46 protein-coding genes, 1 other RNA gene and 1 pseudogene (2 of these 48 only partly in view) are annotated in these 57,671 nt (G+C 46.6%); 23 read left to right on the plus strand and 25 right to left on the minus strand.

From position 1 onward, the window contains the following. A protein-coding gene (locus ON05_RS19635; RefSeq protein WP_010473588.1) for a PleD family two-component system response regulator crosses the window boundary here: on the plus strand, nt 1-365 show its 3' end. It extends 742 nt beyond the left edge of the window; 365 of the gene's 1,107 nt are visible here — the last part of the coding sequence; the start codon falls outside the window, past its left edge; its stop codon occupies nt 363-365. A gap of 5 nt (nt 366-370) precedes the next feature. On the opposite strand, the gene ON05_RS19640 is transcribed toward ON05_RS19635, so the two are convergent. After that, entirely contained in the window at nt 371-1,498 is a 1,128-nt protein-coding gene (locus ON05_RS19640) for a class I SAM-dependent RNA methyltransferase (protein ID WP_010473587.1), read from the minus strand. Nucleotides 1,499-1,696: 198 nt separating this feature from the next. Here ON05_RS19640 and ON05_RS19645 point away from each other — a divergent pair, with 198 nt between their 5' ends. Then, nucleotides 1,697-3,037: a dihydrolipoamide acetyltransferase family protein gene (locus ON05_RS19645; RefSeq protein WP_010473586.1), complete on the plus strand. Its 1,341-nt coding sequence runs from the start codon at nt 1,697-1,699 to the stop codon at nt 3,035-3,037. 108 nt (nt 3,038-3,145) lie between these two features. Here the strand turns inward: ON05_RS19645 and ON05_RS19650 are convergent, their stop codons facing one another. Further along, the gene (locus tag ON05_RS19650; RefSeq protein ID WP_010473585.1) at nt 3,146-4,399 is read right to left on the minus strand and encodes an FIST N-terminal domain-containing protein; all 1,254 of its coding nucleotides are present in this window, start codon (nt 4,397-4,399) and stop codon (nt 3,146-3,148) included. A gap of 256 nt (nt 4,400-4,655) precedes the next feature. Here ON05_RS19650 and sufU point away from each other — a divergent pair, with 256 nt between their 5' ends. The 7 genes from sufU (at nt 4,656) to era (ending at nt 11,271) form a co-directional block, all read left to right on the plus strand. Beyond that, the gene (sufU, locus tag ON05_RS19655; RefSeq protein WP_010473583.1) at nt 4,656-5,135 is read left to right on the plus strand and encodes a Fe-S cluster assembly sulfur transfer protein SufU; all 480 of its coding nucleotides are present in this window, start codon (nt 4,656-4,658) and stop codon (nt 5,133-5,135) included. Further along, entirely contained in the window at nt 5,135-5,674 is a 540-nt protein-coding gene (locus ON05_RS19660) for a Ycf51 family protein (protein ID WP_010473582.1), read from the plus strand. Before sufU ends, ON05_RS19660 begins: the two co-directional genes overlap by 1 nt. Nucleotides 5,675-5,753: 79 nt before the next feature. Next, nucleotides 5,754-6,917, plus strand: coding sequence for an iron-containing alcohol dehydrogenase family protein (locus ON05_RS19665; protein ID WP_029315205.1), 1,164 nt, complete (start codon nt 5,754-5,756; stop codon nt 6,915-6,917). Beyond that, a complete protein-coding gene (locus tag ON05_RS19670; RefSeq protein ID WP_010473580.1) occupies nt 6,914-8,125 on the plus strand; it encodes an aspartate aminotransferase in 1,212 nt (403 codons plus the stop codon). Before ON05_RS19665 ends, ON05_RS19670 begins: the two co-directional genes overlap by 4 nt. Nucleotides 8,126-8,203: 78 nt before the next feature. Next, the gene (locus ON05_RS19675; RefSeq protein ID WP_010473576.1) at nt 8,204-9,538 is read left to right on the plus strand and encodes a TrkH family potassium uptake protein; all 1,335 of its coding nucleotides are present in this window, start codon (nt 8,204-8,206) and stop codon (nt 9,536-9,538) included. 42 nt (nt 9,539-9,580) lie between these two features. Further along, nucleotides 9,581-10,276, plus strand: coding sequence for a TrkA family potassium uptake protein (locus tag ON05_RS19680; protein WP_010473575.1), 696 nt, complete (start codon nt 9,581-9,583; stop codon nt 10,274-10,276). A 47-nt stretch (nt 10,277-10,323) separates the two neighbouring features. Next, entirely contained in the window at nt 10,324-11,271 is a 948-nt protein-coding gene (gene era, locus ON05_RS19685; RefSeq protein ID WP_010473573.1) for a GTPase Era, read from the plus strand. Nucleotides 11,272-11,312: 41 nt separating this feature from the next. Here the strand turns inward: era and ON05_RS19690 are convergent, their stop codons facing one another. From ON05_RS19690 to ON05_RS19700, 3 genes are all read right to left on the minus strand, one after another. Continuing rightward, nucleotides 11,313-11,561, minus strand: coding sequence for a Ycf34 family protein (locus ON05_RS19690; RefSeq protein WP_010473572.1), 249 nt, complete (start codon nt 11,559-11,561; stop codon nt 11,313-11,315). A gap of 69 nt (nt 11,562-11,630) precedes the next feature. Further along, nucleotides 11,631-12,905, minus strand: coding sequence for a dihydroorotase (locus tag ON05_RS19695; protein WP_010473570.1), 1,275 nt, complete (start codon nt 12,903-12,905; stop codon nt 11,631-11,633). 50 nt (nt 12,906-12,955) lie between these two features. Continuing rightward, the gene (locus ON05_RS19700) at nt 12,956-14,290 is read right to left on the minus strand and encodes a histidine phosphatase family protein (RefSeq protein WP_010473564.1); all 1,335 of its coding nucleotides are present in this window, start codon (nt 14,288-14,290) and stop codon (nt 12,956-12,958) included. Nucleotides 14,291-14,545: 255 nt separating this feature from the next. Here ON05_RS19700 and ON05_RS19705 point away from each other — a divergent pair, with 255 nt between their 5' ends. Then, on the plus strand, nt 14,546-16,177 hold the full coding sequence (locus ON05_RS19705; protein WP_010473563.1) for a CPBP family intramembrane glutamic endopeptidase: 1,632 nt from the start codon (nt 14,546-14,548) through the stop codon (nt 16,175-16,177). 37 nt (nt 16,178-16,214) lie between these two features. Here the strand turns inward: ON05_RS19705 and ON05_RS19710 are convergent, their stop codons facing one another. Further along, nucleotides 16,215-16,529 (minus strand): Mo-dependent nitrogenase C-terminal domain-containing protein, encoded by a 315-nt coding sequence (locus ON05_RS19710; protein WP_010473562.1) that lies wholly within the window; start codon nt 16,527-16,529, stop codon nt 16,215-16,217. Between the two features lie 1,162 nt (nt 16,530-17,691). On the opposite strand from ON05_RS19710, the gene ON05_RS19715 reads away from it, so the two are divergent. The 3 genes from ON05_RS19715 to ON05_RS19725 all read left to right on the plus strand — a co-directional run bounded on the left by ON05_RS19715 (nt 17,692) and on the right by ON05_RS19725 (nt 19,860). Beyond that, the gene (locus ON05_RS19715) at nt 17,692-18,009 is read left to right on the plus strand and encodes a DUF2605 domain-containing protein (protein WP_010473561.1); all 318 of its coding nucleotides are present in this window, start codon (nt 17,692-17,694) and stop codon (nt 18,007-18,009) included. A gap of 121 nt (nt 18,010-18,130) precedes the next feature. After that, entirely contained in the window at nt 18,131-18,430 is a 300-nt protein-coding gene (locus ON05_RS19720; RefSeq protein WP_010473559.1) for a DUF2973 domain-containing protein, read from the plus strand. An 86-nt stretch (nt 18,431-18,516) separates the two neighbouring features. Further along, complete coding sequence (locus ON05_RS19725; RefSeq protein WP_010473557.1) at nt 18,517-19,860, plus strand: GTPase family protein; 1,344 nt, start codon at nt 18,517-18,519, stop codon at nt 19,858-19,860. Nucleotides 19,861-19,917: 57 nt separating this feature from the next. On the opposite strand, the gene hisD is transcribed toward ON05_RS19725, so the two are convergent. Beyond that, entirely contained in the window at nt 19,918-21,213 is a 1,296-nt protein-coding gene (hisD, locus tag ON05_RS19730; RefSeq protein ID WP_010473556.1) for a histidinol dehydrogenase, read from the minus strand. Nucleotides 21,214-21,472: 259 nt separating this feature from the next. Here hisD and rpsT point away from each other — a divergent pair, with 259 nt between their 5' ends. The 6 genes from rpsT to ON05_RS19760 all read left to right on the plus strand — a co-directional run bounded on the left by rpsT (nt 21,473) and on the right by ON05_RS19760 (nt 32,950). After that, nucleotides 21,473-21,757, plus strand: a complete 285-nt coding sequence (gene rpsT / locus ON05_RS19735) for a 30S ribosomal protein S20 (protein WP_010473554.1) — start codon at nt 21,473-21,475, stop codon at nt 21,755-21,757. An 86-nt stretch (nt 21,758-21,843) separates the two neighbouring features. After that, nucleotides 21,844-22,638 carry a TatD family hydrolase gene (locus ON05_RS19740; protein ID WP_262562004.1) on the plus strand — a complete coding sequence of 265 codons (795 nt, stop codon included), beginning with the start codon at nt 21,844-21,846 and terminating at the stop codon, nt 22,636-22,638. Between the two features lie 79 nt (nt 22,639-22,717). Further along, nucleotides 22,718-26,017: a DNA-directed RNA polymerase subunit beta gene (gene rpoB, locus ON05_RS19745; RefSeq protein WP_262562005.1), complete on the plus strand. Its 3,300-nt coding sequence runs from the start codon at nt 22,718-22,720 to the stop codon at nt 26,015-26,017. Between the two features lie 93 nt (nt 26,018-26,110). Beyond that, nucleotides 26,111-27,982: a DNA-directed RNA polymerase subunit gamma gene (locus ON05_RS19750; RefSeq protein WP_010473550.1), complete on the plus strand. Its 1,872-nt coding sequence runs from the start codon at nt 26,111-26,113 to the stop codon at nt 27,980-27,982. A gap of 16 nt (nt 27,983-27,998) precedes the next feature. Then, a complete protein-coding gene (locus ON05_RS19755) occupies nt 27,999-31,991 on the plus strand; it encodes a DNA-directed RNA polymerase subunit beta' (RefSeq protein ID WP_010473548.1) in 3,993 nt (1,330 codons plus the stop codon). A gap of 107 nt (nt 31,992-32,098) precedes the next feature. Continuing rightward, a complete protein-coding gene (locus tag ON05_RS19760; protein WP_010473547.1) occupies nt 32,099-32,950 on the plus strand; it encodes an alpha/beta fold hydrolase in 852 nt (283 codons plus the stop codon). Between the two features lie 138 nt (nt 32,951-33,088). Here the strand turns inward: ON05_RS19760 and ON05_RS38630 are convergent. The 5 genes and pseudogenes from ON05_RS38630 to ON05_RS19800 form a co-directional block, all read right to left on the minus strand. Beyond that, nucleotides 33,089-34,476 (minus strand): annotated as a pseudogene (locus ON05_RS38630) (ISKra4 family transposase). 734 nt (nt 34,477-35,210) lie between these two features. Then, nucleotides 35,211-36,593 carry an MATE family efflux transporter gene (locus ON05_RS19785; protein WP_010469544.1) on the minus strand — a complete coding sequence of 461 codons (1,383 nt, stop codon included), beginning with the start codon at nt 36,591-36,593 and terminating at the stop codon, nt 35,211-35,213. Nucleotides 36,594-36,775: 182 nt separating this feature from the next. Beyond that, nucleotides 36,776-37,963 (minus strand): hypothetical protein, encoded by a 1,188-nt coding sequence (locus ON05_RS19790; protein WP_010469545.1) that lies wholly within the window; start codon nt 37,961-37,963, stop codon nt 36,776-36,778. Nucleotides 37,964-38,146: 183 nt separating this feature from the next. After that, nucleotides 38,147-38,317 (minus strand): photosystem II assembly protein Psb34, encoded by a 171-nt coding sequence (gene psb34 / locus ON05_RS19795; RefSeq protein ID WP_010469546.1) that lies wholly within the window; start codon nt 38,315-38,317, stop codon nt 38,147-38,149. 203 nt (nt 38,318-38,520) lie between these two features. After that, on the minus strand, nt 38,521-39,348 hold the full coding sequence (locus tag ON05_RS19800; protein ID WP_010469547.1) for a thiazole synthase: 828 nt from the start codon (nt 39,346-39,348) through the stop codon (nt 38,521-38,523). A gap of 160 nt (nt 39,349-39,508) precedes the next feature. Between ON05_RS19800 and ON05_RS19805 the strand changes: the two genes are divergently transcribed. Together ON05_RS19805 and ON05_RS19810 are read left to right on the plus strand one after the other, a co-directional pair. Then, nucleotides 39,509-40,171 (plus strand): sigma-70 family RNA polymerase sigma factor, encoded by a 663-nt coding sequence (locus tag ON05_RS19805; RefSeq protein WP_010469549.1) that lies wholly within the window; start codon nt 39,509-39,511, stop codon nt 40,169-40,171. A 254-nt stretch (nt 40,172-40,425) separates the two neighbouring features. Continuing rightward, a complete protein-coding gene (locus tag ON05_RS19810; protein ID WP_010469552.1) occupies nt 40,426-40,917 on the plus strand; it encodes an anti-sigma factor in 492 nt (163 codons plus the stop codon). Here the strand turns inward: ON05_RS19810 and ON05_RS19815 are convergent, their stop codons facing one another. From ON05_RS19815 to ON05_RS19835, 5 genes are all read right to left on the minus strand, one after another. After that, complete coding sequence (locus ON05_RS19815) at nt 40,918-41,805, minus strand: 4-hydroxybenzoate solanesyltransferase (RefSeq protein ID WP_010469554.1); 888 nt, start codon at nt 41,803-41,805, stop codon at nt 40,918-40,920. A 118-nt stretch (nt 41,806-41,923) separates the two neighbouring features. Next, nucleotides 41,924-42,442, minus strand: coding sequence for a hypothetical protein (locus tag ON05_RS19820; RefSeq protein WP_010469556.1), 519 nt, complete (start codon nt 42,440-42,442; stop codon nt 41,924-41,926). Nucleotides 42,443-42,577: 135 nt separating this feature from the next. Further along, nucleotides 42,578-43,627, minus strand: coding sequence for a hypothetical protein (locus tag ON05_RS19825; protein ID WP_010469559.1), 1,050 nt, complete (start codon nt 43,625-43,627; stop codon nt 42,578-42,580). Between the two features lie 221 nt (nt 43,628-43,848). Next, nucleotides 43,849-44,445, minus strand: a complete 597-nt coding sequence (locus tag ON05_RS19830; protein ID WP_010469561.1) for a hypothetical protein — start codon at nt 44,443-44,445, stop codon at nt 43,849-43,851. Between the two features lie 117 nt (nt 44,446-44,562). Then, a complete protein-coding gene (locus tag ON05_RS19835; RefSeq protein WP_010469563.1) occupies nt 44,563-44,874 on the minus strand; it encodes a DUF6439 family protein in 312 nt (103 codons plus the stop codon). A gap of 129 nt (nt 44,875-45,003) precedes the next feature. On the opposite strand from ON05_RS19835, the gene ssrS reads away from it, so the two are divergent. Together ssrS and ON05_RS19845 are read left to right on the plus strand one after the other, a co-directional pair. Then, nucleotides 45,004-45,186: non-coding RNA, 6S RNA (gene ssrS / locus ON05_RS19840), on the plus strand. A 1,587-nt stretch (nt 45,187-46,773) separates the two neighbouring features. Next, nucleotides 46,774-47,826, plus strand: coding sequence for a transposase (locus ON05_RS19845; RefSeq protein WP_262562011.1), 1,053 nt, complete (start codon nt 46,774-46,776; stop codon nt 47,824-47,826). Nucleotides 47,827-47,988: 162 nt separating this feature from the next. On the opposite strand, the gene ON05_RS19850 is transcribed toward ON05_RS19845, so the two are convergent. The 8 genes from ON05_RS19850 to ON05_RS19885 all read right to left on the minus strand — a co-directional run. Then, nucleotides 47,989-48,747 carry a glycosyltransferase family 2 protein gene (locus ON05_RS19850; RefSeq protein WP_010476788.1) on the minus strand — a complete coding sequence of 253 codons (759 nt, stop codon included), beginning with the start codon at nt 48,745-48,747 and terminating at the stop codon, nt 47,989-47,991. A 4-nt stretch (nt 48,748-48,751) separates the two neighbouring features. After that, the gene (locus tag ON05_RS19855) at nt 48,752-50,020 is read right to left on the minus strand and encodes an O-antigen polymerase (protein WP_029315427.1); all 1,269 of its coding nucleotides are present in this window, start codon (nt 50,018-50,020) and stop codon (nt 48,752-48,754) included. 150 nt (nt 50,021-50,170) lie between these two features. Beyond that, on the minus strand, nt 50,171-51,382 hold the full coding sequence (locus tag ON05_RS19860; RefSeq protein WP_175307249.1) for a lipopolysaccharide biosynthesis protein: 1,212 nt from the start codon (nt 51,380-51,382) through the stop codon (nt 50,171-50,173). Between the two features lie 919 nt (nt 51,383-52,301). Further along, on the minus strand, nt 52,302-53,159 hold the full coding sequence (locus ON05_RS19865) for a class I SAM-dependent methyltransferase (RefSeq protein ID WP_010476791.1): 858 nt from the start codon (nt 53,157-53,159) through the stop codon (nt 52,302-52,304). Nucleotides 53,160-53,188: 29 nt separating this feature from the next. Then, nucleotides 53,189-54,721 (minus strand): hypothetical protein, encoded by a 1,533-nt coding sequence (locus ON05_RS19870; RefSeq protein ID WP_175307250.1) that lies wholly within the window; start codon nt 54,719-54,721, stop codon nt 53,189-53,191. Between the two features lie 776 nt (nt 54,722-55,497). After that, complete coding sequence (locus ON05_RS19875; RefSeq protein ID WP_010476793.1) at nt 55,498-56,187, minus strand: PIG-L deacetylase family protein; 690 nt, start codon at nt 56,185-56,187, stop codon at nt 55,498-55,500. A 129-nt stretch (nt 56,188-56,316) separates the two neighbouring features. Further along, a complete protein-coding gene (locus tag ON05_RS19880) occupies nt 56,317-57,036 on the minus strand; it encodes a TylF/MycF/NovP-related O-methyltransferase (protein WP_010476795.1) in 720 nt (239 codons plus the stop codon). 92 nt (nt 57,037-57,128) lie between these two features. Then, nucleotides 57,129-57,671, minus strand: partial view of a 3'(2'),5'-bisphosphate nucleotidase CysQ gene (locus ON05_RS19885; RefSeq protein WP_175307251.1) — the 3' portion only. 225 nt of this gene lie beyond the right edge of the window; only the last 543 of its 768 coding nucleotides appear in the window; its start codon lies off the right edge, out of view; it ends in the stop codon at nt 57,129-57,131.

Genomic DNA, 57,671 nt, shown 5'->3' on the forward strand with positions numbered 1-57,671 from the left:
GAGTTATCAAGGGTTGTGTCAGGCGTCCCGCTGATCTACCGTCTCGATATGGGGGGGAAGAATTTGCAGTAATTTTGCCGAATACCACGTTATCAGGAGCAATTCATGTTGCTGAAAATATTCGGTTGTCTGTACAAAGACTCATGATTCCCCATAAAAACTCGGCAAATGGTCCCTATGTCTCTCTCAGTTTGGGGGTGGCCAGTGTCATTCCTGATATCCAGGCAATGGAATCAGAAACTCCCTTGCTGTTGGCCGCAGACCAAGCGCTATACAAAGCCAAGGCTGAAGGCAGAAATCGTGTGTGTGTCGATCAAACCTTGTCAACGATAGAAAGCGAACAACTCATCGTCGATTCTGTGTAAACCCTCTAATACAGCTCATATTTCAAGAATTGACAGGCAATGGAGCCATTGTTGATCGCCGTGCGCTGGCAAGATTTGAGGCCAATCGATTGAGATAAGGCTTTATTCCCACTTAAAACAAAGGCGGTCCAGCCTTTGAAGCGTTGTTTGAGGATTTGACCCAATTGACGATAGAAATCCCCCAGTTCCCGAGGATTCCCTAAGCGCTCGCCATAGGGCGGGTTGCAGATGAGGATGCCGCTATCGGTGGGCGGTTCAACATCCTGTAAGTTGATAGCTTCAAACCAGATATAGTCTGCGACATGGCAATTTTGGGCATTGAGCTGGGCTTGGTCAATCACCTCGGGATTTTGGTCACTGCCCCAAATGGGCATGGGCAGTTGTGAGCATTGTTGTTCTCTCGCCTTAGTTTGTAAAGATGCCCATAGCGCCGCATCAAAATCTGGCCAGGTTTGAAAGCCAAATCTCTGCCGAAAAGCACCCGGTGCAATTCTGAGACCCTGTAAGCAGGCTTCCAAAGGTAGGGTGCCGGAGCCACAGAGGGGATCCATAAAGGCTAAATCGGATTGCCAGCCCGATAAGCGAATCAGAGCAGCCGCCAAGGATTCTTTTAAGGGAGCAGCCCCTACCGCTGGACGATAACCCCGTCGATGGAGGCTGCTGCCGGAACTATCCAGGCTAACCACACAGCGACCTTGATGGAGGTGAACGTTGATCCGCACGTCTGGAGTTTGGGTATCGATGTGCGATCTCGCTCCGAATTGCTGGCGCTGTTGATCGATAATGGCATTTTTAACTTGCAGGGCTGTGAAGTGACTATGGTTCAGCTGAGCTGTTTTCCCGGTGGCATCAACAGCCAAGGTATAGTCTGGGGTTAAATAATCCTGCCAAGGCAGTTTTTGGATGCCTTGGTAAAGATCGTCGGCATCATGGCAAGGGAACGCTTCTAGGCGCAGTAGAATCCGAAATGGCAGTCTGGCCCAGAGATTCATGTGATATAGCAATTTAAGATCCCCCTGAAAGGCTACTCCACAAAATCCAGGCTCAACGGATTGCGCCCCTAATTCTGTCAGTTCTTGGGCGGCTAAGGACTCTAGTCCTCGGGCAACGGTGGCAAAATATTGTCTGGGCATGACAGGGACCTCTTAAGAGTGGGCGGGAGAATCCCCAGCCACGACATCGCTTTGCTTATTGAAGCATTTTGGTTCGCGAACTGAATGGATGCCGTGACTTTCTCGGCAAAGGAGATAGTATGGATAGCCCTGAACAAGATAAAATTCAAACTGGATAGGCTTTGGTTTATCTTGCTATTCGTTTCGGAAAACTAACCCATGATTCATGAAGTGTTTATGCCTGCCCTCAGCTCCACGATGGAGGAGGGAAAAATTGTCTCTTGGTCTAAGGAGCCAGGTGACAAGGTCGAAAAGGGTGAAACGGTTCTGGTGGTTGAATCTGATAAGGCAGATATGGATGTGGAGTCCTTCCATGAGGGATATCTAGCAGCCATTGCAGTGCCTGCAGGTGGGGTGGCCAAAGTCGGTGCGGCCATAGGCTATGTTGCCGAAACGGAAGCTGAAATTGCTGAAGCGGAAAAGAAAGCATCTGCCGCTGAGTCTGCGGCCCCTGCTACGCTCACTCCGGCCCCCGCGCCTGCAGCTCCAGCCCCTGCTGCCGCAGCTCCGGCTCCTCCGGCTGCAGCCCCGGCTCCTGTTGCCACGATTCCAGCGGCTCCAGCAGCTACCTTAAACGGAGGCAGTGCACCGGCTGCTCCATCTAACGGTCGAGTGGTGGTTTCACCTCGGGCGCGGAAGCTCGCTAAGCAATTCAAAGTTGATCTCAATACCCTAACGGGCAGTGGTCCTCATGGTCGCATCGTGGCGGCTGATATAGAAGCAGCCTCTGGCCAAACCTCGACCACCGCCACGGCGCCAGCCGCCAGCACTGCTGCGCCTCAGCCATCCCTACCTGCCCCCGCTCCTTTACCCGCTGGAGCAGCAGCCGGTGAAGTGGTTCCCTTCAATACCTTGCAGCAGGCTGTGGTGAACAATATGGTGGCTAGCCTGGCCGTGCCCACCTTCCATGTGGAATATTCCATTGTTATAGATGCCCTAGACCAGCTGTATAAGCAGGTCAAGACCAAAGGTGTCACTATGACGGCCCTCTTGGCCAAAGCCGTGGCGGTTACCCTGCGCCAGCATCCCCTGGTCAATGCCAGCTGTGCCCCACAAGGAATCCAGTACAGCAGCGCCATCAATATTGCCGTGGCGGTTGCCATGCCCGGGGGCGGTTTGATTACGCCAGTTCTGCAACAGGCGGATCAGATGGATTTATATTCCCTCTCTCGCACTTGGAAAGATTTAGTCGCTCGCGCCCGTAGCAAACAGCTGCAGCCGGATGAATACAGTACCGGTACCTTTACCCTTTCCAATCTGGGAATGTTTGGGGTCAACAGCTTTGATGCCATTCTGCCCCCAGGGCAAGGGTCCATTCTGGCGATTGGTGGGTCTAAGCCCCAAGTCGTGGCGGATGATCAGGGCATGATGGGAGTGAAGCGACTGATGAATGTCAACATTACCTGCGATCACCGGGTGATCTATGGTGCCGATGCCGCTGCCTTTTTGAAGGATTTAGCGGAGTTGATTGAAACCAATCCCCAATCCTTGACTCTGTAATCCATAGATGGGAGCTTCATCATGAAGGCTTCTCCTTTTGTGAAGCTTCCGATTACAACGCATTTCCACATCACACCTAAAAATTGATCCGCTTATTTTAGGTGTGAATTAATCGTCCTGGCTGCGAAAAATACCAAAGGCGGCGGTGTAGCCATGAAGAAAGGTTGTGCCAGCAATGGGACCAATTTCGCCATTACAGAAAAAACCGCTGACCGGAATATTGTGAAAATAGCGTCTAAAGAGTTGAGAGTCGAAGTCGGGCTCTCCATAGAACCGCTCTCCTCGCCCTAAGCAATCAAACAGCAGGGCGGCTGTGGGCTGAGATTGATCTGGGGGCGATTTTTGGAAATAGTGTTGGAGCAGTTCTTCCAGTTCATCGGCAGAGGCTTGGGCATCTCGTAGGTGAAATTGAATCCGTTGACCGGGACGGATGCGATCGCCAATGGCAATTGCCCCAATGCGGGGGTCCACCCCAATTAAGTTGCGAATTAAAAAATCGCCTGGTTCTAGGTTTTGCTTAAACTCATTACAGACAATGCCCACCGAAAGGGAATGCTGGGCTAACTCTCGTTCGTCTTCATCTAAATCCTGAACCAAGGTTTGCAGGGCTTCCAAGGGCGTCTGTAGCTCGACTTCATCGGCATTAAACGTGGCTTCTACCGGAACAGTTTGCTCTTCCACCTGCAGCACAACGTTGCGCTCGGCTTCAGCCACCCGATAGGGTTGACCAATCGGTCGACATCCTTGGGCCACAATCGTTTCGATCATGATATTGCCACTCAGGGCAACGCCCACTGTGCCCTCGCGGTAGAGCTGGTCGTCACAAAACAGACCACTACCACTCCAGGAAGAACGACCACTGGCAAGACCGCCAATTTTGACGGCACCTGGGTAGGCATAATCTAGCCCTTGCAGCAGATCACTAATTTTTGAGCTAGAGGGATCGGCAAACAGGATGAAATGGGGTTGATGAGCTGGATCCACTTCCAGTAACTCAGTCCAGGTTAAAGGGGCACTATCCGGATCCGGTAGCTCATCTTCATAGATATGAAAGGTTTGAATGTCAACACCGGGTAATGAGGCCAAGGTGAGGGTAATGCCAGGTTCTTCTTCAACTTCTGCTGTAGATCCACCCTGGGTGGGGCCAATCACGCCATTCCCCCCACATCCAATAAAATTCTGGACAGGCAATTTATCTGCCAGTAGGGGCTGTAATCGAGGAAATTCGCTGGCAAAGGTGGTTGAAATAAATAGAATGGCTAAATCTGCAGGGGCATCCAAAGATTGCATGGCTGTGGCAATCACTTCATCTAGGGCAGCTTCTAGAGAGGGTTGTGTCGATAGTGCACTAGCCCACTTCATCTTTGCTCCTTAGGAGGGTTTCCTGACATCATGTCTGCGGTATTTCAGAACATTGACGGGGCTGATCGACGGCAGAACGGCGACCCCGAATGGGGTAATCCCAAGAACACTCTAATATGTCTGCTGATGCTTTGACAGTAATCCGCTGGGGATAATTGCCGTTCGTTAAGATTGAAGGGGCACCAGCCAGTATTCTAGATACATTCCCTTGATTTACCGATTAGGGTGAGGAGTCGCTGCTCACCGCCTTAAGATTATGGCCTTGGACAATTTACGAACACTGTATCAACAAGTCATATTAGAGCATTACAACAAGTCTCGTCATCTTGGCATGACGGATCTAGTCCATCGCCATCAACGGGGACATCATCCATCCTGTGGCAATACGATTGAGCTGACGGTTCAGTTAGAAGCGTTAGAAGAACGGATTGCTGACGTTCAATTAGAAGGTGAGGGATGTGCGATCGCAATGGTGTCCACTGATTTCATGGCGGATGCGATACCGGGCAAAACTATCCCTGAAGCCTTGCAAATAGTCCAAGCCTTCCAAAATATGATGAAAGGCGAAGGAGACTTCCCGCGAGAGCATCGTCAGCTCAACGTTATGCAGGGGGTGACCCAATTGCCCGTTCGGATTAAATGTGCCACCCTGACCTGGCACACCCTTAAACCCGCCTTAGAGCATCAGAGTGTAGAATCAGCGGATGAGTTTGTCAGCAATGAGGAGGATGATTAATGCCCACCCCTACCCCTGAGTTTTTTCAGCAAGCTTGTCAGTGGTGTGCCATCTTCATGCTTGTTAGCGGCGCGTTTACAGGGCTTGCTTTCGTGTTTAAGTGGGGCATTCGCTTCCGCTTTGTCGGTATCACCAGCCTTTTAGGGGTGCTGACGGGCAGTTTACTCGCCTTAAGCTTTTTCCCTTTAAGTAAAGCTGTGATTCCAGGAGCCGCTAAGTACAATCTGGTTTACGATTTAGCGGGCCCCGAAGTAGTGATCTCGGTCTCACCGACGATTACGCCTACGGAATTGGAGGCGACTCTCTTACAAGCCTCAGAAAATCTATTCTCCCCCGGACGAGTCGGTCGGGGCACCAATGACCTAACCATCAAAGTTCGCACGATTTTGCATCAGAAATCAGGCATGTCTCAACTCATTCCCCTGGGGCAAATTCAGCGCTCTTTGACCGTTCGTGACGACCCTAACGCTAAAATCACTTTGAATCAGGATAATTTAGCGGCTCTCGCCACCACGACTTTTGATCCCTCCTCTAGTTAAAATCAATATTGGAAGTCAGCTTCCCTAGCCAAATGGGAATCAGGAGAGGACTGACTTATTGCTTCGTACCGTCCCACCTATGTCTAAGTTCTCATCACCCTCTGTCTCCTCCTCGGTTGAGTGCACTAGTCAAGCCATTGCACCCCAAAGTGTCATTCGAGCTGAGCAAAGTCTGGCTCAATTAGAATCTTTGATCCAGCCCTATGGCCAACGACCGCTAGTGGTCGCTGGAGAGCATAGTTTAGCGGTCTTGCAACCTTACTTGGCTGCAATTTCAACGTTGGAGTTGGCGGTTGCCCATTATGGCAAAGATTGCAGTGAAGCCAGTCTCAAGGCCTTAGGAGAGGCGGTGACCTGTCATCGTGCAGACGTCATTATTGGGGTAGGCGGAGGCAAAGCGTTAGATGCAGCCAAACTCTTGGCCCATCAAAACCGCTGTCCCGTGATCACGATTCCCACCTCTGCCGCCACCTGTGCGGCCTGGACGGCTTTATCGAACTTATATTCGGAGGTAGGAGCATTTCAGTATGATGTCGGTTTACCTCGATGTCCTGATTTACTGATCCTGGATTACGAGGTGATCCAAACTGCTCCCCCGCGAACGCTGATTGCTGGTATTGGGGATGCGTTAGCGAAGTGGTACGAAGCGTCTGTGAGTAGCGGCCATTCCCAGGAAACCCTAACGATTGCTGCCGTGCAACAAGCCCGCGTACTCAGAGATATTCTGTTTCAGAAATCCGTGAAAGCCATTGCTCAACCAGGCAGTGACGAGTGGCGACAAGTGGTGGATGCCACGGTGTTAATGGCTGGAGTGGTCGGGGGACTAGGAGGAGCCCAATGTCGTACTGTGGCTGCCCATGCCGTCCATAATGGCCTGACCCATCTCTCGCCGACTCGCGCCAGCTTACATGGGGAAAAAGTGGCCTATGGCATTTTGGTGCAGTTGCGTTTAGAAGAACTAGTCCAGCATAACCATCTCGCGACAACGGCTCGCCATCAGCTGCTCAAATTCTATAAAGAGATTGGCTTACCGATGACTCTGGCCGATTTAGGGATGGAGGATGTGTCTCTGAAAGACTTACAAATGGCGGCACAAGTGGCTTGCCAGCCAGATTCAGATCTCCACTATTTACCCTTTACGGTGATGCCAGATCAGCTGCTAGCGGCGATGGTCTCTACGGCCAGTCCCATGGCGGACGGTAGTGCTAATCCAAGCTCTCCATCGGAAGAGGTTTGCCCATGAGTTTGGATTGGATCAAACCGGCTAACCGATTGAGTGCATTGCCGCCTTATGTATTTGCCCGTTTAGATGAACTCAAAACCTCGGCCCGCCAGCAAGGGCTGGATCTGATTGATTTGGGCATGGGTAACCCGGATGGTTCGCCGCCGGAACCTGTGATCGAAGCTGCGATCGCAGCCCTGAAATCTCCCAATAATCATGGCTATCCTCCCTTTGAAGGCCATGCAGACTTTCGTCATACCATTACCGATTGGTATCATCGCCGATATGACGTATTGCTCGATCCTGAAATTGAGGCTTTACCGTTACTCGGCTCAAAAGAAGGCTTAACCCACCTCGCCCTGGCCTATATCAATCCGGGGGATGTGGTGTTGGTCCCCAATCCGGCCTACCCACCTCACTTTCGCGGCCCCGCCCTGGCCGGAGCGGAAATTTACGGTTTGCCCTTAAAGGCAGAAAATGACTGGCTGATTGACTTAGGCAGCATTCCCGATCAGGTGGCAGAACGGGCCAAAATCCTCTACTTCAATTACCCCAGTAATCCGACGACGGCTGTGGCCCCCCGAGAGCTGTTTACAGAAATTGTCGCCTTTGCTCGTAAACATCAAATTTTGCTGGTTCATGACCTCTGCTATGCCGAGCTAGCGTTTGATGGCTATCAGCCTGTCAGCCTGCTGGAAATTCCAGGGGCAAAGGAGATTGGTGTTGAATTTCATACCCTGTCCAAAACCTACAATATGGCTGGTTGGCGGGTGGGGTTTGTGGTGGGAAATCCCCAAATTATTCAAGGGCTGCGAACCTTGAAAACCAACTTAGACTATGGCATTTTTGCCGTGGTTCAGGCGGCCGCTCAAACCGCGCTGCAACTGCCCGATAGCCATTTGCAAGGGGTTCAGCAGCGCTACCGAGAGCGACGAGATTTTGTCATTGCCGGATTGGGAGAGTTGGGCTGGCACATCCCCAAAACGAAAGCAACCATGTATTTATGGGCACCCTGTCCTGTAGAGATGTCCTCCGCAGACTTTGCCTTAAAGCTGATCCAAGAAACCGGAATTGTGATGACGCCAGGGAGTGCCTTTGGTCATCATGGCGAAGGCTATTTGCGGATTAGTTTGATCGCGGATTGCGATCGCCTCGGTGAAGCCATTCATCGTATCCGTCAATCTCAGATTTGTGGTATGCCTACCAGCAACGTTATCAGCCCATCATGAAGGGAAGGTTTCAAACATCTGTGATCATTTGTTGTTTCTCAAGTCAGAGCGGCTTCCCCCTGCTATTTGGGAGGAGCCATGACCGTTTCTAGAAGCATCTGTTTAGGATTTTTAGTCGCCATCTTAGTCGGTGCAGGCTTACTTCTGCTCCCCATCTCAACAGCTAGTGGAAACTGGAATAGCCCTGTTATTGCCCTGTTTACGGCCACCTCTGCTGTTTGCGTCACGGGCCATGTGGTGGTGGATACGGGATCCTACTTCTCCCCTGTAGGCCAGGTCTTTATCCTCACCCTGATCCAGTTGGGAGGGTTGGGGTATATGGTGTCCACCACGTTTTTGCTGTTGTTACTGGGACGGAAATTTGGCCTCAGAGATAAGATTGCCCTCCAGCAGGCCTTAGATCGCTCTAAATTACAGGGATCTAACCAGGTAGTGGTGTCCATCATTGCCACTATCTTGGTCTTTGAGCTGCTGGGTATGATCTTCCTATTTGGGGTGTTTAGCCAGCAGTATCCGACCCCCCTTGCCCTCTGGTATGCCGTGTTTCACAGCATCAGCGCTTGGAATAATGCCGGATTTAGCTTATTCCCGGATAGCCTGAGTAGCTATCAGTTTTCCTGGATCGTCAATCTCACCATTTCTGGTCTAGTCATTATTGGCGGCATTGGCTATGAAGCTATTTTTGAAGTGTATTTGTGGCTGCGCGATCGTCTAACCGGGAAACAAAAACGAACCCTGTTCTCTCTTAATTTTCGAGTGGTGACGAGTACCACAGTGATGCTATTAACCCTAGGCACCATCGCTTTTTACCTGACAGAATCTCGTAATCCAGACACTTTACAATCTCTGAGCTGGAATGATCAGCTGATCTCAGCCTGGTTTCAGTCCATGACGACCCGTACCGCTGGGTTTAACACCATTGATATTGGCAGTATGACTAATGCAGGGTTATTCCTGACCATTGCCTTTATGTATGTAGGCGGTAGTCCGGGTGGAACGGGGGGTGGGGTGAAGACGACCACGATTCGAGTCTTAAGTAGTTGTACCAAAGCGATTCTCCGGGGCAAGGAATCCGTCACCATGTATGAACGCCAAATCCCCGTATCCTTGATTCTGAAAGCGGTGGGGGTCGTGGTGGGTTCAATCACCACGATTGTATCGGCGACCACCTTAATGTCGATTGCTGATCCAGGGGTGGAATTCATCAATATTTTGTTTGAAGTGGTGTCTGCTTATGCCACGGTTGGTTTATCGACTGGGATTACGGCGGCTTTAACCGGAAGTTCGAAACTTATTTTGGCCGCCACCATGTATATGGGGCGCGTCGGTGTCTTACTCTTAATGGCAGCCTTATTGGGCGATCCTCGCCCTAGTACTGTTCGGTATCCAGAAGAGTCTTTATTGGTCGGCTAACTCGCTTTTTGGATAAAAAACTAGCATTATGGATATACACCCGTGAATTTATCATCATTGAGTTTATTCCCAGGTCTTAACAAGAAAAAACAGCAGTTTGCTGTGATCGGCTTAGGTCGTTTTGGTCGAGCGGCTTGCCAGGCCTTACATCAGGCGGGTCAAGAAGTGTTAGGGACGGATATTGATGAAAAACGTGTAACCGAAGTCGTCAATAATCACTGGGCGGCCCATGCGCTGCAGCTTGATTCCACGGATCCATTGGCGTTGAAGGAAGCAGGAATTTACGAGTTTGATACGGTCATTATTGCCATCGGTAACTATCTGCAAGAAAGCATTATTACGACTCTCAATGTTAAAGAAGCCGGTGTTGCCAAAGTCGTGGCTAAAGCTTCTTCAGAAGTGCATGGTAAGCTGCTCAAACGAGTCGGGGCTGATCAGGTGGTCTTTCCTGAAAATGAAGCGGGCTATGCCTTGGCCCGGACCCTGACGAAGCCTTCTATCCTGGATCACTTTGAGCTAGATCCGCAGCATAGCATCGTTGAAATTGTGGTGCCTGATGAATTTCATAATAAATCGATTGGAGAATTGCAGCTTCGTAGTCGTTATGGCCTCAACGTTCTAGCGATTTGTCGCGATCAGAAATTTAATATCAATCCCAGTCCCGATCTCAATTTGCAAAAAGGATCTGTGATGGTGGTGATTGGGGAAACCAAAGCGATTGATGAGCTGCCTCTTTAACAGGTGATAATGTTAATAGCCTACAGCTTGAGGAATAAGTCCTAGCTTTGTCTGATGTCTCGTCTTTAACTTCTATCCCCCAAGCCTCTCCTGAGTTCAAGTCAGGCTTTGTTGCCATTGTTGGTCGGCCCAACGTGGGGAAGTCGACGTTGATGAATCAACTGATTGGGCAGAAAATCGCGATTACGTCTCCAGTGGCCCAAACCACCCGCAATCGCCTCCGGGGGATTTTAACCACCCCCATAGCCCAAATGATTTTTGTGGATACTCCTGGTATCCATAAGCCACATCATCAATTGGGGGAAATCTTAGTCAAAAATGCGCGCATGGCTATTCATGCGGTGGATGTGGTGTTATTTGTGGTGGATTGCTCAGAGCCGTTAGGGGGTGGAGACCGATTTATTGCCCAGTTACTGGCCCAAACCAACACACCTGTCATCCTAGGGCTGAATAAGCTTGATATACAGCGGAAAACAGCCCAGCAGGCCTTGACATTAGACCAAACCTATAAGGCCCTGGCGAAAGAACACCATTGGCCCGTGTGTAAATTTTCGGCGTTAACGACGGCCAAACTCAAGTCGCTGCAGCGCCAACTGATTGAAAAGCTGGCTCCTGGTCCTTACTATTACCCCCCCGATCTGGTGACCGATCAGCCGGAACGGTTCATTATGGGAGAGTTGATTCGAGAACAAATTTTGCTGCTGACCCGGCAAGAAGTCCCCCATTCTGTGGCTATTGTGATTGAGCGAGTCGATGAATCACCCAAAATCACCCGTATTTTAGCCACCATTCATGTGGAACGCCCCTCTCAAAAACAGATTCTCATTGGCAAAAAGGGCAGTATGCTCAAAGCCATTGGCACCGAAGCCCGCCAACAAATTCAAAAACTGATTGCAGGTAAAGTTTATTTGGAGCTGTTTGTTAAGGTGCAACCCAAATGGCGGCAGTCCAGAATGCAGTTGGCGGAATTGGGATATCAGGTGGAATCAAATTAGGCGCGTCCGATCAATCTCGTGGATTCCTGTTGAGTGCTGCGCTAGGTGGGCACTAGTTCTCCCGGTCTGAGCCGTGCCCATTTACCTGCATCCTCGGAAAAGCTGGCACATCCGACGACATCCCATTCCATTTCGATCTCTTCCCCGCGATTGCGGATATTGACATTAATCGTCGGTTGCTCGGGTTCAAACTTGGGATGATCGGTGAGATGAGGCTGTAGATGCTGGGTTTCTACCGCATGATAGGTGATGCATTGATCAACGAATTGGCAATTGATGCAAATACACATGGTTCTCGCCCTCATCGAATGGCTAGAGCCTCGCTGCCCCAGGACAACTCCTAGCCCCTTACCGACACTTTAGCGGATTTGCGATTGAGGATGCCAGGTTTGTATAACCCTGCCTGTAAGGGGCTGCCCATACCAGGGCGTATTCTGGCTCAGGGATTTTAAGGTTTGGGCGTTAGCACACCAGGACTGCTGAGGATCAAAGAGCACCATTTCTGCGGGCTGCCCCACTTCCACCCTGGAAGGCGCTTGTCCCAAACAGTGGCTAGGTGAGGTACTGAGCCGTTGCCATAGGGTGAGGGGTGACCAGCGCTTGCTGGCGACCAAGGACTGCCACAGTAGGGATAATGCCAGCTCTAAGCCAATGGCGCCAGGAGGAGCCGCACTGAAGGCAACGGTTCTTTCTTCATAGGTATAGGCATGATGATCAATGGCGATCGCATCGATAACACCCGTTTCTAATCCTTGAATCAACGCCTCCTGATCTTCGATATTGCCAACGGGAGGATCTAATCGCCAGTTGACATCATAGGTACTTAGAGACTGGCTATTGCCTAACACATGCATCCAGGTGGTACTGGCCGTGATTGGTAGACCACGAGCTTTGGCAGCTTGAATCAGCTCGACACTTCGAGCCGTAGACACCCGCATAATATGAACAGGCACCTGAGTTGCAGAGATGATTTCTAACAGGGCTGCTAAGACCGATGTCTCAGCCATGGTGGGGGCTTCTGATAACCCTAATCGCAGGGCATCGAGGCCTTCGCGCATAACGCCACTGCCTGCTAAGGCTGGATCGCAAGGCCAAAGGGCAATGGGGTAGGACTCAGCCCCTAGATATTCACAGAGTCGTCGCAATAAGATGGCGTTTTGAAGCGATCGGCCATCACTAAACCCGACCACCCCAGCTTGAATTAAATCCGCATATTCAACCAGCTGCTTGCCTTCCAGATTTTGGGTCATGGCACCCCAAGCTTGGACTTGCAGAGGTAAATCAGGGGGAAGCTGAGCTTTGATTCGAGCTAAACCATCGCCATTATCCAGCGGCGGATGGGTATCGGGGAGAAGGGTGAGGCGGGTGAAACCCCCTGCGATCGCAGATGCGGTCAAAGACGCCAAGGTCTCCCGTGTTTCAAACCCCGGATCGTCGGAATGGCTATAGAGATCAACAAGTCCAGGCGCTAAGATCAGTCCTGAACAATCCCGTTCCTGACCGTTAGAGACATTGCTGGAACCGGGTTCTGTGATGTCTATGATTGTGCCATCTTCAATTAGGACATCAGCCACCCGATCAACTTGTGACGGTGGATCTAACACGCGCACTTGTTTGAGCTGTTCTTGTGTCATACCCGATCCGTCGTGGGTTCTCCTAGATCAAGACTAAAGATGGATACCAGTTATAGCGCCCCTGCTGCTGTTTGGTCCAATACACCGCCTGCTAAATGGGTGGTGATATTCATCGCCTGCAAAATGGGGTGACCGTCCGTATCATAATCGATGACGCTGACGGCGCCATTGCCCTGTTTGAAGCACCAAAAGTGTTCCGGTCCTAACCCAGCAAGATGACAGAGCACCACTTTGTTAATGGCATCATGGGCCACCACTAATCCCGTTTGTTCTGTTTTACCAGTGGCTAAGGCTTGGGCAACAATATCATCCCAAGCGGCAATGGCTCGGTCCCAAACCTGTTGCAAATTTTCACCTTCCGGCATTTGCACGGTTTCTGGGGCTGTACGCCACCGATCAAGCTCACCGGGATAGTGGTCTTCAATTTCAGATTCTAAACAGCCTTCCCAGGTCCCATGGCTAATTTCCCATAAAGGTTCTGAAAGATCGAGCTGCACCTGAGGGTGATGCTGGAGAATTAGTTCTGCGGTTTCTTTGGGGCGAGCCAGAGAGCTGCTGATGGCAAAGTCAATGGGAATTGTTTTGAGGAAATCGGCGGCCTGCTGACCTTGGCCACGACCATTGTCATTCAAGGGCACATCGATTTGTCCTTGAAACTGGCCGCGACGATTCCAGTCCGTTTCGCCATGGCGCACGAGAATAAGGCGTAATCCCTGATAATGCCGCCATAATTTGGGTAATGGCAATCCGAGATGATTTGTTAAGTTCAGGGCTTCAAGCTGCGGCTTTTGCTTAAAGCCATCGGGGAAATTGAGAACGCTAATATTGCAGTTGGCTTGCTGGAGTCGTTGATAGCGATCGGGGGTTAATCCGAGAGCGGTGCTGAGTAACGCTCGGTTAATGCCGCTATGGCCGACTAATAAGATGGTTTGCCCCTCATGTTGAGGCAGCAGTTTTTGCCATAGGGCTTTGGCCTGGTCGTAGAGCGCCGGGACAGGATAAAAAGATTCGGAACCTTCTGGGCTAGATAGCTCCATACAGAGCTTCTCTGGAGCAGAATTCCAACATTGATATTGTTCTGGGAAATCGGTTTTGACCTGCTCAAAGAGCATGCCTTCCCAAAGGGGGAGGCCAATCTCAATCAATCCTTGTTCCACCTGGATCGCTGGGACTGCAGCATTATTAGCGAGGGCATCATGAATCGTTGCAGCCGTTTGTCCAGCTCGCTGCAACGGGCTGCAGTAAATAGCATCAAAAGCAATTCCGTTTAAAGCCTCACCCACTCGACGGGCATCAGCTAATCCTTGTTCGGTTAAGGATGATTCATCAAGATGACCTTGGACGCGGCCTTCTACATTAAAGGTGCTTTCACCATGCCGGACCAATATTACGCGAGTAGCCAGGGACTTGACCTCCAGAAGGATAACGGCTGCATCAGGATGGCGCTCACTTGATATTCAGAGTGGTCTAAGCTGAGGCCAGAAAGATTTTAACCTGTGGTGAGGGTTGTTGGTTAGTGAATCCTCATTTCGAGTGCATTGATCGGCAGGAACCGATCAATGAGACAACAAAGATTAGGATAAGAAAGCTGTCGATGGCAAAGACTCCATATCCAACGTGATGAGGGCAAAGACTTCAATATGGCAAATGATCAAAAAATTCAGCAGCAACAGCGCTATCGCTTAGTCTTAATCATTTTGACCGCGATTGTAACCTTTCTGATTAGCGTGGAACTGATTAGCAGTTGGAGTCAGCCTAAAGCCCAAAGTCAGCTCAATCTCTATCAAAGTGATTTGTTGTTGCAAGCGTCGGAATGGCAGCCGGTCGTTGAAGATGAAGCGCCAACTCAAACCCTTTCTAATCCTCTTTTAGAAGCTGATCCTGTAGCCGCAGCTCTGAAAGCTTACCGCCAGGTCCGCAGTTCGGTGCAAACGGATTTGGAGCGGATGGAGAAAACGGCTTCATCGGAGGATGCTACAGCGATGGCTCAACAGCAAAATCGCAGTCAGTTCAGGGATAATTTAGATCTCAGAATTGGTTTACTGCTGGCTCAGTCGGATCAGGTCGAGGATGCGATCGCAACCTGGTCTCCCCTGACCACCTCCCAAACTACCGTCAGTAATGCCGCCGCCGCCTCCAGTTTAATGGGGCTATGGAGCGATCCACCTCAACTGCTGCCCAATGCTCAACAATCCCTTCAATCTCAGCTATCCGGCTGGTTTGAAGACCAAGCCTTAGAACGTCTGTTTACCTTATCTCAACGTCAAGACGACCTCACGACTTTACAGATTGACCAGCAAATCACGGCCAGCAGCGCCCTGGTTCGGGTCGTAACGATTAACGGCCTGACCTTGGTGGGGAACGGTGTCGGGGTCATTATTTTACTGTTTTGGCTCGTCCGATCTTGGCGACAACGAACCGGGGCGTCTAGTTCACCGCCATCCCCTCATCCCTTACAGGATTTTCAAATGCCACCCACTGATGCGAAGGTTGCACCCAATCTTGAGGCATCAGCCATTGATGAATCGCAAGTCTACTTAGCCCAAACAAGTCTGGCTAACTCAGTCTTGTGGCCTCCCGATCTGATCTGGCAAGTGATGGTGTTATGGTTTATTGCCTTCTTTGCGGTGAGTTTGTCGATTCCTGTACTGATCTATGTCTTAGGGATTAAACCGACTGCTTTAGGTGCTCGCCCCCAGGCCTATTTAGCCTTTTCCAACTATGCCATTCTGGTGGTGGTGGGCTTATCTATCTTGATCTGGTCTTTGAAAGGGTTTCTCTCCACTCCCTTCAAATGGTTTAGGATTCGTTGGCAGGGAAATTGGTTAGTCTGGGGAATGAGCGGTTATTTTGCAGCTCTCCCTCTCGTGATTTTAATTGCCCTGTTGAATCAAAAAATATTAGGTGATCAAGGGGGCGGAAATCCTCTGTTAGAGCTGATTATCCAAAGCCATGACCCCGTGACTGCTAGCCTCTTATTCATCATGGTGGCTGTTCTAGCGCCTGTCTTTGAAGAGATTCTATTTCGTGGGTTTTTCTTAACGTCTTTAACCCGATATCTTCCCATGTGGGGGGCAATCGGTATCAGCGGGATTGTATTTGCAGTCGCCCATCTCAACTTGGCCGATATCTTGCCGCTGTCTGTCTTAGGCTGTGTTTTGGGATTTGTGTATTCTCGTTCTCGGAATTTGCTGGCTTCGATGTTGTTGCACAGCCTGTGGAACAGTGGTTCGTTCTTGAGTTTACTGATTCTAGGGAGTAGTGCTCGTTAAAGATCTGTGATAGTCCATTGAGTATTGCTGATATCGATTAGCAATACTGGGTAACATCTTCACCACATTCATCAGCTAAGAAGACTAAAGCTTTAAACCGCAGTTCAACAAACTCATCGTAGGCTGGGTTTAGCTTGCACATCGGGGGAATATGAAATAATTCATGCCCGAAAAATACGATATCTCTTTCAAAAGGACATTGTGCAGGAATCAGTTGACAAATTCGATGGGCGACTTGAGGGTTTTCAAGATCAAGGGTCGAGAAATACCAGCGAACGACTTTCTTACAGAACGCTTTAATGGGATTAATGGGTGAAGGGCTAGGTGGGATATTCAGAGCGGTAGATTGCATCGTTTGATTCGATTTAAATAAGATAGGTACGTTTAGGAAAGTTGAAATAAAAGGCTTAATAGTTGTTATTTTGGGCTTCGATAGAGAAGTAACAGCCGAAAGCACAAGCGATAACCCAGATGCTTAAAATTTGAGTAATGATAGCTTCTAACATCAGAACGGACTCCTTGCTCTGGGCAGTAGTAGTAGAAGATGAATGCGAACTGCTTGGGGAATTAGCGGTCTGGACTCTTTTGTTACTGTTATTATGTTCAACTTGCCCCGAAAATCCTTGAGGATAATCACGGAACTTTCAAAGAAATAAACAGTATTTTTTTGCCGTGAATTGCGTAGATGTTCGCAGAAAGCTTCAGGGTCTCCGTATATTTATGGAACCTGGGTTCTAGAGCTTCATACTTAATTACGTATAAATGGAGAAAAATAAGGAGATTACATCAAGCAATTGTGAATATGATGCGTCAGTTTTGGCTTTGTTCTATTTGATATATCGTGAGATCGATAGAATTTTATGCCAGTTCTCTATTGAATCTCTGCAGATCTTCAGAACGAGTCAATTTGATATAGAGCTGTATGTGTCCAAGGTTGAGTTAGGCCTGAGCACCAGGCGTATTTGTGATTGCTTACACTGCAATCTCTTTGCAGAAGAGGTGGGGATAAGACTTGTGCGGTTTGCCTTGGTCGCATCAAGGTGCAGCTCTCACTGCATTGACTTCAGAGAAGGCCATTTTTAAAAGCACCATATCTTCTAGTTCTATAGCCGCTAGCGACAACACATATTGGGTAAGAGTATTCGACCTAAAAATTCTGAACTCCCTGGGCTATCGATAACAGACTTGTTCATGCTCTGTCCTTGGTGTAGTTGGGTATTGATAAAAAGACAGCTTAAATCTTAGAAAATAATTAAGAATTGAAATCAATGCCTACCTCTCAGTAATTGTCCTAAGGCTTGAAAAATCAGGAAAACAGACCTAATTCTTGTACTCTATGGAACAAATGACGAGCCAAAGGTTGCTACTGACTAGGTTGTGATTTGGTCCGTCATAAAATGGCGGTTTGGTAAGAGTCTGAAACTGAGAGAAGATTAAATAAAGTTAAAAAACATTGGTAGTATGTAGGAAAAAGAATCAAATATTTATTTTTAATCAATAAAAAATATAGTTCGATGATAAATCCATACTTTCCTGAACCAGACCTGTTCTCGGTCCGTTTAGGGCCACTACTGGGAGACTATCATTACTGGCTTAGTCGCTCTCGTTCCCTATTAGAGTTCGAGGAAATTGATTTTCTTGATACTCAACAGCAATCTGATTTACTCGGACGGGTGCACCAAACTTTGTCAGAGGTGATTGCTGCTCGCAGTCTATTCAAAGCAACATATGGACAAATTGGGATTGAGCTAAATTTGCTGGAAACCTGGCATGATCTAGTGTCTGAGTGTTGGCAGATCATGATCCAGCTTCGTCTAGGGCAGTCAAATTGAGCAAAATGGTTTAAATTTCAAAGAAGACTAGATCACTATAATTATAATTTCAGCTTGCATTAAAAGATGTCAGGCTACGAGCAATCCCTGAAATAATCTTGGCTTGGGAGGGCTATGGATGATGCTTCAGATTCTATATATGATTGCCTTTATCGTGTTAGCGGTATTGGCGGTAGGCAACTTGATCCGTAACGTTTATTCGGTGGGCTTTCTATCCCAGCGCGATTATCACTTGCCCCTTCCTCCTCCCGCTTATCCAGAAGATAAGCCTCAATTAGTCCCCCATCCAGAGCTTCTGGATGAAGCTGGCAATGTGATTGATGAGCCTCTGCTCGTCATGCGTTCCATGAGTGTAGAGGATGCCCGAGAGCAGTTAGATGCCCTTTACAATCAATCACCAGGCTCTAAAGAGGACGTTTAGGCCGCTAGGCTCCATTTGCGGCTTGCCCATAATGGTGAGAGTCTGTGCCGACGAGCATCCTCTTTCGTTGTAACCCTTGATATCCAATGGTGGAAAATTCTCAACCGCCAGATCCCTCCTGCCCTCCTCAGTCGATCTCCAAAAAGTTTTGGCAGCCAGGTCCAGCCAAGAAATTTCTCAAAACTGCTCGACACTTATTACAGCCGATCCGGCAAGGTAGCCAATCCTTAAAGCGATACTTTCAGATCGATGAGCAAGAGGTTGCGGCTATCTTAGAGCGGGTGAAAGCAACCTTACCGACCACAGAAGTCATTTTGATTGGTAAGCCTCAATCAGGCAAAAGTTCCATTATCCGGAGTCTAACGGGGGCGACTACAGACATTATTGGCCAAGGGTTCCGTCCCCATACCGCTCATACTCAGCAATATGCATATCCCACGGAGGAGCTACCGCTTCTCTATTTCACCGACACGATGGGATTGGGAGAGGCCCAGCCAGATACCTCTGATCCGATGATGGAGCTATCGCAGCTTCTCACCCCTGACAGCAGTCTGACTGTCGATACGCCGTCAGCGAAGGTCATGATTCTCACCGTAAAACTGAATGATTTTGCAACGGACTTTCTACAAAATGTGATTGCACAGCTTCGAGAGCAACATCCTCAAGTTCCCTGCCTGCTAGCGGTCACTTGTGCCCATGAACTCTATCCCCCTCATGTCGAGAATCATCCTGCTTATCCCCCTAATGAGGCTGAGGTCTCACGAGCGTTTGCCGCGATCCAAAAGCAGTTTGAAGGCATCTGCGATCGCAGCGTCTTGATTGACTTCACTCTGGAGGAAGATGCATTTACTCCCCTGTTCTATGGTTTGGATACCTTTGTAGACCAGTTGGCAGAGCTACTGCCGGAAGCCGAATCGAGACTCCTCCATCAAATCCTAGATGATGCCGGTATCGGGACTGAAATTGGCTCCCTTTATCGGGAAACCAGTCGACGCTATTTGACGACCTTTGCCGCTATGGCGGCGACTTTAGCGGCAGTTCCTCTGCCGTTTGCAACGATGCCAGCTTTAACGGCACTTCAAGTCACGTTAGTCAGTCTCTTAGGGCGACTATATGGCCAATCCCTCAGTTTGTCCCAGGCTGGGGGAGTGATTAGTGCGATCGCAGGTGGTTTTATTGCGCAAGTTGTAGGCCGTGAACTGATCAAGTTTGTACCTGGCTTTGGTAGTGTGGTCGCTGCGACTTGGGCTGCTGCCTATACCTGGGCCTTAGGAGAAGGGGCTTGTGTCTATTTTGGCGATCTATTGGGGGGTAAAACACCTGATCCTCAGCAAATCCAGCAGACGATGCAGCAATCTTTCCAAGAAGCCAAGATCCGGTTTAAGGGAGAGGTTTGGTCGGCAGACTCTCAATCCCCCCCGACAGAATAACCCTTATTTCCCGACAGAATAACCCTTATTTATGGAAACAATGTAGATCCGGCTCTCTTATTCAGACTGTTCGGATCGAATACGCAGGGAGAGAGATTGTGCGGTTCCCCCCTCTAGCTGGACGAGGGTATCTAAGTGTTGAGCAGAGTGGGATAAAGCGTTGGCCGAATATTGGATTAAATGAGTTTGCTTCATAAAGGTATCGACTCCAGGGCCAGAGCTATAACGTGCTGTTCCTGCAGTCGGTAGATTGGGATTGGCACCTACCAGCAACTGACCTGTCGAGGGAGGCGTGTGAGACCCCATGAGAATGGAGCCAGCATGGCGAATATGCTCCACCAAACGCCAAGGATCATGAAGGGCAAGGGAAACCTGAGCGGGGGCCATCCCATTGACGAGGGACGTCGCGTTTTGTATATCGTCTACGGTGATGACTAAGCCATAGTGGGCGATCGCTTTTTCCGTCAATATCCCATAGCTGGATAAGGTCTGATTCACTTCCAAGACGACCTTGGTCGCCAGGGTTGTATCTGAGGTGATTAAAATAGCTGCTGCGAGGGGGTCAGATTCAGCCTGCGCTAATAGGTCCGCAGCAATATACGAAGGATTGGCGGTATGGTCTGCCAGAATAACCAGTTCTGGAGGTCCGGTTAGAGCATCGAGGCCTACAGAGCCATACACTAATTTCTTCGCCAGGGTGACGTAGATATTTCCACTACCGGCAATGACATCTACCGCAGGAATCGTGGCTGTCCCATAGGCCAAAGCTGCAATGCCTTGGGCACCTCCCACCCGATAAATCGCTTCTATGCCAGCTTCCTGGGCTGCGACAAGTACGGCAGGATGCATCTGTTGTTCTGGCCTGGGTGGCGTCAACATCACAATGTTGGGGACACCAGCGACAACGGCTGGAATCGCATTTAAAAGGATTGGACTCGGAGAAATGTTTTGAGCCCCTCGGATATAGAGACCTACCCGATCCACGGGGGTGTAGCGTTGACCCACCACGACTTGGTGATCACCAAAGTGGACCTGACTTTGACGGCGTTGCTTGAGGTGAAAGGCTTTAATCTGCTGGGCATACGACCGAATGGCGTCCAATTGCTCCTGAGAAATTTGTTGATATGCTGCATCTAGTTCGGCACCGCTCACTTTGAGTTGGTCTAGGCTTAAGGTGAGGTGGTCGAACTCAGCGGTATATTGAAGCAGGGCTAAGTCACCTTGGCGTTGGACCGATGCTAGGACTTCTCGAACGGTCGATTCTTTGTGCAAAAGAGAGTCATCCTGAGTGCGATCGCAAATCCGTCTCAGTTCTGCAATTGCCTCCGCTTGCTGGGTAATGGTTCGGAGCATGACTCTGAAATGCCTATCTGCAACCGCCAGGGAAAGGATGCCATTCTCTGCAAATGTAACGCATTTACTGAGGAGGTGGGGGACAATGAGCGGCTCATGCCACCGGGTTAAAGTCGCCCCAGGCTTTGGTTAACGGCATGCTTTACTCTTGTCCTCAGCTTAACTCGAAAATTTATAAAGGGCCTATTGACAATTGGTGCTACAATATCCCTTTGGGTAATTAATCGTTCCATATTGGAAGTCTGCTGAGCAACTAAACGTGGCCAATATCAAATCTGCAAAAAAACGAATTCTAATCGCTGAACGGAATCGTTTGCAAAACAAAGCTTACAAATCAGCGATCAAAACTTTCACTAAGCGGTTTCAAGCAGCGGTGGATGACTACAAAAATAATCCCTCTGATGATCAGCTTGCTGCGATACAGAATGAGATGTCCGTGACTTACAGCAAAATTGATAAAGCTGTCAAGGTCGGGGTTTTTCATCGAAATACAGGCGCTCGGAAGAAAGCCGGTTTAGCTCGGATCCTCAAAGCAGCGACTTGAGGTTGGGCACCGTTTTTCCTGAAATCTAGATATAGCTGATTTTTTACTCTAGATTCTGTCTCCACCGCTTTGGACATTGCTTCTTCATGCAACTCATAGACACTCATGTTCATTTGAACTTTGATGTTTTTCAGCCTGATCTCGACCAGATAGCTCAGCGTTGGCGTGATCATCACATTGTGAGGTTAGTCCATTCTTGTGTTGAGCCATCGGAGTTTGAACAAATCCAAAGTCTGTCCCAGCGTTTTTCTGAACTCTACTATGCAGTAGGTGTCCATCCTCTAGATGTCGAGAAATGGACTGCTGAGGCAGAAGCTCAGATGCGATTGATGGCCAAATCTGATTCTAAAGTGGTGGCTATCGGTGAAACCGGTTTAGATTTCTTCAAAGCCAATAACTTCGATCAACAAAAGCAAGTCTTTTGGACCCATCTCCAGATGGCTCAGCAACTGCAGCTCCCAGTGATTATTCACTGCCGAGAAGCGGCAACCGCAATGGTGGAGTTGCTCGAAAAATTTTGGGGAATACACGGGTCCGTGAAGGGAGTGATGCATTGTTGGAGTGGCACCCCAGAAGAGACGCAACAGTTCCTAGCGTTGGGATTCTATGTCAGTTTTAGCGGTATCGTCACCTTCAAAAATGCGGCTCAAGTTCATGAGTCCGCCCGTCTTGTGCCTTGCGATCGCATTCTCATAGAAACAGATTGTCCGTTTCTGGCACCTGTTCCTGTGCGAGGTAAACGCCGCAATGAACCTGCAAACGTAAGATATGTAGCTCAGCAGGTGGCGGATTTGCGAGGCGTCCCTTTAGAAGAATTAGCAGCTACAACGACTCAAAATGCCTGTCGATTATTCCAGTTGTCTTTACCCGTTCAATCTTAAAAAAGATTGATTTTCGATACAAACGTACCCTAAAATTGTTGATTCTATTCGCGCTGGGCGTGATTCTTAGAGGAGCTGTATGACTAACTCGATCTACACTCAACCCGCCTTTACTTTACCTGACTTAGTTGAAATTCAGCGGGAAAGTTTTCGTTCATTTTTGGAAGAAGGATTGATCGAGGAACTAGAAAGTTTCTCCCCCATCTCAGACTATACCGGCAAAATAGAGCTTCACTTTTTAGCCAAAAACTATAAGCTCAAACGCCCCAAATATGATGTAGACGAGGCCAAGCGGCGGGATAGCACCTATGGTGTGCAGATGTACGTTCCGACTCGTTTAATCAACAAAGAAACGGGTGAAATTAAAGAACAAGAGGTCTTTATTGGTGACCTGCCTCTGATGACGGAGCGAGGCACCTTTATTATAAATGGTGCTGAGCGGGTTATTGTTAACCAAATCGTTCGTAGTCCTGGGGTTTACTACAAATCTGAAACGGATAAAAATGGGCGCCGGACTTACAACGCCAGCCTTATTCCTAACCGGGGTGCCTGGTTAAAATTTGAGACAGATAAAAATAGTTTGGTCTGGGTTCGCATTGATAAAACCCGTAAGCTATCGGCCCAAGTTCTACTCAAGGCTCTAGGTCTCAGCGATGGTGAAATTTTTGATCGCCTTCGCCACCCAGAATATTATCAAAAGACCATTGATAAGGAGGGTCAGTTTGGGGAAGAGGAAGCCCTTCTAGAACTTTACCGAAAACTGCGCCCCGGCGAACCTCCTACGGTCAGTGGGGGTACTCAGCTGCTAGAGTCCCGATTCTTTGACCCCAAGCGGTATGACTTAGGTCGAGTCGGTCGCTATAAACTAAACAAGAAACTTCGTCTCAATACCCCTGAGCCCACGCGGGTGTTGACGCCAGACGATATCTTAGCCGCCATCGATTACTTAATCAATTTGGAATTTGATATCGGCTCTGTGGATGACATCGACCACTTAGGGAATCGTCGGGTTCGCTCTGTGGGCGAACTGTTGCAGAATCAAGTTCGTGTTGGTCTCAACCGCCTCGAGCGGATCATCAAAGAGCGGATGACGGTGTCTGACGTGGAGTCTTTGACCCCTGCATCTTTGGTCAATCCCAAACCACTGGTGGCGGCCATTAAAGAATTCTTTGGGTCCAGCCAACTGTCTCAGTTTATGGATCAGACGAATCCTCTGGCAGAGCTGACCCACAAGCGTCGACTAAGTGCCCTCGGCCCAGGAGGATTGACCCGGGAACGTGCAGGCTTTGCGGTTCGTGATATTCACCCCAGTCACTATGGCCGAATTTGCCCGATTGAGACTCCTGAAGGTCCTAACGCGGGTCTGATTGGTTCTTTGGCCACCCATGCTCGGGTGAATCCTTATGGATTTATCGAAACCCCCTTCTATCCAGTTGAGCATGGTCGAGTTCTTAAAGAACAGGCTCCGCAGTATATGACTGCCGATGAAGAAGATGATTTGCGGGTTGCACCTGGGGATATCCCCATGGATGCAGAGGGATATATCCAAGGTGAGATTGTGCCTGTGCGCTATCGTCAGGACTTTACCACCACATCCCCTGAAGAGGTAGACTATGTGGCGGTCTCTCCCGTGCAAATTATTTCGGTGGCAACCTCTCTGATTCCGTTTCTTGAGCATGATGATGCTAACCGTGCCTTGATGGGATCGAACATGCAGCGACAGGCCGTGCCTTTGCTACAGCCGGAGCGCCCTTTGGTGGGTACCGGGCTAGAAGCTCAGGCAGCTCGCGACTCAGGGATGGTGATTATCAGCCAGACTGATGGTGAAGTCACCTATGTCTCTGCGGATTCCATTCGCATTCGAGACCTGGAGGGGAATGAAAACGAGTATTTAATCCAAAAATATCAGCGCTCTAACCAGGATACTTGCTTAAACCAACGCCCCATTGTGTTTGTGGGCGATCAGGTTCGAGAAGGTCAAATTATTGCAGATGGCTCGGCAACAGAAGGTGGGGAATTGGCATTGGGCCAGAATATCCTCGTGGTCTATATGCCCTGGGAAGGCTACAACTATGAAGATGCCATCCTCGTGAGTGAGCGGTTGGTGCGTGATGATGTGTATACCTCCATCCACATCGAGAAATTTGAAATTGAAGCCCGGCAAACCAAGCTAGGCCCAGAAGAAATTACCCGAGAAATTCCCAACGTGGGTGAAGATTCTCTCCGGCAACTGGATGAGAACGGCATTATTCGGATTGGTGCTTGGGTCGAAGCAGGCGACATTTTGGTGGGTAAAGTCACGCCCAAGGGTGAATCGGATCAGCCTCCTGAAGAAAAGTTACTGCGAGCCATCTTTGGTGAAAAAGCCAGAGATGTGCGAGATAACTCCCTAAGAGTACCCAACGGTGAAAAAGGCCGGGTGGTCGATGTCCGGGTCTTTACCCGTGAGCAAGGAGATGAACTTCCACCTGGGGCCAATATGGTGGTTCGCGTTTACGTTGCCCAGAAACGCAAACTGCAGGTGGGTGACAAGATGGCCGGTCGTCACGGCAACAAAGGGATTATCTCCCGTATCTTGCCGATTGAAGATATGCCGTATCTCGCGGATGGAACTCCGGTTGACCTCGTGTTGAATCCCCTGGGGGTTCCCTCTCGAATGAATGTGGGCCAAGTCTTTGAATGTCTCCTAGGTTGGGCGGGGCAAAATCTAAATACCCGCTTCAAACTGACTCCCTTTGATGAAATGCATGGAGAAGAGGCATCTCGAAGTACGGTTCACGGCAAGCTAGAGGAAGCTCAACAGAAAACTGGCAAAGATTGGCTTTATGACCCTGAAAAACCAGGCAAACTGCAGGTGTTTGATGGGCGAACCGGGGAACCCTTTGACCAACCGGTCACGGTGGGTAAAGCCTATATGTTGAAGCTGGTTCACTTGGTGGATGACAAGATTCACGCTCGGTCGACGGGTCCATACTCCTTGGTGACTCAGCAGCCTTTGGGGGGTAAAGCCCAGCAGGGTGGACAGCGATTTGGAGAAATGGAAGTGTGGGCCTTGGAAGCCTTTGGGGCAGCCTATACCTTGCAAGAACTCCTAACGGTCAAATCCGACGATATGCAAGGGCGGAATGAAGCGCTGAATGCCATTGTGAAAGGCCAGGCGATTCCCCGACCGGGTACACCTGAATCCTTCAAGGTGTTGATGCGAGAGCTGCAATCTCTGTGTTTAGATATCGCGGTTCACAAAATCGAAACGGAAGATGATGGTGGTAGCCGGGATATGGAAGTCGATTTGATGGCTGATGTTAGCCACAAGCGCACTCCCTCCCGTCCCACCTATGAATCGTTCTCCAGGATTGATATGGAAGAAGGGGAAAGTTAATTGTCTGCCGGACAGTAGGGTTGAACGGATGATCCCTTCAACCCAATTCATTTCGAAGCATATTTAGCAAGGAACAAGAGGAAGCTAATCGCGATGCCAAAGCTCGAACAACGATTTGACTATGTCAAAATTGGGCTAGCCTCTCCGGAACGGATCCGGCAGTGGGGGGAGCGTACCTTACCCAATAACCAAGTGGTCGGTGAAGTCACCAAACCAGAAACCATCAACTACCGAACTTTAAAACCGGAGATGGATGGTCTGTTTTGTGAGCGGATCTTTGGTCCTGCCAAGGATTGGGAATGTCACTGTGGCAAATATAAGCGGGTTCGGCACCGAGGTATCGTCTGTGAGCGCTGTGGCGTCGAGGTGACTGAGTCGCGGGTGCGACGACATCGTATGGGCTATATCAAATTAGCTGCTCCCGTGACCCACGTTTGGTACTTGAAAGGTATTCCGAGCTATATGGCTACGTTGCTGGACATGCCCCTGCGGGATGTAGAGCAGATTGTTTATTTCAATGCCTATGTGGTTTTGGACCCAGGCAACGCAGATACCTTGTCCTATAAGCAACTACTAACGGAAGATCAGTGGATCGAAATTGAAGATCAAATCTATAGCGAGGATTCTCAGCTAGAAGGGATTGAAGTCGGCATTGGTGCTGAGGCTGTGCAAAGACTGCTCCAGGACATCCAGCTTGAAACAGAAGCTGAAACCCTGAGAGAGGACATTGGCAACGCTAAGGGCCAGAAAAGAGCCAAGCTGATTAAGCGATTGCGGGTCATCGATAACTTTGTAGGAACGGGCTCTCAAACCGATTGGATGGTTCTGAGCGTGATCCCAGTTATTCCACCGGATTTGAGGCCAATGGTGCAGTTGGATGGTGGACGATTTGCCACCTCTGACCTCAATGATCTGTACCGTCGAGTGATTAATCGCAATAATCGCCTCGCTCGATTGCAAGAGATTTTAGCTCCAGAGATTATCGTTCGAAATGAGAAACGGATGTTGCAAGAGGCGGTGGATGCCTTGATCGACAACGGCCGCCGAGGTCGAACTGTGGTGGGAGCGAATAACCGTCCCTTAAAATCCTTGTCTGACATCATTGAAGGAAAGCAAGGTCGTTTCCGGCAGAACCTTCTGGGTAAACGGGTTGACTATTCCGGTCGTTCTGTGATCGTCGTGGGTCCCAAGCTGAAGATGCACCAGTGCGGCTTGCCCAAAGAGATGGCGATTGAACTCTTTCAACCCTTTGTTATTCACCGTTTGATTGGCCAAGGTCTAGTGAATAACATCAAAGCGGCTAAGCGCCTAATCCAGCGTAATGATCCCGTCATTTGGGATGTGTTGGAAGAAGTGATTGAAGGGCATCCAGTGATGCTCAACCGAGCGCCGACCTTGCACCGATTGGGAATTCAAGCGTTTGAACCTATCTTGGTGGATGGTCGAGCCATTCAACTTCATCCTTTGGTTTGCCCGGCCTTTAACGCCGACTTTGACGGGGACCAAATGGCGGTGCACGTTCCCCTTTCAATTGAAGCTCAGTCTGAAGCCCGTCTTCTGATGTTGGCCTCAAATAATATTCTGTCGCCAGCCACAGGGCGTCCCATTGTTACGCCTAGTCAGGACATGGTGTTGGGAGCTTACTATCTGACCGCAGATAATCCAGGTCGGCAAAATGGGGCAGGTAAGTATTTTGCGAGTTTAGACGATGCCATTATGGCCTATGAGCAGCAGCAAGTTGACTTACATGCCTATGTGTGGGTGCGGTTTGATGGACCAGTAGATGATGGCGAGGACGACATTGAGCCTGAGGTAGAAACCTCTGCGGATGGCGTTGTCACTCAAACTTACCCCTCTCGTCGAATTCGTAAGGATGCAGACGGGACATTAATTTCACAATATATTCGCACAACCCCTGGTCGCATTATTTACAACAAAACCATCCAGGATTCATTGGCTAGCTAAGTTGGAGAAGCAGATTATGGCAGAACATTCCACCCATTCCCCTCGCGAGGCGACTCCACCAGCCTTTTGCAACAAAATTGTGAATAAAGGTCAGCTGAAGTCACTGGTTCACTGGGCATTTACCCACTATGGAACCGCTCGGACCGCTGAAATGGCGGATCATTTGAAAGATCTAGGATTTCGATATGCGACGAAGGCCGGGGTTTCCATTAGTGTGGATGACCTTCAAGTTCCTCCCAGTAAGCGTCAGCTGCTAGAAACGGCTGAAGAAGAAATTCGGGTAACTGAAGATCGCTATACGCGCGGTGAAATCACGGAAGTTGAGCGTTTTCAGAAAGTTATTGATACTTGGAACGGGACGAGTGAGGAACTCAAAGACGAAGTGGTACGCCATTTTCGCTCCAATAATCCCCTGAACTCGGTCTATATGATGGCCTTTTCTGGGGCAAGAGGTAACTTGTCTCAGGTTCGTCAGCTCGTTGGTATGCGAGGACTGATGGCGGATCCTCAAGGAGAAATCATTGACTTACCGATTAAGACTAACTTCCGGGAAGGCTTAACGGTTACGGAATATATTATTTCCTCGTACGGTGCCCGTAAAGGTCTGGTTGATACCGCTCTGAGAACAGCTGACTCCGGGTACCTTACCCGCCGCTTGGTAGACGTCTCTCAGGACGTGATTATTCGGGAACTCGATTGTGGAACCCAGCGAGGGATTCCAGTGCAGAGTATGACCGATGGCGATCGCGTTTTGATCCCTTTAGCCAATCGATTGTTAGGGCGTGTTGTTCTGGAAGAAGTGGTTCACCCTGAGACGGGAGAAGTGATTCTGCCCAAAAATGAGGCTGTTTCTGAGTCCATTGCGAAAGAGATTGCAAAGGCTGGCGTGGAAGAAGTCATTGTTCGCTCTCCCCTAACCTGTGAAGCTGCTCGTTCGGTTTGTCAACATTGCTATGGCTGGAGCCTGGCCCATGCCCACCTTGTAGATACTGGGGAAGCTGTTGGTATTATTGCAGCCCAATCCATCGGTGAGCCTGGAACACAGCTAACGATGAGAACCTTCCACACAGGTGGGGTGTTCACCGGAGAAGTGGCTCGCCAAATCCGTGCGCCATTTAACGGCAAAATCAAGTTCCCTAAAAAGATGCGGAGCCGTCCCTTCAGAACTCGCCATGGGGAAGATGCATTGACGGCTGAGGTGAGCACGAGTTTGACGTTAGAAGGAGACGGTCAAACTGAAACTTTTGAAATCACCCAAAACTCGACGCTCTTGGTCAAGGATGGCCAAGCGGTGAAAATGGGGCAGATGTTGGCTGAAGTGGCAGCTGCAGGTCGGAATGTTCGCAAAACCACTGAAAAAGCGACAAAAGACGTGGCCTCTGATCTGGCTGGAGAGGTGCAATTCTCGAACCTCGTGCCTGAAGAAAAACATGACCGCCAAGGCAATACAACCCGCATTGCGCCTCGTGGTGGCTTGATTTGGGTCTTGTCGGGGGAAGTCTATAACTTACCGCCAGGTGCTGAGCCGACTGTTAAAAATGAGGACTACATTGAAGGAGAAGATGTCTTAGCCGAGACTAAACTCGTGACTGAGCATGGTGGCGTTGTTCGTCTGCCAGTACAGGAGGAAGGCAAAGGAGGTCGAGAAGTTGAAATTATTACGGCTTCTGTTTTGCTGGATCAAGCTAAAGTCTGGCTGGAAAGTCTCCAAGGCCGTGACCAGTATGTGATTGAAGCCCAGAAGAAGCAGCGCTTTTTATTGAAAGCGGCTCCAGGGACGAAAGTCATTAATGGTCAAGTGGTTGCTGAGCTGATCGATGATCACTACCGTACCAAGACTGGTGGCATCCTGAAATATGCTGGCGTTGAAGTTACTAAAAAAGGCAAAGCCAAGCAGGGGTATGAAGTGACCCAGGGTGGAACATTACTCTGGATTGCAGAAGAATCCCATGAGGTGAATAAAGATATTTCTTTACTGTTGGTTGAAGATGGCCAATATGTTGAAGCTGGTACAGAAGTCGTCAAAGATATCTTTTGCCAAAGTAATGGGGTCGTGGAAGTTACCCAGAAAAACGATATTTTGCGAGAAGTGTTGGTCAAACCTGGGGATCTACATCTGGTAGACGATCCAGAAGCAGTCAAGGGTAAAGATCAATCTCTGTTAAATCCTGGGGAAGAGTTGTTACCTGGATTAGGCACGGATGAACTGCGGTACATCGAATGTGTTACCACTCCGGAAGGTGAGGCGGTTCTCCTTAGGCCTGTCACTGAGTTTCCGGTGCCGGATCAACCGTCGGTTCCGTCCCAAGAGTCCATTAATGAGGCCGGTCGGGCGATTTGTTTGAAGGCCGTGCAGCGTCTTCCCTACAAAGATGGTGAACGGGTGAAGTCTGTTGAAGGGGTGGATTTACTCCGGACGCAATTAGTACTGGAAATTGATACGGATGCGCCGCAAATTGCAGCTGATATTGAGATTTTGCCTGATGAAAAGGATGAAGAAGTCTCTCGTTTACAGCTGGTGATTTTAGAAACCCTAGTCATTCGTCGGGATGTTTCTGCGGATCAAACCCAAGGAAGTACCAAAACACGGCTCTTGGTGGAAGAGGGGCAGCAAATTGATCCGGGTGCTGTGGTGGCGCGGACTGAAATTAAGGCGAAGCAAGGCGGTAAAGTCCGAGGTATTCGCAGTGGGAACGAGGCAACTCGCCGGATTCTCTTGATGACAGATGATGATCTGATCACGATTGAGACGCAAGGCAAAGCCACGTCTGCTGCTGAGGGAGAACTCCTGAGAGCAGGGGATGAAGTCGCTGCTGGCGTGACGGTGGCCGAGTCTTGTCAAGTCATTAAAGTTGAAGATAGCCAGGTAACGTTACGGATTGCTCGCCCTTACTTGGTCTCTCCCGGAGCGGTCTTACAAATTGATGACCAGGATCTGGTCCAGCGAGGTGATAATTTAGCGCTGTTGGTGTTTGAGCGCACGAAGACAGGAGATATTATCCAGGGTCTACCTCGAATTGAAGAGTTGCTAGAAGCTCGCAAACCTAAGGAGATGTGTACCCTGGCGCAACGCTCGGGAACGTGCCAGGTGATTTACAACGATGATGACAGTATCGAAGTCAAGATTGTTGAGCAGGATGGGACCATTACTGACTATCCCATTGGACCTGGGCAAAACCCCATTGTTTTGGATGGTCAGACGGTTGAGGCGGGCGAAGCGGTGACCGATGGTCCGCTGAACCCCCATGACATTCTGGAAATTTATTTCCGATTCCACCGGGAGACGAAAGGGGTTTATGAATCTGCGTTGCTGAGTTTGCAAAAGGTCCAAAATTTCCTAGTTAATGGTGTGCAGTCAGTGTATCAATCTCAAGGGATTGATATTGCGGATAAACATATTGAAGTGGTGGTCCGTCAGATGACCTCTAAGGTCCGAATCGATGATGGGGGTGATACCACGATGCTGCCAGGAGAGCTAATTGATCTGTACCAAGTGGAACAGGTGAATGCAGCCATGTCGATTACGGGTGGTGCTCCGGCTGAATATACGCCTGTGTTATTGGGGATTACCAAAGCATCCTTGAACACGGATAGCTTTATCTCAGCTGCGAGTTTCCAAGAAACCACTCGAGTTCTAACTGAAGCTGCGATTCAGGGTAAATCTGATTGGTTGCGTGGTTTGAAAGAGAATGTGATTATTGGACGTCTCATTCCTGCGGGTACAGGTTTTAATTCCTATGATGACGGTGGTTTAGGGGAACCGGATCCTTCCTTTGAAGGCATGCCCTTTACGGATGATGATGATGTGATTGATGACCGCACAGCGCGGAATTACAACATCAATGATGTTAAACCGTTCTCTGGCGAACGGCCCGCTTATGATCCCAGCAAGCCTGGTGAACAGCAGCGGTCTATGCTTGGTATTGATCCTGCGGCAGTCGGGGATGATACCTTGATTGACGATCAAGTGGCTGAGAAGCTGAATGCCAATCTGGAAGGCGACCAGTAATCAGTAACAGAAGGGGCTCAACTTGAGCCCCTTCTCTTTAGGTTGATGTGCAGACTTTCGTTGAGAGAGCGAATATCTGATCGTCGAGAAGGCATGAGGTAAACACCATGCGGGCTAGAATTCGCGATACTGAACTTTACTTTGATGTGGAAGGTTCTGAACTTGCGATCGCAACCTCCCAAATTCAGATCAAACCCGTATTCTTTGTCATTCATGGTGGACCAGGAGTCGATCATACGACCTGTCGTCCCGTCTTATCTCCACTCAGTGAAATCGCTCAACTGATCTATTTTGACCATCGTGGGCATGGTCGCTCGGCACGAAGTAATCCTGAGACCTATACTCTGGACAATAATGTTGAAGATCTGGAGGCACTGCGCCAGCATTTAGGGCTAGAGCAAATTGGATTGCTTGGGTTTTCCTATGGTGGGATGGTGGCCCTTGCCTATGCTAGCCGCTACCCCACCTATGTATCTCAGTTGATTCCCGTTGTTACCGCTGCTGATGCTCGATTTTTGGCCTTAGCCCAGGCGAAGCTGGCTAAAGACGGCACTCCTGAACAGCAAGCGATTGCCCAACTGTTATGGGATGGCAAGTTTGAATCTGAACAGCAACTTCAGGACTATTTTCAGCTGTTAGGGCCGCTCTATTCTCTAACCTTCGACCTCGAAAAGTCGATGAAGGCTTGGCGTCGAGTGATTTTTAATCCTGAAGCCATCAATCAAGCTTTTGGAGGCTTTTTAAGGACCTATGATATTCGAGCGGAATTGCCTCAAATCACTGCGCCAACCCTAGTGATCGGGGCTGAGCAAGACTGGATTTGCCCACCCCAATTTTCGGAAGAAATTGCTCAAGCTATTCCGAAGGCCAAGTTAGATATTATTCCTAACTCTGGCCATTCGGTTCGAGCAGATGCACCTGAAAGATTGCTCGAACTCATTTCAAATTTTTTGAAGTAGTTGCCAGTCTATGAACAATCAGCTGCTCCAATGCTGTTGTTAAAATCTGAGTCTATCGAGAAAGAATTTTAATTGGTTATGGGTAGCTGGGCGATTGCATCGGTATAGACAAGATTAATCCCACCACAGGGGGCGTAGCTAATGGATCGGGGATGCCTTAGACTTCGGAATGGTTACCCCTGGGAATAGGGAGTCAAACCGTTGATTGACCCAGGCAAGCCGCAGCATGAGTAGATGATTGAAACCATCCTCACTCCAGCGCATACCAACCCCCTTAAAGCGCTGTTGAATCAGCCACTTACAAGCACTTTCGACCATTCCTGACCCCAGCGGTATCTGTAGTTGTTCAAAGTGGCGATATTGGATGTGTCGCAGATGGCGCTGGAAATAAGCCTGTACCTGGAGCAACGTCGTAAAAGATTTGCCCGTAAACAATTGTGAGTGAATCAACATCGTCAAGGACCGCAATACTAATAGGTGTTGCCCATGTCGCAATTGGTGTCGCCAGCGCCGAAACCAGGCTTGGGCTTGAGCAGAGCGAGCATCCCCAAACATCGCTTTTGTTGCTCGTGCAAGATGGCCTGCTGCATGAAAGAAATCGAGAACTGCCACAGCACAGTGAGAGAACAAGGTGCGGTAGACTCGCCAGAAGCCTCGCCCCCATCACTCAACCAGATGACGCTTGGGGCCGATTCAAAGTCTTGTTTGCGGGCTTCGAGGTGCAGTAAGGGGATGAACTGGTCGATATCGCCCAATACTGCCACCAGTCTTCGACGTAGTAGTTGGGGGACACGCTTTTGTGCTCGGGTGCCCCGTGTTCCTAGGCGGGCTAAGATAGCAACTTTGACTTCTCGCCACTGGATTTTTCCCTTGGGGTTTTCGGGGTGGGGCGAAAGGGCACCATCACACCGTCAGCAGCAATGGCCAAAGGTAGAACAGACAACACCTCTGAAATCGCTTCACAAGGAGTCTGGTCACCTGAGGCTTGAGCTTTGAGTTGAGTCTCTAGCTCCTGATAAGCTTTGTTGCCCATGACTTGCACCCAACTCCACAAGCTTGATGAGCTGACGGATAAACCACTCCACTGACTCAGCATCCAACTGGCCAGTTCATAGGGCATAAATAGACTTAACAAGCAGCCTAGACGAACCAATTCTTCACTGCTGTGCTGATAGGAGGTAATCCCAATGGATTGATCCAAAGGAGCGGATAGACTACCTGGACACCTGTGGGGACAACGACCCACCCGTCGCTTTCAGGCAATATTTCCCACCAGTGTCTGCATCTGACGAGATTCCCATCCCTTCGAGTGCAAGCGGGTTCCGCAAGTGGGACACCTCGGCCATTCCAATACTGTTTTGCTCGCCGTGAGAGTTCATCCTCCAGAAGCCAGCGAGCCAAAACAAACCCATTTGCAGAACGATATAAACCATCTGACTCAGGCTGGGTGCTTCTTTGAGTGCTTCGACCTGTTCTAGAAATTCGTGATGCTCTAGTACGGTTGGCAATTGCGATGTTAGGCTCATGACAAGTTTTTGATTCGGGTACAGGATCTATTGTCCTTGACCCGTTTTTCTTTGAGCCATACATCCCCGATTCTGTGCTTACGCCCCACCACAGGTGTATCAAATTATCTCTCAGTAATGGTGCCAAAAGAGCCTGGCCCTCTTCTAACTCAGATACATATCTTTCTAAACCTGCCTTGATGGCATTCTGACGGCGAAAGAGAGCTTCAATCTCTAACACTTCTTTTTCAGTCACTTGATGTTTGAATTTCAGCTTGAGTCCTGCAGCATCGGTAAACCAGGCTTGGCATGGACAGATATGCTCTATCTTTTTGACATTCTCCATAACCAAGGCAATTACAGCGTCAGCATTAAACCCGTAGCTCATCGCACCATGTGAACCAACTTGAAACACTTTAATAATGCTGCTAATGGGGGTATCAACAGGAACAGAGTAAATTTTATAGGCGGGATCCTTATCTAATAATCCGAAGAACGAAATTCTTGACGAGCTATATAATTCTGGCGGATCGCCATATATTAAGTCTTGATTATTGAGATCATCAACAACCCAATTTTCGGGAAGATTAGCGGGCTTGAAAGGCATGGCACTATGGAGTTTGATTAAGAACCCAACTCCATAGTGTCATGAATAATAGAAGATCTGGCCATGACTAAAGAGCTTTAAAGTATTCAGGAATTACAAGTTTTTGTAATCGTCCTGTACCGCTATTTTCGAGTTGCTTGTCAGCTCACTATATTGGTGATTCAAGAGGGAGTGTTGGTCGGAGATTACAGGTTCTTTGATTCCAAAAATAAGCACCCACCCCAGTCAGAAGGTTAGACAGGCCCGTGGCGATAAAAATGCCTTGAATACCAAAGAAGTGTGACCCTAAATAGGCCATCGGGATATAGAGCACAAACATTCTGATGGCCGTCATGACCACGGAAGGAATGGGTTTACCTAAGGCATTAAAGGTCGCGCTCGAAACTTGAATAATTCCTGCTGGAGCATAGGTAATGGGCACGATGAGGAGATATAGAGCTGCGATCTCAACCACCTCAGGGTTGCCATTAAACGAACTCACCAATTGCTTGCCGGTGGCTGCCAATAGCACCGCCATCAACATGCCCCAAAATAGACAAAACTGGAAGCTGACTTTGAGGGATTGCTGCACCCGACCATAAGCTTTTGCCCCCCAGTTCTGCCCTACAAAAGGCCCCATACTCGCCGCCAGGGCAAATAGCGTGATTAGGGCAAAAGACTCCACTCGCGATGCTACCCCAAAGGCGGCAACGGCTTCTTCTCCATAAAAAGCCAGGAGACTGGTGATTATGCCCACAGAAATAGGCGTAATCATACTGGTCATGGCTGCTGGCAAACCAATACGGAGGATATCCAACCAGCACCTCAGCATCTCCGATAGCTTAGGGCGTTGAAAGCAGAGCAGATGCTCTTTGAAATGGAGAACAACGAGAGAGGCGATAAAAGTGAGGGCGCGGGCAATCACCGTTGCGATGGCTGCACCTTGTAGCTCTAAGCGCGGTAAGCCCGCTAGACCTAGGATAAACAGGGGATCCAAGGCAATATTAATCCCAGCGGCAACGGTCATAATGATGCTGGGGGTAGCCGTATTCCCGGCTGCACGGATGGCGCTGTTCCCCACCATCGGCACCACCAAGAAAATCATGCCTAGATACCAAATCTGCATATAGTCCCGCACCAAGGGAAGAACATCTGCCGTTGCTCCCAAGGCCGTGAAGAGTGGATCAATCGTCAATAGACCCACCACAATAAAAACACCAACAATAGCCAGAGCCAACGTCAAACTGTTGGTGGTAAAGCGCTGTACTCGGGTTTGATCGCCTTCACCAATCGCTCGGGCAATAATTGAAGCCGCACCCGTTCCCAATCCCATGGCTAAGCTACCAAAGGTAGTGACCACCGGAAAGGTAAAACTCATGGCTGCCAGCTCTTGAGTCCCGAGCTGACCCACAAAATAGGTGTCTGCTAAATTGAAGGCAACAATCGCAAAAATCCCCCACACCAGCGGCAAGGTAAGTTTGATCAATTGGGTACTAACATTGCCTTCCGTTAATCGCTGTCTCACGGTTTTTAGGGGAGTAGGTTGGGGCATTTAGATCCAACAACGATGCCCAGCTTTGGGTACAATCTTACTCAACATCGTTGCATTTCTTTACAAATCTTAAAGCATTTTGCCCACTTACCGCACAGCGACTGCGCCGCAATAACGACAGATAGACTGTGCACCTATTAATTCAATAGGTGCGTTAATCCATATATTAGGTGTGAAAACGTTTAGGCAGGGCTATCTGTTGTTAGCTCCGGCGGTGTAGTGCGTCGCTGCAGCACGATAATGTTTGACCCCACCACAGGCTCTCTAGCTAAGAGCTGGTCCGTTTGATCGCGAATTTCTAGCTTGGGAAAATCTAGTTTGCGGCTCCGTTCCAGGGCATCTGTTCCCAACTGATTTTGTTCAGAACGAGACAATTCAAACCAGCGATCGCTCACCTTAATCACTAACCGCTCATCTTGGAAATTCGCTTGAACAGACTGAACAATATCTTGAGAATATTGATCAAACACTTGGGCGACCTGAGACTGTACCTCAATAATTTGTTTCCGCGCTGGTTCAGGCGGGGGAGGCGGCTCTTCGACGGGAGCCTCTGTAACAGGTGTCGAAGGCGGTGAGACCGGGGTAGGTTGAGCAACAGGAGCAGGCGCTTTCGCGACCGGAGCAGGGTCTGGCGGTTGCTGAACGGTGGGTTGACTCGGTGGGATCAGGGATGAAAATAGCCAATAGATTAGGGTTGCAATGCTGAGAATAACAACCGTTAGAAACCGATCTGAGAATGACTTTAATCCATTTGGAAAGCGACCCCGCAGAATTTTCAGTCCTATCCCCCAGATAGGCTTAATCACCACATTGCCGAGGGTCACAATGATGTTGTTCCATAACCAGCTAATGACTTTAACACCTGGCTCTATTTTGCTGTAAAACGAGGTTTTCTTGACCTGATTGCCGATGGCAGAGAGGATCGATCCCAGTACCTTGCCTACGGTACCTACAATTTGGGTCAGAACAGCTTCAATGGGAGAATCGCCGATAACCTCGCCCTCAGAAGATTCGGTCTTGGACTTGACGCCCTTGGCGGCTGTGGATTTTGGCCCTTTGCCAGGTTGAGGTCTCGCTGATTTGAGCTTGTCAGCCTTCGGCTTGCCAGCTCGATCGGCCGCAGCAGAGATAGGCTCCTTTTTCTCTTCAGACTGGGAGGAAGACTTGGAGGCCGATTTGGATGACTCTGAGGGAAGATCCGTAGGCTTTGCTTTGGCAGATGAGTCAAAAGTCGTAGCGGTTGACTCTGCCTTAGGGGGAATATTGGTGGTGGCTTTTTCAGAATCAGAAGCGTCGGGTTTTTCAAGGTTAGCTTGGGGTTCCTTGATATCTGCTTCTGATTCTGCAGGGGTAGGTTGCTCTTCTGGCATAGGTTTAGAACAAAAGACAGAATTGGGCTTATTCTCAAAACGTAAGCAGGCTACCGCTGCTCAGCCCTAATCTATCATCAAACCGGGATGCCAAGTGGCCCATTCAAGTAACGAATGACTAACGAATGGGCGATACCAAGCGGTGAAGAAACAGAGATTCTATTTCGTTTGCTACGGCTGTACTTAAGACAGCGTGGCAGCAAAGGCACAAAGACCAACCACTAGAAGAACACCACCGACTGTCAACGCCATATTCAGTGTTTTCTTTTTATCGGATGCAGGCTCGGCTGCATAGGATTTGGGCTCGACGGCAAAATTATTGACGAGACCCCGGTCTTCAGTGGTATAAGGCATAGTTAAAGAAAGTTCATTAAGTTTCACAAATTATAGCAGACCGTATCCGGCATCAAATGTCTGTGGTGACAGCCTTTTCATCTGTTTTAACTATGAACTTTACTGTAACGAGAACGTTAATATATCTTTTTTCATTCCTAGCTTGTGGGAAGAGTCTTTAGATTTTTTTAATGAGCTGGTCGCGGAAAAGAGAAACTTTTTCCCTAACTAGAAATTCGACCTACCAAGGGAGAACTGGCACTGGCATAGGCTTTGACTGGAATGCGTCCCGATTGGTAGGCGAATCGTCCTGCTTGGGTGGCCATGCCCATGGCAGTTGCCATCATCACCGGGTCTTGAGCTTTGGCAATGGCAGTATTGATTAGTAATGCATCAGCTCCCATCTCCATGGCTTGGGCTGCTTCACTGGGAGAACCGATGCCAGCGTCTACGACGACTGGTACTGTGGCATTCTCAATAATGATCTGAATATTGGCCATATTTTTGATCCCTTGCCCCGATCCTATGGGAGATCCTAGGGGCATGACAGTAGCACAGCCGACATCTTCTAGGCGCTTAGCTAACAGGGGATCGGCATTGATATAGGGAAGAACAGCGAACCCCTCTTTAACCAATTGTTCAGCCGCCTCCAAGGTACCGATGGGATCAGGTAGCAAGTACTTAGAGTCTGGGATCACCTCTAGCTTGATAAAGTTATTATCTTCTTGACCTAACAGCTTGGCCATTTCTCGACCGAGCCGGGCGACCCGAACGGCCTCTTCTGCTGTTTGGCAACCAGCGGTATTTGGGAGCATCCATACCTTGTTCCAATCCACGGCTTCAGCTAAGCCTTGATGCCCAGGGGCGTTGGTTTGTACTCGCCGAACGGCGACGGTCACAATTTCGCAACCACTGGCCGCAATACTACGCCGCATCGTTTCAAAATCGTCATATTTGCCGGTACCGGTCATTAACCTTGACTGGAACTGTCGATGACCGATTTGTAGGGGTTCAGTCGTCGCAGCCGAGGAGGAAGAATCAATGGTTTGCATAGCCAAGGATGAAGGTCTAAGAAAAGTTCAGCAATGAAGGGAAACTGCCGCTAGGCTAGTGAAGTATCTCACATTATAAGAAACCAACTTGCGGTCATGGGAACCCCTTATTTATCCCCTGCGTCAGAAAGGGCAGGTGTAATTATGGTCAATTCCATTCATGACAGCCAGTCTTCAGGTATCTTGGTCAAGGGTTAGGGTTGAGGATTCAGAACCTCACGTGCAAATACCAGCAGCGAAACTTGGCAACTCTGAGCTGGTGCAACTTTGTCAAGCTGGGTTGCGCCCCGATCGTGTTGCTTTCACAGAACTCCTCAGACGCTACCAGTCTCATGTCGATCGGGTGCTTTATCATCTTGCTCCCGATTGGGATGATCGAGCCGATTTGGCCCAAGAAGTGTGGATACGAGTCTATCGAAATATCAGCCGTCTTAAGGAACCCGCGAAGTTCCGGGGATGGTTGAGTCGGATTACCACCAATTTGTTTTATGACGAGCTTCGCAAGCGTAAGCGCCACCGCAGCCCCCTATCTCTTGATGCACGGCTGACTATGGAAGATGGTGATATTGCCTGGGAGATTGCGTCAGGAGAGCCAGGGCCGGATGAAAGCTTGGCCACCCATGAGTTTTACGGTCAACTCAATGATGCGATCTCAGAACTCCCAGAAGCATTTCGTACCACGATTGTTTTACGGGAAATTGAAGGCTTAGCCTACGAAGAAATTGCCGAAATTACGGGTGTTTCCTTGGGAACGGTCAAATCTCGGATTGCTCGGGCTCGTTTGCGGCTGCAAGGGCAATTGCAAAATTATCTTAAAGATTGACGTTAAATTCTTCATCAAAGTTGATCATTCTAAGGATATAGAAGTAAAACCTTTAACACTTCTTTGTCGGTCCCCTAAACATACGTTAGATTTGAACTAGGCTTTCATTGATGAAACGCTTGCTTGAGATACCGACCTGGTATCAGCTTTTTGTCTCAGGTAGATGACCGTACTGATCACCTTACTGTACTAATCAGGGTGAGACATTAATTTATTTCATCTAAACCTCCCAATCGGGCAAGTGAGATACTGCTATGGATGACATTAAAACAATAGAATTTGATCGGTTTGAGCTACTGAGTGCCTATCTGGACGACGAGGCCTCCGCTGCTGAGCGGAAGCAAGTGGAAGCTTGGCTAGCAACTGACCCTGAATTTAGTCAGTGCTATCAGCAACTTCTGCAACTCCAGCGTGGCTTTCAGTCTACCCCTGCGCCTACCTCTACGCCAGTGGAACAGACGGCAGAAGCTGTGTTTTCCCAAGTAGAGCGCAAGCCAAAATTAGCCTTGTGGGCAACGGTAGGTACGGCAGCTGCAGTGTCCGTCGCAGCGATTACGGGCCTTTTCTCTGGTGGAGGATCGTTGATCCCCCAAACGGCTCAGAATTCTGAGAATGCCGAGAATGCTACTGTGGCCATTAACTCTCAGTCGGATAACTTGAAGCCTTCCGATTTACTGATTGCCATTGAACAATCTCCCGTTGATATTCCAGTGGCGATTAACCTCTCAGATACAGAGGCGCGGTAGCTAGCGCAGTAACGATCCGGTGATCATGCCAACTAATAGGAGTAATCCTATCCAGACGTTTTGACGAAAAAGCTGACCATAGGCGCTAGGAACTAGGTTTTTACGCCTGAGTCGGTAAATTTGTCGCCACCAGAGATAAGTGCTGAGTCCAAGGGATATCCAATACCCAAAGTGGAGATTGAGGGCGTACCCCAGTACACCTAAACAGATGATAGTAGCCACTAAAAAGAAGGAAATGGCAGCTTCGGCATAATTGCCAAAGAATAATGCACTGGAATTAATGCCCAGCCGCCGATCATCAGGACGGTCAGGCATGGCATAGATGGTGTCAAAACCCAACGTCCAAAGTACGGTCGCAGCCCACAGCAGCCAGGCTCCTATGCTGAGATTGCCAACTGCAGCACTCCAGCTAATCAGTACCGAAAAGCCCCAAGCAATGGCCAGCACCAATTGTGGGACTGGAAAAACTCGCTTGGCTAATGGATAGCAGATAATAACGGGAACGGCGGCGACGCATAACCCAAAGCTCAGCGGGTTGAGGAATTGAGATAGTCCAAATGCACAGGCGAAAGCAGTAAAAGCAACCGCTAAACCCACCCGAATGGTCAGAGTTCGATCGGCTAAAGGTCGCTTTCGAGTGCGTTGAACTTGGGGATCAATATTCCGATCCCACAAGTCATTTACAACACAACCGGCAGCACTGGTGGCCAGGCTGCCGGTAATAATGATAGTAACGAGTCCCAAAGAGGGTTTACCTTGGGCTGCTAGCACAATGGCCCACAGTGCTGGAATCATTAGGATTAAGCGGCCTTCTGGTTTATCCCATCGCAACAGTTTGATGACTGCGAGCCAGGTGGGAGTAGACGGTTTGGACTGAAGGCGGGCCATGCTGTTTCATCGTGAATTCCATTACTAATCATGCCAAAGATTGAAAAGCATGGGATCAGGAAATAGAAATGATGAGACAAGATTCGCTAGAAATTTGATGGGGCTAAGCACGGGTCAGCTAAGAGTGCTTCCATACCCAAGATAAAAGTACGCCACTGGCTGCAAGCTTCAGGACTTCAAAACTCCAGTACACATAGTGCAGTTGATCCATCGTGTCGGGGACAACCACAGATTCAAATAGAGACAGTTGAATTCCTAAGCCACTCATTTGTGGGGTGAGGCCGTAGGTATAGATTAAGGGGATAGCGAGTAAAATAGTCGCCAGAACAATCGCTGCTTTACTCAACGGCAGCTGCGGAGTGATGGCTCGCCACAGCAACGTGCCCGATAGCACGACAGCTCCGGCCACTAATTCAACGCGATTAAACATAGAGAAAATCATATCTCCAGCTGATGCAAATCCAGGGTCTGACATCATGCCAGAAAGATATAGCCCTGGCATGATGATAAAGTCCATCAGGACGCTGGCACCGATCCAGGCCATGACAGTCGCAATCATGATGGCTTGGACGATGGAGAGATTGAGGGGACTCGTCTGTGTTAGAGCATTGGGTTGATTCTTTGCAGCAATGGTCATAATCTTGCGATCCAAGTTCCGTCTAGTGAAGGTCTTAAGAACCTCCGTATTGCTAGCCTAACGAGAACTTTTGGAATTCTCAGGTCTTTGAAACAAAACGCAAGTCTATTGCAATAAAACGACAAGTTACGGTGTTTATAGCGGCTGAGATTCTAGGATGATGCGTGTTGACCCTAGCGCTTTGAGAACTGGGTTAGTTTTCCAATCTTCAATGAGTAAGCGTTGTAGCAACTGTGCTGCTTGCTTACTATCTGGCGTCTCTAGCTGGCCGAGATAATGCCGAGCGCTGTGGAAAGAATCATCTTGACCCAGCTCAAAAATACTATCGGCCCGTTCCATTAAAGATTTGACTTGATTTTGCAGATTGGTCCATAGATCTACATGCCTAAGATTACTAAAGGCTTCGGCGACTAGATCTTGGCGATGCTGAATGAGGACGGTTTGGGGTCGAAGAAGCGGTGGTAAATCATCCACCATCACCGCAGGACCATAAAAAATGCAGTGGAGAGCGTCAATCCACTTCGTATAGGGCTGGAAAAACCTTTGCAGGATATGGAGGGCTTGAGCTGCAATAATACTGCCCTGACTGTGGGCCAGAATGATGACTTCTGACCCTGTTCGAATACTGTGCACGACTTCATAGGCTAGACGAAAGATGGATCGTGGGGCTCCTGCTGGATAACTGCCATATAAATACGCCTCGAAGTCGTCCCAATTCATGTTTTGAATAAAGGGGAGTCGCCGCATAATCTCTAGGTCAAACGGTAACTTCTGAGCGGCTTCTCCTAGGGTAATCGCTAGATTTTGCCGCTGTTGCTGCAGTTCGGCGAGGATGTCAGCTTCTGGAGGGAGGGTGAGATCGCACAAAAGTGTCAGCATATCGGCATACTTTTGCAGGCGTTTGTCGCTGTCTGTAGAGAGCCGCTCTGGCCAGAATTGGGCGAGTTCGGCTTTGCCCATCATGGACTCTAGTAAATCACCTCGATACCCGGAGGTACTGTTATGGATGCCGATGATGTCAAGGGGACGATCTAGAGTTAACCAGACTAAGGTTTCTAAATCCTGTAGCTGTCTTTCGGCTGAACTCGTCACACCGTTAACGTGAAGCAAGCGCTTGGCTCGACCAATAGGTTTTGCAGGTGGATAAACCAGTAAATGACCGTCTTGTTGCGGTTCGCTCAGCATAGAACAATAGACTGCGTGTTACCAACAGTATCGATAGTGATAAGGATCACGAAGTCTGCGTGATCCACATCCTGCCTGGACCTGTCTTCAATTGCCATACTACAAGAGACTCGGTGCTATCTGAGTCGTCAATGGGGAACACACAGTACGCCGGCAGACTTGGTTCAGTTTGTCGGTTTTTTATTGCTTATTTTTAGTGAACCTTGTCTTGAACCATAACCCTATTTCATTAAGCCCATCGTGTGCTTCCAGGACAACTCTTTACGCAAAATATCGAGAGCTCTGCGATCGCTACCGTCAAATAGGGGACTAATTTGCCCAAGAACCTGCTCAACAAGCTGTGAGGCAAATGCTCCTCCAGATCGTAATAGATGGCTGTAATAGCCAAATTGGGGTTGATGTGTGCGATCTAAATGAAAGGCGTGGATATCATCCGTGGTCATCGTCCACACTGGTGTATTCACTGGAACAACCAAGCTTGGAATACCTTGATCGCCGTAAGCATCTGATTGGTCCTGAACCAGTACACCAATGAGAACACACCAGAGCAAGGTTCGAGTTTCTCGGATTAAATCGGGCGTAAAGAAGGGATCCGGCTGACTGACTAAGCGTGGCCCTGAACTGAGATAGGCGGGATTAAATAATTGAGAGTTATAGACCAGCCCCACAGCCCAATGTCGATCTTCAGTTTCAAGCTTGACGAAGCAGCCAAACCCATAGTCATCCGGTCGAGGAGGGGTCAAGACTTCCATGGCATCATCCACTTGGATGACGTAGTCGCAATGTGAATCTGATTTAACAACTTTTCCGAGTTTCATACTCAAGAGTTAGGCTATGTTTGCTTGAATTCTAGATGCCTTCATCTGTTATTGGTGTCAGCTTACAAAGACTTAAGACCTGTGGCAGCTATACAGCCGTAAATGCAAGGCTAATGTCTAAGCCTGGGGAGCTTTAGAGGTGTTCTGTGAACCATGTCCATGGGTGGGACAAGGCGGTGCACTAATGGATCGATCCAGCCAACCTACGGCTTGCTGTAAGCGCAGTAAGCCTTCTTCAGACTGATCATTAAGGAGAAATACAATCGCAGTAGCAGCCTGCTCTAATGCTCGAGCCCGACGGTTACCTTTGAGGCGATGCCAATCCCCAGAGGTAATAGTTAACTGTTCTACCAGTTTGCGAGCAGTTTCGAGGGTAACCTCTGTTGAGGTGGATAGCTTAGAAGACTGAGTGGGAGAGTCGGATGACATATGCAGATCCTAAATTGTGCCTGAAGCTGATTGTAATAGGGGTATCCTAATTGTGTCAGGCTCAGGTATTTACCGAACTCTTGACTTTAAGTGGGCTGATACAGAAATCCCTGTTACAATGCCCACTAGCGATTCCTGCGACGTTGGTGACTGCCAATATTGTTTTTTGATCTATACCTTTAACGCTAGGGAGCCATTTGCTCGATGGCAGTAGACCAAGCTTGTACTTGGAAACTTTAAATCGATGTTTTCAACTCCCACCTGGATGATTCCAGGTCAAAAACTGAGGTAAGACGGCGTTGCGGGAAAAGCACCTCAAAAAAAGGTTTTTAAAAAGAAGAACCCCAGTCACCTGGGGTTCTTCTTTTGGATGGGGGCGGAGGGACTTGAACCCTCACGACCTTACCGGTCAACGGATTTTCATTCTCCTGCTGCTTTCGCAGCTGCCAATGTGGTTTTGAGAATTGGACTCTCCCTTTACCCGCGCCATACCTCAAGATTTGTTTTGAGTCGCGTGAGGGTAGCTCCCGTCGAGTCTCTGCACCTTCCAAATCAGTTATGACTTGGCTTGGCTCAGGATTGCCTTGTCTGAACGTTCAGATTTAGGTTTCCCTGAGTTTGAGAGCATTCACTTACAAGATTTCTCCTGTAAGGCTCAGCTTTCTAAGTCCGTAGCGTCTACCATTCCGCCACGCCCCCTTATTGCTTGGACTACAATAGCACGGGATTATGACAAGTTTGCAAGTCAATTTGGTCGTGTCTCAAACAATTGTGGGGTAGTAGAGCATCTCATGCCAGTGACATGCGCAACCAGCTAGTGCTGCTGTTGTTTTCAGCCAAGTGAAGCCAATTGAAATAACTCACCACTCACCGAGCGATGATCTTTGGTTCAGACTCAGACTTTGCCAAACTTATTCTGGCGGCGATGTCATCGTAAGGTTTGCTGACGGACAACCCCATTAGTGTGCTTCAATCCTTGTGCCCAGTCTTTAGCGTTGTAGGGGCTAATCTCTGAAGCTAAGACATGCTCATACCTGCCTCAATCATCACTATTCCTAGCGTTGTTATCGGTATTGCCTTCAGAACTGCTTGTCAGTTCATCTGAATGAAGAGTCGGTATGTATTCTGACGTGACAGATTGACGCCAAGCCGTTGTCGTTCGCTAACTCAATTGCTACCCTACCTCTAACTCTTAGGTGAGACAGTGCTTTGGCTTTTGTTCAGAAAAGACCACATCTCATCAGCACTGCTATCATCAGTATCGATTGCTGGAGCAGTTCCATTACCGAGAAATTGAGAGCGCTGGCTGGCAGCACGGACAAGCGCATCAATAAATTGGTGTTTCCTTTATATCAAACGGTATCAGGTCGCTCAAACCCATCAAATAGATGTTGCTGCTTGCTAGGTAAACGGAAGAGTTCTGAGTTCAGCAGAGTGGTCTCGATCTAGTAGACCAAATAGCACAAGGTTGATTCAGGAACCTCCCAATCCCCGCCAATATGTAAACAAATCAGAGATTCTCGTCAATATTGAAGGACTACCAATAGTTAATCAGGACGGCAACATTTCGAAGATCACCCTGCATTGAAGTGACCCAGGTGATCAGTGCGCCATTCAGGAGCAAGAGTGTGAAGGGTGGATTTTTGAGTTTAGTTCGTCGTTTGTAGCCCTGAGCCTGACTGCCTGACAGAAGTATCTCAAAGCCTTTATTTTCATAGTCTTTGAGAAAAGAGTGGAGCGACATGTGAAGCTAGATTTAAGCACAAATCAGCGTTACTCAAATGTCAGGCTCCACCCAAATTTATCGTCAACTGTTCTCCTTTTTACGTCAACACAGCCATTATCGAGATTTGCGTCATCTCATGACCCTGGGATGGATGGTGAGCGCCTTAATCTGCAGTGAACGATTATGCTTATCTGCTTGGAATCCTATGTCCCCTGCCGAGCAAAAAAGCCCAAAGTGTCGAGCGTCGCTGGCAACGCTTTCTGTGCAATCCGCTCATTGATGTCCACAAACTGTATGTCCCTTTGGTCCTTCTAGCGCTTAAGAACTGGCGAACCCATCGCCTTTACCTAGCGATGGATACCACGGTTTTATGGAATGAATACTGCATGATTCATGTATCCGTTGTCTGCTGTGGCAGAGCAGTACCGTTGTTATGGAAAGTATTAGAGCACAAGAGTGCGGCGGTTGCTTTTGAGGAATATCAACCGCTATTGCGTCAGGCCCGTTGGTTATTACGGCAGCATCCAGATGTCATGTTGTTAGCAGATCGTGGGTTCGCGAACCATCAACTGATGAGCTGGTTACAGCAGAGCCGTTGGCATTACTGTCTGCGTATCCCATGTGATGTCCTTCTCCATGGCCCCCGTCAATGTCCAAGAGAAGTCCGTAGGTTATGGCCATCCAAAGGAGAAGCTCTCCTCTACCGTAATGTCGGGCTTTGGGATGATGGCCTCTATCGGTGCAATTTGGTACTGGCGAATATCCGAGGCGTAAAAGAACCATGGGCAGTGATTACAGATGAATCACCCTCGTTACAAACCTTGTGGCAATACGCCTTGAGGTTTCGGGTGGAAGAATTATTCCTCGATAGTAAATCTGGTGTGTTTGAGCTTGAAGAGTCGAAAATTCGCTGTGCTGATGCTCTGGAGAGGCTGTACCTGATTGCTGCTGTGGCACTGCTATACAGCACGACTCAGGGGATGGCTGTTCATATTAAAGGGCTACGCCAACAGGTTGATCCCCATTGGCACAGAGGCATTAGCTATCTCAAGATTGGATTGCGGTGGCTCAAGGGGGTGGTCCATAAAGGACGGGAGTTGTTGATGCCAGTCCCCTTATTCACCAAGGATCCGCAACCGTGTTTTGCCTCTAAAAAAGCTCAAAAGAAACACTACAACAAAATCTGGTTCTCTCGTATCCGCTCTCTACAGTGCAAAGCTTTATGAGCTATGGAATACAAAGATCTGTCAGGTAGTCAGGGCTCAAGACTAGATTGCAAAGCCAATGATACACAGAATATAAATATTTTGAACCTAATGCTTTATGAAAAAACCAGTCTTTCAGTTCAGTGTTCTGTTGTAAATATCTTTAGCGAACTTGCTAAATTTTTATAATTTTCTGTATTTTATTAATGCTCGAATAGCATAGTTTAAAAAACTCCAAATCGAACGAGATAAGCTTAGTTTTTCTATGTCTCGGTAAACTTTCCATACTTCTAATGCTGAACGAAACTTATTGCGAGATATAGAACCACTCATAATACGATATCGCATTAAATCTTTGTCTAACCCATAGGCTGTTAACCCTGATTTTAATATTTCTAAAAAACATACAAAGTCGTCATAATAGACTGACTGCATTGTGATACGCTTACACTTTATCTTATCTATCAGAACGGTTGAAGTGGCTATTGCAGTATTTCCAAGGAAATCTTGATAGTTCAGAGTATCAGGAACAGGTATATACTGCCCAATTTTGGAGCCATCAGCATTGGTTCTCCTGAATCCAGTGAAAATGATTGCAGCATTATTCTTCACCGCAAATTCTATAGATTTTTCAAGTTTTTGTGGTAGCCAATAATCATCACTATCTAAGAACGCTATCCATCTTCCATTAGCATTCTCGAGACCCATATTCCTAGTAGCTGCAGGGCCACTATTGACAGGCATATGGTAGAGCTTAATTCTTGTGTCTTTCTCACACCAATACTCGACAAGTTTACATGTATTATCCGATGAGCAATCATCAATTATTATCATTTCCCAATCACAATATGTTTGAGAAATTACTGATTTAATTGTTTCTTCAATATGATTCGAAGCACAATATGCTGGAACAATAATTGAAACAAGATTGCTATTAAGCATATTACTAATGAGCTGAACTAATTACTTTGCCTTTTCTGTTATATACTGCTGGCCAGCATATAAAAATACTAATAAATGCAAAAGGGTAACTAAGAATATCTACAGCACAAAGAAAAGGAGATAAAAGAGAAATAGTTTCGATAAAATGTGATAAGAAAAAATTTAAATAACTACCTTTATTTTTCTTCATTAAGATATAAGATATCTTAGCTAAATACCCAAGAATGATTGCAAAAAGACAGGTGCCTAGGAAGGAATATTGGTAATATACCGCCCCTGGTAGTGAAGGGAATCTACCAACTAAGATCCAGTCAGTATCAACAGAGATCTCAACCCCAAGTCTAGATAGTAACGAGTAAAAATAGTTAAATATAATTACCTTATCTTCTACAGGACTAGATAGTAGTTTAACCGTTGTAGAAAGACTATGAGTGAGATATGAAAAACCCAAATTTATAACTGCTAATATTGAGCCAATGATAGGTGTATTTGAACAAAAATCTTCAAACCACTTATCTTGGGAAAGTCCAAGAAAGTTAAGTATATGATTAGCATATAAAACGATGTGCTGATCACTAGCTTGGCTGCGCCATACGAAAACTAGAAGTAGATAAATTAGTAAGGAAATGATTAGTGCTCGTATAGTAATTCGATACTGAATCTTGTTAAAAAGTTTTTCTGATGGCAATCGACTATCTGAGAAATACGAAGAAACCATAAATGCAATCATTAAAAATATATTGGATCTCCCTCCGGTTATGAGACCATTAATTAAAGATATTGTAAAAACTATAAAAAAGAATCTTATGCGTGTCGAATTTGGGAGCTTTACTGAACGTTTCATTAATAAAATAACAGCTAAGAAATAACTGTTGCCAAGTAAATATCCCAGTACACTGAAAATCGATGATATGCTTCCATCTCGCTCTTCACCAAAAGTTTTCCACTGCTCTCTTGCTACGCTAAAACCTTGAGAAAAGTCAATTCCTTGAATCGCTACTTTATCAATGATAAGGGCCAATAAACCAATCATCGAGAGGTATATACAAAACCTCAGATATTTTTTTGTTGTTTTGGGATTAGAGAAAAGTGGTTCACACTTTTTAGATTTCACAAATTTACTTGGAATTAGTTTGTATGCCAGTGAGAAACAAATGGCAAATAAAAATTGAATTGATAATGCATAATTAATTTCTCCATAGATAGACTCAATGGGCTGGATGATAAAAATCATCCAGTAACTAATCCATATTATCCAAAATCTTGTAAGCATATTTTTGTTGATAATTATTAGAAATAATTACTATGAATTGATATAGGTAGATATAAATATGAGATAATGCATATTTGAATTAGTAGACATAAGAAAATATTGAAATAAATCAAATATTCAGAATCCATTGCTTTTGTGCCTCTAAGAAAGTTATAAAGTTTGTGGTTGTTTTCTAAAAGTTGTCTGCCATGATGTAGCCATTGTCACTAAATAATCACTGATACTCAATACTCCTGAAAAAACTGCCAAATTGCCAAGGCTTATAATATTAGTGTGGAAGAAATGAATATAAAATATCCATAGAATAATACTGAAAGTTATAGTAAACATTTTTAATGTAAATAACTGGATATTATTGCCAGTTATGATTAAAAAACTAGACCAAATACCAGCTATCCGGAATGATGCAGTAACCATAAAATAAGGTAGTAGTGCTTGTATGTTTTGGTATTTAGGGAATATATGTATGAATCCATAATTCATAATAAGCCAAATAGCTATGCTTAGCACTGCCCAAGCACAAAATAAGATTCCAGAAATCTTTAATGATAAAAAGTAGGTGTGAACTTTACCAAAAGTTGCATTGCGACGTACTAGCATTGGAAATACAGTAGTATTGATCAAAGACTGGATCATTTGTCCAACTATCAAGATAGTTCCTGCAAATGTATAAAGTCCGAAGTCTTCTTTGTTAAAAGTATGTGATGCAATCCATCTATCAATATTAAACATCAGGAATGTCGTACTAGATGCGAGAAATAGCCAAATGGATGCCTTCCATTGGATATTTGGGAGCTTTCTTATTGCCAGATGTAATGCATGAGTAAACTTAATAGATGCGTTACGATAAACTGAAACTAGTAATCGATGGATAGTGATGATAACTACCGATGTCTCAGCCACTAATGTTAAGAAAGCTGAGCCAGTGGCACTAGCAATTAATCCACCTACTACTATTATCCCTGATGATCTAGCTAGGTACTGTAATGAATATCGAGTAGGTTGTCCACGACTTCGGCTTTCAGTAGTAGCAATTAAAAATATTTGCTGAACTAGTCCATGGAGTAGCCCAATTAGCATAAATTTAGTTGGAATTTCTAAAGTTAAGATGTTAGCAATAAAAATAACTAAGAAAATAAAACATCCAGATACTGAAGAAACTATAAGACACTGACTGAGTAAAATTGCACCCGACTTTTCATGATGGCGAAGGATCATGATGGGTAAATCTCGTTGCAATATGATTTGAAGACCAAGACAATTCAACATATTAAAAGAGCTTGAAACTAAAAGCCCAAAGCTAAATTCTCCAAAAGCTTCAAGTGATAGCAATCTTGCCATTAATAGCGTACGAGCCATCATGATGGACATGGCTAGTAGTAGTATCGGAACATACCACAGTTTTTGGAGAGACTGTACTGAATATTTTGTGCGTAAATTCATATGTTCTTGATATATGATTCTGGTTTTATAAGAATTAAACTTTTAATAAGGAAAGAATAATTTCTTCCCAACTAATATCTTTTTTCCTTAATATATTTGATGCTCTAATTTATAAGCGGCTGAGAATTAAATACTAGAATAGTGATAGTTTTATATTGTGAATGACTAGCTTATAGCGGATTACATAACTATCGAAACTACATGATCAGTTTAAAGCCTTGTTAGGAAGGTACTTGGCGTTTCCATAATTCTGAAAGCCGCTATAATAAGATCTTTTTAAGGGATCGAGTTTAGATAGAACTCATTAAAAGTTTTGTATGAAGCTACTAACTCCTTAAAGCTTGGTTGGAAAAGGCATGGAAATAATTTGGTTATGGTTTAGGTATTGTCCGTTGTAAAACACTGTCACTTTTCCCTGCAAACCTTAGGATATTTAAGCTCTCTTCAGTATCGATAATTTTTGAGGATTGGGTCACTCGATGAGAGACAACGGCAATTTTATTAATCACCATCTTTGATTTTTAGGTTTATTGATGTAAATGGATCTGAGGTTAAACCAGAAATCACTAAGATTGTAAATACGTTCTATATCAGAATGAAATCAGAACATAAGTTGGATTGTGATATGAATAAGGCATACGACTTTAAATATCTCGCTTTGAAATTACCATTCATTTCTGGTCTCTTTTCGACTTTGTGATTTAGCCTATTCAGTAATTGCAATGTAGATTGTAAACAAGAATAACTTTGACATTTATAATAAAAATATTTAAATTCTAATTATAATTGAATGCTTTGTGAGATCGAATTTACTGCTTCAAATATAAATTTCAGTTGATTAGCGTGGCTTTTGACAGGTGATTTTTGCTCTTACTGTGAAGATGTCAGGTTTTTCAAAATCTTGGAATTCTTGGCTTATGACTAAGTTTTCTGGAGGCTTTTCCCTCTCGGATGAAACTTGTAGAATAATAAAATTGTTTTCTGAAAAAAGACTTATATATTCACTATGCCTCATCCTATTGACGAAGTGGAGTGGAGTATTATGTTTAGACCAATCTTGTTCTGAATACTGTAAAAAATTAAAGGGAGAAATACTATTGTCTGATCGCGCATAATGGTCAGAGTAGTCAATAAAATTAATGCATAGTCCTTGTGGTTTGAGTATTGTAGAAATGTCGCCAATAAGAAGACGAAGAGCATCTCTAGGAATGTGTTCTAGTGTATCTGTCGTATAGAAGACGTCAACAGAATTGGGATGGATGTTGGCATTAGCAAGTGAAGATGGAGCAACATAGTGTATGCCAAAATCTTCTATATCGCTAAAAGTTTTGATAGAAGGTAGGGGTACACTTAATTTTTTAGAAAGATAAGATGCAGCTTTCTGAATTAGATACGGTTTTGCTAGTGGGAATAAGTCGATACAAGTTATCTTCTCCACTCCCAACATACGTAAAGCAATTGCTAGGGCGAGATCTCGTCCAGCACCAATTTCTACATAATGTGCTGGAGAAGATGTTTCTCTAGTATTATCGACTTCATATTTGATTTTTTTCGCAGCTATGAGTAATCTTTCAAAGATGTAATCTTTTCGAGGTATCTCCTTCGTGACATGCCTTTGGAGTCTGTATAATATGTCTTGGGATAAAGGGAAATAATTAATGATTCTGAAAGCGCTTGACTTAGTTTTCCAATGCATATTTGATTAAGAATTATAATATGAGTAAACTAAAGATCACCACGTTTAATTCTATGTCTAATAACATCGATTAAAGCGTAAAATGAGCGTCGTCTAATTGCCAAATACTCTTCTGTATCTTTCGTGCCTTTCATGGCTTGACTTCTATGATATATATCAAGCCATTTGTTTCTTTGTATCAACTCGATGAATTCTGTTTCCGCATTGTTGTTTGCAGAGTATTTAGTATCATCCGCTTTTAATTCTCCCGTTCTTAAAAGTTTTATGAGACGATTGCAATCTGCTCCTTTTTTGTAAATAAATTTTGTTGGTGTGCGAATATTAACATAATCAACAAATTGAGGTATCCGATGGGTCATCGTATAACAGAATCTAAGAGTTTGCCTTATAATGGCCTTTTTCTGTACATCTTGCTCTGTTTCTGGTTGGTCTTTGTAGAGATACAAATTATTAAGTTGTTCGGGATTGCAGACATCAGTTCGCATTCCTGATTTTTGATAGATTGATCCAGCTGTTGCGATTATTTGCTTTCCTAAAGCTCCAGCTTCCAATGCTGAACTTCCACTGGCGATAACAATAGCATCACTTTGTTGAATTAAACCTAATGTACTTGTTTTATCATTGCTTGAAATAGTTAAAATATTTCGTTCCTTAGCCCAATCACTATAGTATTTCTCAATATGTTGACCATCACGCTTTCCTATCTTTTCTCCCCAATTTGGATGGCAGCGTAAAATCATGTCTTCTGACTGTAGTTTGAGGTGATTGATAATGGCATCATACGCTTCTAATTGATTTTTCCATCCTGAACTCCAATCGGGATGCCCCCATACTTCATTCCTACTGTTTGGAATTAGCAAAATCTTGTAATCCGAATTTTCAATAGGCCATGGAACAAATTCTGATTGGGCATTATACATGCGCCATTCAGTCGTATTCTTTTTTAAAAAACGTGATGCAATATAACTAGCTGCTTTAGCGGCCTGATGTTGACTGAGTGGCTTATCTTTCCATTCCACCATTAGCTTATTAACAGAGCTTAGCCCTAAACAATTTTCATCAGGGTAAATCTGTAAACCATTACCGAACCAGGTACGTTCAATACTCAAAACTCGAATGCCAACACTATGGGCAGCTTCAAAAATTGCTCTTGTTGCGTCTATTCGACCATTAAAAACGCAAATAGCATCTAAATTATTATTTAATATCCAGTTCTTAGCTGATGAATAAGTGATTTCAAGAATAGGATGAAGCTTTTTTGTAAGGTGATCGAACTCTAGTCCTTCATAGTCTTCATCTGATTCAAATCGACCGAGAGTACTAGCACTAGAGTAGACCCACTCATGTGAATCTTTTGGTAACTTATGCTTCAAAGATGTATAGTCTTTGATCGATGAAACATTATATTTTGTGTAGGAACGTATATTACCTGCACGGCACATTAAACATTCTTGCCAACTTGGTCGAATATCTCGCATCTCATGAGTATAGCAAGTGGGTAAGTCAGCCTCACAAGTTAAGAATAAAGTTTCATGTCCTGCTTCTCTTAACAACTCAGACAAGTAGAATAAGTGCTCAACATGTGGTCGCCATGAATAGATCGTTGTAAAACCAATTCGCATTTTTTTTTGTTGATTTAGCATAATATTAAAACAATATATTTAAGCTAATTAGAGTTAGCTAAAAATGATTAACTAAGTATTTTGTCTTAACTAAGTTAAAAAATTTTCATGTATATGAATATCAAACTTGAATTTGAAACTTACAATAGCTTTACGGTTCTTACCTAATTGGCAATTTTTAATTATTTAAAAGCTAATAATTCATTGATTAGAAAATATATTTCAGGCTCAATTTCATTCTTTTATTGGTAGTCTGTATTCAGGTTCAGCAATTCTCATTTTAAACAGAAGCTTATCCAGCAATGCTTTTGGGATTCTGAAATCAGTCACATATTTTGTGAAAAGCGATCAAAATACTCATTAAATCCAAATTAATGGGTTGTCTAAGCACAATTACCACTGCCAAGGACATTACAGAGTAAAAACTGGAAGTGAAGAAAGTACCAGTGGATAGGGCTTAGAGGAATAGTCTGCCAAAATGAGAATTGCTGATTCAGGTTTACGTTGTTCAAATCTATGGGCATTATAATGTAATCTCATGCTTCATTAGACCTTATCGGAAATAGCTGAAAGCCTTACTGGGAAAGCGTTTTATTTTTGGAGAAAAATCGGCCTCAAAGACTTACGACATAGACGTTTGAAGTTATTCTCACCCATTTTATTTCCGATAAGGTCTATTATTTGCTGATACATAATAAAATTACAAGCAAGTAAACTTAATTTTCTAGCCTTCTGCCTAAGATAAATGCTTCAGCAGCTTCGACACCAACATTTGTCCCCCGCCAACGGGACAGATATTCAACTGCTTTTAGCGATCGAGGATGAGGCCACTCCCGCATTTCTGATTCATATGCCATCAACGCCTCCAGTTTTAGATGGAGCGTATCGGAAATATTCACATACCAATTGGGCGTGAAAGTTGGGGCCGAAAAGGGCAGTTGCCATTCAGTGCTAGACGGAATCTCGAAAAATAATATCGATTTCACTGACTGGCCAGGCAAAGGCCGACAGGCTGTCATGACTGCCTCATGAATGACACGATGATCGATATTCAGATCGCCACCATGATGTGTATAAATAATCTCGGGGAGAAATGTATGAATAGATGTTTCAATGCTTTTGACAACATCTAATAAATCACAGCTATCCATTCGGTTATCCGGAAAACCTTCGAGTTTCGTAGAAGTGACCCCCAGAATCTCGCCAGCCTTATGGGCAGCATGCGCTAATACCGACAGCTCATCCTGCGCTTTTTCTCGATCCCGTATCACAGCTCGACTGGTCACCCCCTCAGACAGGATTAGGGTATTCACTTGATCACCAGCTTTGATATGTTTGGCGATAGTCCCCGCACATCCCAAAATCTCATCATCTGGATGGGCTGCAATCACTAAAATTGACTTCATCAGAATTGATATGAAACTTACCTAATACATTGTTAGCAGCCTAGCGAACGTTCCCTAGACATTTGAGGCCCAAAAAGACGGGAACTATAGAATATTCAAGCAAAACACCCCCAATCCTAGGAGAGAAAACTATCCTATCTTTCTCAAAATGATTTCGGGTTGACGAGTGAGTGGGTTAGAGAGCACTTCAAACATGCCCGGATAATCAGCAAGGAACTCACTCAAAGCCTGGCTTTCACCTTTCCAAGTCTCAGACATACCTTCATCAAGAGCGATCATGCCTCCTAACACCAATCGCTCACCCACAAAGTCAAGTGCTAATTTTGTTGGTTCATATAGATCAAAATCAATATAGGCAAGACTCACCAGCTTATGAGAATTTTCATCACAAAACTGGGGTATTGTTTGCCTTGCATCTCCTATTTGTAGCTGAATTAAATTCTCAAAACCATTGGCCGTAATAATGTCTTGAAGTCTTGCTAAATTCCCGCAATATTGACCAACAAATTCTTTTGCAAGCACGCCATCTTCGTCACTAGAAACTGGCAAGCCTTCAAAGTTATCAAAAACATAAACTTTTTTTGGAGATTGAGGAGATAATAGCCTCAACATTTTAGAGATAAAAATTGTCGTAGATCCATGCCAAGCACCAAACTCAAAAATATCTCCTGACAAGGGAAGGGTTTCTTTGATTAACTCATACTGATATATATGTCTCGCGATACAATGAGTCCCAGAGAAGAGTGGGAACTGATCTGCAACACTAAAAACTTCATCACCATATTTACCTTTGAGGTAATCTCTGGCTTCAAAGAAAGATTTATCTTCTAAAACTCTTAAGTCTTCCATTGAAAACCTCATTTCATGATTTAAAGCGTCTTGATTATACCTGCTCAGCAGAGCCTACCCATATACAGAATCATCTGAGTGAATGTCAGCCTCTAGCATCCTTGATCAGCGCATTCTATTGCCCTTTCAAGAAGGATTTGATCTCGGGCAACGATAATTCCTTCTGGCTTGTCCATAGGACCCTCAAAAATAAATGGCGATCCATTTGCCAACCTCAAGAATCCTCCAACCTCGTTTAGAATAACGGCCACAGGAGCGATATCCCAATCCCGCACCACAACGGGCTTTATAAATAAGTCCACTGTCCCATCAGCGACTAAACAAGATTTGAGGCCAATACTACCGGACTCATAGTAACCGGAAGCATTCATAGATGACATCAAATCTTTGACAAAACCATGTGGTTCTGGCGTATTGTCCACAAAAACAAGTCTAGATGATGACTTTAATGACTTCAACGGAGCATTATTGAGAAATGCACCTCCATTCTTTAATGCAGTCCATGTTTTATTCAAAACTGGAGCGACAACAACACCAAAAACCGGCTCTGCATTGTCAACTAAAGCAACTTGGGAAACAAAACCACTAAACCCCCCATACCAGCTAGCAGTACCATCTATTGGATCAATTAACCA

The organism is Acaryochloris sp. CCMEE 5410 (assembly GCF_000238775.2).
Taxonomy (GTDB): Bacteria; Cyanobacteriota; Cyanobacteriia; order Thermosynechococcales; family Thermosynechococcaceae; genus Acaryochloris.

Bases quoted from the DNA above. Each gene is read 5' to 3' on its own strand.
- ON05_RS19640 (WP_010473587.1), bottom strand. From the start codon at position 1,498: ATGCCCAGACAATATTTTGCCACCGTTGCCCGAGGACTAGAGTCCTTA.
- ON05_RS19645 (WP_010473586.1), top strand. From the start codon at position 1,697: ATGATTCATGAAGTGTTTATGCCTGCCCTCAGCTCCACGATGGAGGAG.
- ON05_RS19650 (WP_010473585.1), bottom strand. From the start codon at position 4,399: ATGAAGTGGGCTAGTGCACTATCGACACAACCCTCTCTAGAAGCTGCC.
- sufU (WP_010473583.1), top strand. From the start codon at position 4,656: ATGGCCTTGGACAATTTACGAACACTGTATCAACAAGTCATATTAGAG.
- ON05_RS19660 (WP_010473582.1), top strand. From the start codon at position 5,135: ATGCCCACCCCTACCCCTGAGTTTTTTCAGCAAGCTTGTCAGTGGTGT.
- ON05_RS19665 (WP_029315205.1), top strand. From the start codon at position 5,754: ATGTCTAAGTTCTCATCACCCTCTGTCTCCTCCTCGGTTGAGTGCACT.
- ON05_RS19670 (WP_010473580.1), top strand. From the start codon at position 6,914: ATGAGTTTGGATTGGATCAAACCGGCTAACCGATTGAGTGCATTGCCG.
- ON05_RS19675 (WP_010473576.1), top strand. From the start codon at position 8,204: ATGACCGTTTCTAGAAGCATCTGTTTAGGATTTTTAGTCGCCATCTTA.
- ON05_RS19690 (WP_010473572.1), bottom strand. From the start codon at position 11,561: ATGTGTATTTGCATCAATTGCCAATTCGTTGATCAATGCATCACCTAT.
- ON05_RS19695 (WP_010473570.1), bottom strand. From the start codon at position 12,905: ATGACACAAGAACAGCTCAAACAAGTGCGCGTGTTAGATCCACCGTCA.
- ON05_RS19705 (WP_010473563.1), top strand. From the start codon at position 14,546: ATGGCAAATGATCAAAAAATTCAGCAGCAACAGCGCTATCGCTTAGTC.
- ON05_RS19710 (WP_010473562.1), bottom strand. From the start codon at position 16,529: ATGCAATCTACCGCTCTGAATATCCCACCTAGCCCTTCACCCATTAAT.
- ON05_RS19715 (WP_010473561.1), top strand. From the start codon at position 17,692: ATGATAAATCCATACTTTCCTGAACCAGACCTGTTCTCGGTCCGTTTA.
- ON05_RS19720 (WP_010473559.1), top strand. From the start codon at position 18,131: ATGCTTCAGATTCTATATATGATTGCCTTTATCGTGTTAGCGGTATTG.
- ON05_RS19725 (WP_010473557.1), top strand. From the start codon at position 18,517: ATGGTGGAAAATTCTCAACCGCCAGATCCCTCCTGCCCTCCTCAGTCG.
- hisD (WP_010473556.1), bottom strand. From the start codon at position 21,213: ATGCTCCGAACCATTACCCAGCAAGCGGAGGCAATTGCAGAACTGAGA.
- ON05_RS19740 (WP_262562004.1), top strand. From the start codon at position 21,844: ATGCAACTCATAGACACTCATGTTCATTTGAACTTTGATGTTTTTCAG.
- rpoB (WP_262562005.1), top strand. From the start codon at position 22,718: ATGACTAACTCGATCTACACTCAACCCGCCTTTACTTTACCTGACTTA.
- ON05_RS19750 (WP_010473550.1), top strand. From the start codon at position 26,111: ATGCCAAAGCTCGAACAACGATTTGACTATGTCAAAATTGGGCTAGCC.
- ON05_RS19755 (WP_010473548.1), top strand. From the start codon at position 27,999: ATGGCAGAACATTCCACCCATTCCCCTCGCGAGGCGACTCCACCAGCC.
- ON05_RS19760 (WP_010473547.1), top strand. From the start codon at position 32,099: ATGCGGGCTAGAATTCGCGATACTGAACTTTACTTTGATGTGGAAGGT.
- ON05_RS19785 (WP_010469544.1), bottom strand. From the start codon at position 36,593: ATGCCCCAACCTACTCCCCTAAAAACCGTGAGACAGCGATTAACGGAA.
- ON05_RS19790 (WP_010469545.1), bottom strand. From the start codon at position 37,963: ATGCCAGAAGAGCAACCTACCCCTGCAGAATCAGAAGCAGATATCAAG.
- psb34 (WP_010469546.1), bottom strand. From the start codon at position 38,317: ATGCCTTATACCACTGAAGACCGGGGTCTCGTCAATAATTTTGCCGTC.
- ON05_RS19800 (WP_010469547.1), bottom strand. From the start codon at position 39,348: ATGCAAACCATTGATTCTTCCTCCTCGGCTGCGACGACTGAACCCCTA.
- ON05_RS19805 (WP_010469549.1), top strand. From the start codon at position 39,509: ATGACAGCCAGTCTTCAGGTATCTTGGTCAAGGGTTAGGGTTGAGGAT.
- ON05_RS19810 (WP_010469552.1), top strand. From the start codon at position 40,426: ATGGATGACATTAAAACAATAGAATTTGATCGGTTTGAGCTACTGAGT.
- ON05_RS19815 (WP_010469554.1), bottom strand. From the start codon at position 41,805: ATGGCCCGCCTTCAGTCCAAACCGTCTACTCCCACCTGGCTCGCAGTC.
- ON05_RS19820 (WP_010469556.1), bottom strand. From the start codon at position 42,442: ATGACCATTGCTGCAAAGAATCAACCCAATGCTCTAACACAGACGAGT.
- ON05_RS19825 (WP_010469559.1), bottom strand. From the start codon at position 43,627: ATGCTGAGCGAACCGCAACAAGACGGTCATTTACTGGTTTATCCACCT.
- ON05_RS19830 (WP_010469561.1), bottom strand. From the start codon at position 44,445: ATGAAACTCGGAAAAGTTGTTAAATCAGATTCACATTGCGACTACGTC.
- ON05_RS19835 (WP_010469563.1), bottom strand. From the start codon at position 44,874: ATGTCATCCGACTCTCCCACTCAGTCTTCTAAGCTATCCACCTCAACA.
- ON05_RS19850 (WP_010476788.1), bottom strand. From the start codon at position 48,747: ATGCTTAATAGCAATCTTGTTTCAATTATTGTTCCAGCATATTGTGCT.
- ON05_RS19855 (WP_029315427.1), bottom strand. From the start codon at position 50,020: ATGCTTACAAGATTTTGGATAATATGGATTAGTTACTGGATGATTTTT.
- ON05_RS19860 (WP_175307249.1), bottom strand. From the start codon at position 51,382: ATGATGGCTCGTACGCTATTAATGGCAAGATTGCTATCACTTGAAGCT.
- ON05_RS19865 (WP_010476791.1), bottom strand. From the start codon at position 53,159: ATGCATTGGAAAACTAAGTCAAGCGCTTTCAGAATCATTAATTATTTC.
- ON05_RS19875 (WP_010476793.1), bottom strand. From the start codon at position 56,187: ATGAAGTCAATTTTAGTGATTGCAGCCCATCCAGATGATGAGATTTTG.
- ON05_RS19880 (WP_010476795.1), bottom strand. From the start codon at position 57,036: ATGGAAGACTTAAGAGTTTTAGAAGATAAATCTTTCTTTGAAGCCAGA.